Raw genomic sequence first — 57,671 nt, forward strand, 5'->3', positions numbered from 1 at the left:
TCGGGGGTGGGCTGGGGCTTGGCCGCTAGGGCCACCGGGGTGGATGCTGAGACGTTACCGGCTGCATCTGCAACGCGAACGAAGTAGCGAGCGTCCTCAGAGGTGGGCAGCTTGTAGCTGGTTTCTGAAGTGGAGGCGATGACTCGGTTGTCGCGCAGAATCTGGTAGGTGACGCCGCGTTCTGAGACACCGGTCCAGGTGAGGGTATCGGTGGTGCCGTCGGTGGTAACGGAAAGGTTAGAAGCGGTAGCCGGAGCCGTGGAGTCAGCGGGGGCGTAGCGGGCAAAGCCTACAGTCTGCTGGACCCCGTTGTAGCCCAGGGAGCGGGTGATGTCGCCGCCTACCCAGAGGGTGCCGGTGGAGTCAGTGAAGGAGGCCCAGATACCGTGACCGCTTGCACCCTGCACTCTGGGGTTGAACTGGGGCAGAATCTCGCCGGTCTGGGCATCAAAAGCCGCAATCAGGCGGATAGTGTTCACACCGTTGTAGGTGGGAGCGTCCCAGGGATTGTCGTGGGTGGTTGCACCGTAGTAAATCCAGTCACCACAGTGGCAGGCTGCGTACAGCACGTTGTTGCTATCTAGCGATAGGTCCTGGAAGTCGCCGCCGCTCTTGGTAATAGCTGTGGTCAGGCGGTTCTTCAGGTTGGCCTTGTCGTACTGGGCTACCAGGTGTTCTGCACCGGCGGTCCAGACCGTCGACCCGGCGTCCTGCACATCAAACTGGAAGCCGTCACGGGGGTTGGGATTAGAAGCACGGTGGGACAGGGGCCACTCCCACTGCTGGGCCAGGGCACCGTCGGTGGTGTTCAGGTAGGCCAGCTTCCAGGAGCGCTGGTTGTTGACGGTAGAGAAGTAACCGGCCAGGGCAACACCCTGGTCGCTTGCAGCAATACCGTTGACGGTACCGTTGGTGGTGGGGCGCCAGGACCAGTCCACTGAGTTATCGTTCAGGCGGAAGCGGGCTACGTTCTTTGAGTAGGCGTAGGTATCAGAGGTAGCGCCCTTAACGTGGGTGAAGTTACCGCCGATGTAGACGTAGCTGCCCTGGACCGTGATGGACTTGACGAAGGCAACACCGCTGGCGTTGCGGTTAACAACGCCCCAGCCCAGTGAGGTGTCGGTAGCGCCGGTGACGGGGTCAAGGATAACGAAGCCGTTAGCTGCCTGGCCGTTGACATGGGTGAACTCGCCGCCTACGGCAAGCTTGCCGTTAGGCAGGGGCTCGATGGCCTTAACCTGGCCGTTGAGCTGGGGGGTGAAAGTGCGTACCAGTTCGCCGGTATTGACGTTGTAGCCCGCGATGAACTTCTGCTGTACCTTTTCGCCGGTGATGGCGTTTTCAACGAAGGCAAAGTCGCCGCCGGTGTAGACGGTATCGCCCAGCTGGTTGATGGCCTGCACACGGGTGTTGAGTTCGCCGGTATTGCCGGTGCCGCTGTTAGCGCTGGTGCGCCAGATGACGCGAGAAGAGAAGCTGGCAGGCAGGGCGCGCTCGGTTGCCGCTGCGGTGCCGCTATCTGCGATGTCGGTCAGGTTCAGGTCTGCCTGGGTGAGCTTGGGGCGCACGAAGACCTGGGTAAAGGGGATGGCGTAACCTGCCAGGCGGGGCGACCAGAGGTAGGAGGTCGCGGTATCGGTACCCTGGATGAAGCGGCCGTAAGCGAAGCCGATCTTCCAGGACTGGTTGCTACGACCATAGAAGTTATTGGCGTAGTAGTAGTCGTTGTTGTTGGCGATACGGTTGACTGCGGTCGCGTAGCTACGGTCAGCGCCCAGGGCAGGGTCGTTGTCGTAGCGGATGTTATCCCAGGGGTGGTAGGCCGAGAGGGTCCAGGACCAGTTTTCGGTCTTGGTGCGGCTGGCGTACATGTTCTGCCAGGTGGTGCCCCCTGCGTTGCCCGCGCGGTAGAAGCGGACGCCGTCCTCAAGGTCCTGCACCTTGGTGTCGCCCAGCAGGGCGTCCACGGTGGCTGAGGGGAGCTGGACGGGGGAGAAAGCATCCGTACCGTCGGGGTTGGTTGCTAGCTCGCGGGGGTCGCCCTTACCTGCGTAGTCCTCGCTCCAGCCTTCACGTCCGCGGCCAATCATAACCCAGCCGCCACCGTTGGTTTCCTGGTCGCAGTAGAACTGGGCGGGGGCATCCATCTCATCGGTCCAGAGCCAGTAGGCGCCAGACTTCGACTCGGGGTCGTTCTGCTTGATTTCCCAGCAGGAGGCTGCTGCGGTTTCGCTGGTGAGACCGTTGGCTACGTACTCGTTGGTGGCGATAGCGCCGGGGATGACGGAGACGCCAACGCCCAGGGCAACCGCACCAACGGCGATTTTAGTAAATAGTGAGGGTTTCTTCATGTGTGTTTAGCAATCTGCGTTATTGGGGAAGTCATGGGAAGCGATTTTCCATGCCCCGTTTTCTTCTACCAGAGTGAAAATGTTGAGTGAGCGGGTGAACTGCGGTGCGCTGACGGTATTACCGTTGGCATCGAGTACCTTGACCTGGGAGGAGTCCAGGCATACTTCTAGAATTTTGGCGGACTGCCCCTTGTAGTCGCCGTCGGCGATGCGGGGGGTGCCGACTACGGTGGAGGTTCCCTCTACGTGCCAGCCAGCAAGTGCGTATTCGGTGGCTGTGGTGAGGTACTGGTCGAGGGCGGTGCCGGTGGCCGCTGCTTCAAGCTGTGAGGTGGTTTCGGCTGATACGTAGCTTTCGACCGCGTTCTCGTTGGCTTCTACGGTTTCGGTGTCGCTGGCGATGTCGCTTGAGGTATCTTCTTGCGATACTGAGGTGCTGGCCGGCTGGATGCCTGCCAAAGCTCCCTGGACGTCGCTATAGAGCTGTTCTGTGGTCTGAACTTCTTCGGTGTCTACGGCGGCTTCACTGGCCTGGGCTAGAGCTTCGGAGCCTGCGAAGTTTTCGGTGAGGGTCTCACCGGCGCTATTGGTGCTTGCTGCTGCGCTAGCTGAGCTGGATGCGCTGCTGGAACTGGCGCTTCCGCTGTCTGATGAACCGCAGGCCGCCAGGGCCAGGGTTGCACTGGCACACAAGGCAAGGACGCCGGTGCGCAGGCTGGGTGTGCGCAGGGCAGTAGAGAGGGGTGTCCCTAATCGTTTCATTAAGTCCCTAAAAAATGTGGTGCGTGGGTTGGGGCCAAGCCTCTTGGTTCTCCGCGCGAAAGGAGTGGGGTTCTACCAGAGGGCATTGCCGGTCATCTCATATTACCGGTTGGGCCTCGGCTGGGTTAATAACTTTAGAGTGAAATTACCGGGTTACTCGGTAGTAACTTATGGGGACAAGAAAAGTTTTATATGAAAATAGTATTGGTGTTTATCACACCTGTATTAGTGGTTATTTTTATGCGTATTATTTCGGCCCCTCGTGTTCCTGCCAGCTATGAAGCTACGGGGGTGTAGGGCCTATGGGATAATAGAGCCTGCACCAGTCGGCCTTACCCCAGGGGAGCGAAGATGTCACTGAGCGGCCTTGCCCAAGCCCTCACCCATGAGCCCAGCTATACCGCAATCATCACCCAGGCAGGTGCAGACCCCAAAGCCCGCCTCGACGAATTTTTGATTGGCTCTCCTGACGGGGCTAAGCCCTTTCTGCTTGCCGGTATAGCCCAGCAGTTTGCCGCTCAGAACGAGCCGACCCCGCCCGTCCTGCTGGCTGTCACGGCCACCGACCGCGAAGCCGAAGACACCGTCACCGCCCTAGAAGCGGTGCTAGAGCCTGGGCAGGCCCAGCTCTTCCCGGCCTGGGAAACCTTACCCCATGAGCGCCTCTCCCCGCGAAGTGATACCGTGGGCCAGCGCCTAGCGGTCTTGCGCGCCCTTGCCGAGGGGGGTGCGTCCGCTCCTCGCGTGCTAGTTGCTCCTATCCGCTCGGTGCTACAGCCCCTGGTTACAGGTCTCGAAAAAATGCAGCCGGTCACCCTGCGGGTGGGTGAAGAACAAGACTTTGATGCGCTGATTAAATCTCTTGCATCGGCCGCCTATTCCCGTGTTGACCTGGTATCAAAGCGCGGAGAGTTTGCCGTGCGCGGCGGCATTATCGATATTTTCTCACCGACCGCAGCCCACCCTGCCCGTATTGAGTTCTTTGGGGATGAGGTCGACAATATCCGCTGGTTCTCGGTCGCTGACCAGCGAACCCTGCCCGGCAAGGACCACCCCACCGAGCTGCTCGCTCCTCCCTGCCGTGAACTCCTGATTACCCCCGGTGTGATGAGCCGGGCAGCCAGGCTCAAAGGGTCTTTCCCAGGCGCTGCCGCCATGCTCGAAAAAATTGCCGGTGGTATCTACGTCGAAGGCATGGAATCTCTGATTCCCCTGCTGGTTGACGATATGGTGACCCTGCTTGACCACCTGCCCCAGGGGTCTCTGCCCCTCATTATCGAGCCGGAAAAGGTGCGCTCTCGCGCAACCGACCTGGTTGCTACCAACGAGGAGTTCCTGCTGGCTGCCTGGGATTCTGTCACCGACACAACGGACGCCCCCATCGACCTGGGCGCCAACGGCCCCGACGGGCTGAGCGCCGGTAGCTTCCGCACCATTGCCGCCCTGCGAGAAGCCGCTCTCGCGAAGGGCTTTGGCTGGTGGACTATGACAGCTCTGGGCGTTGACGATGCTATCGATGACGGGATTGACTCGGTCCAGCTGGCTGCCCGTGCCCCCCACACCTACTCGGGCAACGTGACCGAGCTGCTGACCGAAGTCGGGAAAAAAGTGAAGGACGGCTGGCGGATTACCGTGGTCACCGATGGGCCCGGCCCGCTCACACGTCTGCTTGATCTTTTCCAGGAAGCTGAGATACCGGCGTCCCGCGTGGACAGCCTGACGAATCTGCCTGAGCCGGGCATCATCGAGATGACCACCGCCTCTATGGGGCGAGGCTTCATGATGGACGGCGAAAAGCTGGGTCTGCTGACCGAGGCAGATATCCTGGGTCGCACCAGCCCCTATGCCACCCGCGACCTGCGCAGCGGCAAGCTACCAGTGCGCCGCCGCAAGAACGCGGTTGACCTCATGAGCCTGTCAGCCGGCGACTATGTGGTGCACGAACAGCACGGTATCGGCCAGTTCGTCGAGCTGATCCAGCGCCCCATCGCCGGGGCCACGGTCATGCCCGGGCAGCCCAAGCCCATGAAGGAATACCTGGTACTGGAATATGCCCCCTCCAAGCGGGGCGGGCCCAAGGACCGCCTTTTTGTGCCCTCGGACCAGCTAGACCAGGTCTCTAACTACGTGGGCGGCGACGCCCCGGTGCTCTCAAAGATGGGTGGCTCCGACTGGGCTAAGACCAAGTCAAAGGCCCGCAAGGCCGTCAAGGAAATTGCTGCTGACCTGATTAAACTCTACTCAGCCCGCCAGGCCTCCCGCGGCCACGCCTTCGGCCCCGACACCCCCTGGCAGCGGGAACTGGAAGAAGCCTTCCCCTACAACGAAACCCCCGACCAGCTCTCGGCTATCAACGAGGTCAAGGCCGATATGGAGCGCGAAATCCCCATGGACCGCCTGATCTCGGGCGATGTGGGCTACGGTAAGACCGAAATCGCGGTACGTGCTGCCTTCAAGGCTGTGCAGGACGGCAAGCAGGTGGCTGTGCTCGTCCCCACCACCCTGCTGGCCCAGCAGCACTACGAGACCTTCACCGAGCGTTTCTCGGGCTTCCCGGTCTCCATCAAAGTGCTCTCCCGTTTCCAGAAGGCCAAAGAATCAGCTGAAATCGCTGAGGGCATTAAGAACGGGTCGGTCGATGTAGTCGTTGGCACCCACCGCATACTTTCCGAGTCGGTGGACTGGAAGGACCTGGGCCTGGTCATTATCGACGAGGAACAGCGCTTCGGCGTGGAACACAAGGAAAAGCTCAAAACCATGCGCACCAACGTGGATGTGCTGGCCATGAGTGCTACCCCCATCCCGCGAACCCTGGAGATGTCCCTAACCGGTATCCGAGAGACGTCCACCCTTGCCACCCCGCCCGAGGAACGCCACCCCGTTCTTACCTTCGTTGGGCCCCGCACCGACAAGCAAATTACCGCCGCCATTCGCCGCGAACTCATGCGCGAGGGGCAGGTCTTTGTGGTACACAACCGGGTCTCAACCATCGAAGAGACCGCCAACGAGATTCAAAAACTCGTTCCCGAGGCCCGCATCGCGGTGGCCCACGGGCGCATGAGTGAATCCCGCCTTGAAAAAATCATCGTGGACTTCTGGGAACGTAAGTTCGACGTGCTGGTCTCGACCACCATCGTCGAAACCGGCCTGGATATCTCGAACGCCAACACCCTGATTGTGGACCAGGCCCAGAATTACGGCCTGTCCCAGCTCCACCAGTTGCGCGGACGCGTGGGGCGCGGCCGCGAGCGTGCCTACGCCTACTTCCTCTACCCGGCTGAGAAGGTATTGACCGAGGTCGCCCACGAACGTCTGAAAGCGGTGGCGACCCACAATGAACTGGGCGCCGGTATGCGCCTGGCCATGAAGGACCTGGAAATTCGCGGCGCTGGTAACCTGCTGGGCGGTGAACAGTCGGGCCATATCGCCGGGGTTGGATTTGACCTTTACCTGCGCCTGGTGGGGGAGGCCGTGGCTAACTTCCAGCATGGTGAGAAGGAAGAAGCTCCCGCTGAGATTAAGGTTGATCTACCGGTCAACGCCCACATGCCGCATGACTACGTGAGTTCAGAGCGCCTGCGCCTGTCTGCCTACCGGCAAATCGCCCAGGCCCAGACCGCTGACGAACTGGCAGAGGCCCGCGAGGAACTGGTTGACCGATACGGTGCCCCGCCTGCCCCGGTTGAAAACCTGTTCAAGATCGCTGCCCTTCGCCACCGTGCTCGTGCTGTGGGGCTGAGAGAAATTGTGGCGATGGGCCCCAAGGTGCGCTTTTTCCCGGTCAATAACCTGCCAGATTCCCGCCAGATGCGACTAGACCGCATGTACCCGGGTGCCCAGTACCGTCAGATTCCGGGCACCGAGAACTGGCAGATTCTGGTGCCTCGCCCCAAGACGTCCGCTGTTGGGGGTAAAGACCTGGTGGATGATGCCATGGTGGAGTGGACTGAGCAGTTCATCCATGCCATCTTCGAGGCTGGCGTCGCCGGTTCATAACGCGGTAGGTACCATCTGAGTCAGAAAAACCCATCTGGTTTGTGGGTTTTTCTGAACTAGATGGTACCTACCCCATCGGTGCCTCTGCAGGCAGAAACAAGGGGCGGCCCACCTGAACAGGCGGGCCGCCCCTTGCTACCAACAGCGTGCGTCTCTTTACTTGAGTGAGAGATCAGTGCCGCTGGTGCGAGCCTTTTCGTTGGTCTTCGAAGGCAGGAACCACAGGGGGATGATGAAGGTGACGCCGTAGAGCAGAACAGCTACGATCCACCAGCTCCAGCCACCCTCGGGGTACATGCCCAGGGTGTAGAGGCAGCCCAGCAGGAGTATGAAGCAGAGAACGAAGAGGGCGATGTTTGAGCCCAGCTCTTTGGTGCCTGAGTACTGGGGGGTGCCGTTGCGCTCGGGGGCGCCGTTGGCCTGAGTCTGTGACATGGGGAAGTCCTTTTCGTGTGTGTACTTTATTACTCAGTATAGGTGCTGCCTCAGCGGTTCGCACCATATGACAGAGAAGAACCTGGCTTAGTAGCCGCCCTCTGCTGCTTCGCCGGCACCGATGATGGCGATGCCCTTTGAGGCACCGATGCGGGTGGCACCGGCTTCGATCATGGCGAGGGCTTCTTCGCGGGTGCGGACGCCGCCCGAGGCCTTCACACCCAGGTCGGGGCCGACGGCGGCGCGCATCAGGGCGATGTCTTCGACGGTTGCGCCGGAGGACGAGTAGCCGGTGGAGGTCTTGACGAAGTCGGCACCGGCTTCAACAGAGGCCTGGCAGGCCAGAACCTTCTGGTCGTCGGTCAGCTCGGAGGTCTCAATAATGACCTTGAGCAGGGCACCGCCGGCGTGGGTAGCCTCGGCGACAGCCTTAATGTCTGCCACCAGGGCGTCCTTCTTGCCTGCGCGGGCGTCGGCGATGTTGATGACCATATCGACCTCACGGGCCCCGGCTTCAACGGCGGTCTTGGCTTCGAAGGCCTTGACCTCAGTGGCGGAAGCACCGAAGGGGAAGCCTACAACCACGCAGGGGACGGACGCAGACCCGGCCAGCTCCTCAGCCAGCACGGGAGCCCAGACGGGGTTGGCACAGACGGAGGCGAAGCCGTACTGCTTGGCTTCGGCGCAGAGACGGCGGACGTCAGCCTCTGAGGCGGAGGGGGCCAGGATGGTGTGGTCAATCATGGTAGCCAGTTCAGCTGCTGAAAGTTCGATAGTCATAGTGTTCTTCCTTGAAATTTTGGTTTGTTTAGAGGCCCAGGGCCGCGGTCATGTCTGCCTTGAGTAGGGCCAGTTTGGTGCTAGCAACCTGGCGGGCATCGGCTACTGAACCGCTGACCGATACTACTACTTCGAGGTAGCACTTGAGCTTGGGCTCGGTGCCGGAGGGACGCACAATCACGCGGGTGGAATCCTCGGTGTAGTAGCGCATACCGTCGGTGGGTGGCAGGGTTTCGGTGCCTTCGGTGAGGTCTTCGACCGATACCACGGGAGATTCGGCGAGCTCTGCGGGCGGGGTAGCGCGCAGACGCTTCATTATCGCCGGGGTTTGGGCGAGGTCGTCGACGCGGACGGAGAGCTGGTCGGTGGCGTAGAGGCCGTGCTCGGTGGCAATCTCGTCGAGGAGGGCGGGGAAGGAGGAACCAGCGTCCTTAAGCTCCTGCGCGTAATCGGCCATGACCAAGGCAGCTGAGATACCGTCCTTATCGCGCACCTGGGCGTGGTCAACGCAGTAGCCCAGCGCTTCTTCGTAGCCGAAGGTCAGGTTCTCGACGCGGGCAATCCACTTGAAGCCGGTTAGGGTTTCGTAGTGGGCTACCCCCGCAGACTTGGAGATGGCCCCTGCCAGGCGGGAGGAAACAATCGAGTTAGCGAAGGTGGCGCTTTGGGTGTCGGTGACGGACGCCAGCACCCGGGTAGCTAGAATCGCACCGGTTTCGTCGCCGCGCAGCATTGCCCAAGCGCCGTCTCGTTTGACGGCGAAAGCCGCGCGGTCGGCGTCCGGATCATTGGCGATAATCAGGTCGGCATCAACCTCCTCGGCCAGGGCCATGGCAAGGTCGAGGGCGCCGGGCTCTTCGGGGTTGGGGAAGGCCACGGTGGAGAAGTTCGGGTCGGGCTCTGCCTGTTCGGGCACCAGGGTGACGTTAGTGAAGCCGGCCTGACGCAGCACAGACTCGGCGGTCTTACCGCCCACCCCGTGCATGGGGGTCAGCACGATCTTGAGGTCGCGTTCCTTCTGCTCGATTAGAGGGGTGACGCGGGCGATGTAGTCGGTAGCTACGCTCTCGGGTAGTACCGTCCAGCCGTCAGCGGCCAGTACCGGGGTTTCAACAGCGGCGATGGCGGCTGCGATATCCCCGTCGTAGGGAGGAATGATTTGGGCGCCGCGGGCACCGGGCTCAACGGCTGCCCCGCCCAGGTAGACCTTGTAGCCGTTGTCGTTGGGCGGGTTATGGGAGGCGGTAACCATGACGCCAATTTCAGCCCCGTATTCGCGGGTCGCCCAAGCGGTCACAGGAGTGGGCAGGGCTGAGGGCATGAGGTGAACCTCAATGCCGGCAGCAGTGAAGATAGCGGCGGTGTCGAGGGCGAAGACGTCCGAATTCTTGCGGGCGTCAAAACCCACCACGGCAGAAATCTTCTCCCAGCCCTCGGCGGACGCGCGCGCGGTAGCGTAGTCTGCCAGGCCCTGAGCGGCACGCTGAACAACGACGCGGTTCATACGCATGGGGCCAGCGCCCAGTTCAGCGCGCAGACCCGCGGTGCCGAACTGTAGGGTGCCAGAGAAACGGTCTGCCAAATCGGCGGTTGCGGACGCATCGCCTGCCTCAACCTGGGCAATGATGCTCTCAAGCTGGGCTTTGGTTTCAGCGTCGGGGTCGATAGCGGCCCAGGCACGGGCCTGCTTAAGAAGCTGCTGAGTATCTAGTGACATGGGGTTTCCTTGTGTTGTTAGAGGGCCGCAATAATATCTGCGAGCAGACGGGAAATGCGGGGGCCAGCAGCTTCGCCAGCTTCGATTACCTCGGCGTGGGACAGCGGGGTCTCCTGAATACCGGCAGCCAGGTTGGTGACCAGCGAGATACCGAAGACCTCAAGACCCGCAGCACGCGCGGCGATGGCTTCAAGAGCGGTGGACATGCCCACCAGGTCAGCACCCAGTACACCTGCCATCTTGACCTCGGCCGGGGTTTCGTAGTGGGGGCCGGGGAACTGCATGTAGACGCCCTCCTGCAGGGAGGGGTCAATGCCGCGGGCAATCTCGCGGATGCGCGGGGAGTACAGGTCGGTCAGGTCAACGAAGTGTGCACCGGTCAGCGGGGACGCCGAGGTGAAGTTCAGGTGGTCAGAAATCAGGACGGGCTCCCCGGCTGAGTATGCGGGGTTCAGACCGCCACAGCCGTTGGTGAGAATCATGGTGTCAGCGCCAGCTGCGGCTGCGGTGCGCACACCGTGGACGACGGCCTCAACGCCACGACCCTCGTAGTAGTGGGTGCGGGAGCCAATGACCAGGGCTCGCTTACCGTTCTCGGTCAGAATAGAGGACAGGGTGCCGGGGTGGCCCACGACGGCAGCCTTGTGGAAACCGGGAACCTCGTCAGCAGAGAGCACGTGGGTGGCTTCGCCGATGAGGGAGGCAGCTTCGCCCCAGCCCGACCCCAGCGTCAGCGCCAGGTCGTGCTTCTCGACGCCGGTTTTCTCGGCAATGAACTCCGCGGCCTCACGGGCACGAACCAGTGCCGGGTGATGAGGGTCAGCGGTGGAAACAGCGGAAATATTTGAATCATTCAACACCCCTCTACGGTACCAAACCTGCCCAGAGTTGAGCGTGCGTGCGATGTGCGACACAATAAAGGGGTGACTCTCAAAACAGACTACGCATCGCACAAAATTGTCATTCTCGGCGGCGGCCCTGGCGGCTATGAAGCCGCCCTGGTTGCTGCAAGCCACGGCGCCGACGTCACTATCATCGAAGATAAGGGCATGGGCGGCTCGGCCGTCCTCACCGACGTCGTGCCCTCCAAAACCCTGATTGCCAGCGCGGACGCCCGCAACCGCTTCGGCAAGGCCCAGGAGCTCGCTATTTCGGTGGGCGACAATGACGCGCCGCCGCCTATTTCGGTTGACCTGGCCAAGGTGAATAAGCGCCTGATTGACCTGGCTCATCAGCAGTCCCACGATATTAAACGCACCCTTGAACGTAGCGGCGTCAAAGTGATTGATGGTCGCGGCAAGCTGGTGGATCGCCACACCGTACAGGTGACCGATTCTAGCGGGCTGACCTATGACCTGACCACCGGGTTCATCATTCTGGCGGTGGGTACCCACCCCCGCGAGCTACCCACCGCTAAGCCGGACGGTAAGCGCATTCTTAACTGGACCCAGCTCTACTCTCTCGAAGAACTCCCCGAAGACCTGATTGTGGTTGGGTCTGGCGTGACAGGTGCAGAGTTCGCCTCGGCCTACAACGGTTTAGGCTCGTGGGTTACCCTTATTTCCTCCCGCGACCGGGTGCTGCCCGGTGAGGACGAGGACGCCGCGACCGTCCTTGAAAATGTTTTTGAACGTAAGGGCGTGCGCGTTATGCCTCGCTCCCGCGCAGAAGCCGCCTGCTATAACGAGGCTGGCGACGGTGTCATTGTCACCCTGGGGGACGGGCGCAAGGTGGCTGGCTCCCACGTGCTGATTGCTGTGGGCTCGATTCCCAACACCGAAAATCTGGGTCTTGAGGACGCAGGGGTTGAGGTCAGCGAATCAGGGCACATTAATGTGGATCGCGTCTCCCGCACTAACATCCCCAACATTTATGCGGCCGGTGACTGTACCGGGGTTTACCCGCTGGCCTCCGTTGCCGCGATGCAGGGGCGCGTTGCCGTTTCGCACATGCTGGGTGACATCGTCAAGCCCCTGCGCACCCACCAGGTTGCCGCCAATATCTTTACGGCCCCTGAAATTGCAACCGTCGGCGTGAGCCAGAGCGAAATTGAGTTGGGGAAGTACCAGGCCGATATGGTCATGCTGCCGCTGGCAACTAACCCCCGCGCCAAGATGATGGCGGTGGAGGACGGCTTCATCAAAATCTTCGCCCGCAAGCACTCGGGAACCGTCATCGGCGGTGTGGTGGTAGGACCCCGCGCCTCAGAGCTGATTTTCCCGCTGTCGCTGGCCGTTGATAAGAAGCTGCACGTCGATGATATTGCTGAGACCTTCACGGTCTACCCCTCGCTGACCGGCTCTATCTCAGAAGCCGCGCGGCAGTTGCACACTATGCAGTAGTAGATAGAAAAGGGAGGGGTAGCGCCCGCTCGGAGCGCTACTCCTCCCTTTGCGTCGTAAAGCTTTAGCTTACTTAGTGCGGGCCATGGTGGTCAGGTCCACGTCGCGGGTTTCATGGGTGATGGCCATGAAGATCAGGGTGAGCAGACCTGCGCCGGCCAGGTAGAGGCCGACTGCGCCTACACCACCGTTGGCGTTCAGCCACACCGCAGCGTAGGGGGTCAGTGCTGCGCCAAGGATGGATGCAACGTTGTAGCTGATACCTGAGGCGGTGTAGCGGACGTTGGTGGGGAAGAGCTCGGGCAGGTAGGCACTCATGGAGCCGAAGGTCAGGCCCATGAGGGTCATGCCGATGGCCATGAAGAGGACGATGCGGCCGGTGTTGGCGTCCTCGCCGGTGCCAACGATGGCGGGGTCCATGAGGAAGCCGAAGGAGAGGCCGAAGATGATGATGGCGCCGGTGATGACGAGCTGGGAGGAGCGGCGTCCGTACTTGTCGGCTAGCCAGCCGGAGACCGGGACCATGGCGGCGAAGAAGAGAATGGTGATGAGCTGGATGACCAGGAATTCGCGGTAGGCGATGCCCAGGCCGCCCTTTTCTACCTTGCCGATGCCGAAGGAGAGAATCCAGGCGGTCATGAGGTAGAAGAGTACGTAGGTGGCGAGCATGATGAAGGTGCCCTGGATCATGGGCCACCAGGCTACCTTGAAGGCTTCTGCGAGCGGGGTCTTGACCTTTTCGTCCTTTTCGAGGGCCTGTTTGAAGACGGGGGTTTCTTCGAGCTTGAAGCGCACGTAGAGGCCGACTGCGACCATGACGATGGAGGCGATGAAGGGGATACGCCAGCCCCAGACGAGGAAGTTGTGGTCAATGGTGTCGCCGGCGGCAAGGGAGGTGAAGCCCATGGCGACGGTGAGCAGGAGCATGAAGCCATTGGCGAGGATGAAGCCGAATGGGGCACCGAGCTGGGGCCACATGGCGGCGCGGGCGCGCTTGCCTTCTTCGGCGTATTCGGTGGCCAGTAGGGCTGCACCTGACCATTCGCCGCCCAGGCCTAGGCCCTGGCAGAAGCGCAGGATGGTCAGCATGGCCGGTGCCCAGAGGCCGATTTGGTAGTAGGTGGGGAGCAGACCGATGAGGAAGGTCGCGATGCCCATGGTTAGGAGCGCACCGACTAGGGTTGCCTTGCGGCCTACCTTATCGCCGAAGTGGCCAAAGACAATGGAGCCGATGGGGCGGGCGACGAAGGCTGCGCCGAAGGTCGCCATGGAGGCGAGAAGCTTGGCGGTGTCGTCCTCACCGGTGAAGAAGAGGGCGGGGAAGACGGCCACGGCGGCGGTGGCGTAGATGTAGAAGTCGTAGAACTCGATGGTGGTGCCGATGAGCGACGCCAGGATGACGCGGCTGCGGGGCACGGTCTGCTCGGTGGCAGAGGATGCTAGGGTAGCGGTTGTGGTGCTCACAGGATCTCTCTGAGGGTGTGTGGAATGTGTTGAACAGTTTTACTCTAAAACTGGTGTTCTCTATGTGAAACTTTAATTCCACTATGTGAGCTCATGGGTGTTGGGTATAGGTCAGGCCCCTTTACCTGATGGCAAAGGGGCCTGTCCTAGTTCGCGAGCGGTGCTTTTATTTGATGGTGGCGATAATTGCCCCGGCTGAGACAGTGTCGCCCGCCTTGAGCTTGAGCCCGGTGACCTTGCCGGCCTTGTGGGCGGTGATGGGCTGCTCCATCTTCATGGCTTCCAGAACAACGATCAAATCGCCTTCGGCAACCTTGGCACCGTCCTTGCTGGCAACCTTGACGATGGTGCCCTGCATGGGGCTGGTGAGCTCATTGCTGTTGGCAGAGCCGGACGTGCCCCCGCGGCTTGAGCGGGACTTGCGGGCCTTGGACGCGGCAGTGGGCTTGGCGGTAGTACCGCCCAGGGCGGGCAGGACGACTTCCATACGCTTGCCGTTGACCTCAACGGTAATCTTCTGGCGCTCTTCGTCAGCCTCAGCCAGGGTGAGAGCACCATCGTAGGCAGGAAGGGTGTTCTTGAATTCGGTTTCAATCCAGCGGGTGTGAACAGCAAAGTCACCTCCGGGTGCAGGAGCGAAGGCGGGCTCATCGAGCACGGCGCGGTGGAAGTTGGCAACGGTGGGCATACCTTCGATGACCAGCTCGCCCAGGGCACGGCGGGCCCGCTGCAAGGCCTGCTCGCGGGTGGCGCCGGTGACGATGAGCTTAGCAATCATGGAGTCAAAGTTGCCGCTGACGGTATCGCCTGCGATAACGCCGGAATCCCAGCGGACGCCCGGGCCGGTGGGTACAACCAGCTTCTCGATGGTGCCGGGGGAGGGCATGAAGCTGCGGCCGGCGTCCTCACCGTTGATGCGGAATTCGAAGGAGTGGCCGCGCACCTCGGGGTCGGTGGCTTCGATGGTCTCACCGCGGGCGATGCGGAACTGCTCGCGCACCAGGTCAATGCCGGTGACCTCTTCGGAGACCGGGTGCTCAACCTGCAGACGGGTGTTGACCTCGAGGAAGGAAATGGTGCCGTCGGTACCCACCAGGAATTCGCAGGTACCGGCGCCCTGGTAGCCTGCCTCTCGCAGGATAGCCTTGGATGCCTCGTACAGGCGTTCGTTCTGCTCTTTGGTCAGGTAGGGGGCCGGGGCCTCTTCTACCAGCTTCTGGTTGCGTCGCTGCAGGGAGCAGTCGCGGGTCGAAACAACCACAACATTGCCGTGGGCGTCGGCCAGGCACTGGGTTTCAACGTGGCGGGGGGAGCCAAGGAATCGCTCAATGAAGCACTCGCCGCGGCCAAAGGCGGCGATAGCCTCGCGGACAGCTGACTCGTAGAGCTCCCCGATACCTTCGCGCTCGCGGGCGACTTTGATGCCGCGCCCGCCACCACCGAAAGCTGCCTTGATAGCAACGGGCAGGCCGTACTCGTCTGCAAATTTTTCAACCTCAGCGGCGTTCTTGACCGGGTCCTTGGTGCCGGGAACCAGTGGGGCACCGACCTTCTCGGCGATATGACGGGCGGCTACCTTGTCGCCCAAACGGTTGATGGACTCGGGGGAGGGGCCAATCCAGGTCAGGCCAGCGTCAATGACCTGCTGGGCGAACTGGGCGTTCTCAGAAAGGAAGCCGTAGCCGGGGTGCACGGCGTCGGCGCCAGAGCGCTTGGCAACCTCAAGTAGCTTGTCCATGACCAGGTAGGACTCAGCTGCGGTAGTGCCGCCCAGGGCATAGGACTCGTCGGCTAGCAGCACGTGCTGAGCCTCGCGGTCGGGGTCTGCGTAGACAGCAACGGTTGAGATGCCCTCGTCCTGGGCAGCTCGAATGACACGCACGGCAATCTCACCGCGGTTGGCAATCAGTACCTTGCTGACGGAGCCGGTGTGGCGACCCTTCACCGGGGTAAAGGTCTGGGCCAGGTCATTATGTGCAGTCACTGTAAGAGCTCCTCGGGTTGATGCGCCGTGCTGGCGTGCCGTTGCTGGCAGGTACGCATTGCTATGAGGCGCCGAACCTCGGCGCCTCATAATAGTCGTATCTTGAAATTTATCGCGAATTTTTCCAAATGTCGCTGATTGAAACACCGAAGTCGGCCAGCATTGTGCGCAGGGCGTGAACGGAGAGCCCCACCACCGTGTGGTATTCACCCTCGATGCCCCGAATAAAAGCGGCACCGAACCCGTCAATAGTGAAAGAACCAGCCACCCACAGGGGCTCCCCGGTGGCCACATAGCGCTGAGCTTCTTCTTCGCTGAAAGTGTCGAAATGGACGGTGGCCGTGCGCAGCTCGCTAGCCTCGGGGTATTTGTCGCCGCTCGGGTGAGGGGAAGTAGCGCGGGTATCAACCAGCCAGTGGCCCGTGTGGAGCTGCCCGCTGCGTCCGCTCATCGCGGTAATACGTTCCAGGGCTTTCTCGGCGCTGCCCGGCTTGCCGTAGGCAAGGCCATCGAGCTCAAAGACAGAGTCGCAGCCCAGCACCAGGGCTCCTGCCGCCTCGGGGAGGGTGGCAACCGCCTGCGCTTTTGCCTTGGCCAGCAGCTGGGCAGTCTGTGCCGGGGTAATATCGCCCAGCCCAGCTTCATAGGCGGCCTGCTGGGCTTCGCGCAGGGCAGCCTCCTCATCGACATCGCTGACTATAACTGTGAAGCGGACGCCGGCGTCCTCCAGGAGCTTTTTGCGGGCAGGGGATGACGAGGCAAGGACGAGCCGCACCGGCTGCTCGCTCGCCTCGGCTGTAGTTTCAGTGGGGTTCTGCATGGGTAACAGTCTAGTGGCTGGAGCAGTCGCAGTTGGTGGGCGGCAGGTGTAGGCTCAACTAGATACTGTTTAGATAGGCTTTTGCTGGCCGACGTTGCTGTCTTAGGCCAGAGAAAAAGACATGAAAGATTTATCTGTGACTTATTCTGATATCCGGCTCTGTTCTCTTAAAGAGGTTAGTGACATGGTAGGCCGCCCGCTGGCCCAGGTGCAGATACTGGACCGGGCTCATGCGCTGGGGCAGGCATACACCACCGGCGCTAAGTCACGTTATTACCCCTATGAGCGAATGGCAGAGCTCGCTTCTGCTCCACGGTGGGATAAGCCGGGCTTCGTTCAGCGGCTAGCAGATCTAGGGATCCGGGCTCAAAAGGCTGTTGTCTTGCGGCAAATTGATGCCCATCCTACTGTGGGCCCGGCGGGGCGTACCTGGTATGGGTTTGATATGGTAGCTGAAATGTCTGAAGACGCTGCTGTTCGGGCAGGTCAAACAGATGCTTTGCGGATGGTCTGGAAGGTGAGCTCTTCTAATCTGGCCTTGGTTCGTTCTCTAGCCCCAGAGCAGGCCCTTCCTCTGGTTATTACTGTGGGTGGGCTAGTGGTTGCTGGGCGAGAAATTATTGGTGTGGATGAGGCTGTCACCGCTGAGATGGGTGACCTTGTGGCTTTTGAGGTTCAGGACGCTGGTCCCTGGTTGGAAGCGGTGAAGTTTAGCTGGCTTAAATCCGGGCCTGGCCAGCCAATTCTCTGGTGGGATCTGCCCTAGGAGTAGGGCTAGGGTATACGAATCATTGAGCCTTCCCACAGGGTTAGCGTATGAGAAACGGATTCTATATTGATAGTGAGTTGTAGGTGCTGTCTGAGCTGAGTATGGCTCGCTGATGGCAGTGTGGATTCTGGATAAGGGCTTCTAACTCTTGTGGCGTTAGCGTAAATGGAATGATCCAGGTGACGCCGAAACCTCGCATATCTAGGTCGCTGTAGGAATTACATTTGATAGGGGCGAGTGTAACGGTCTGCGCGGTGAGCGCCAGGACGACGTAGAAGCCAGTTCGGGCGAAAGGGGCGAGCTGCCTTTTGGGAATGGGGCGACGGTCTCTTGTCTTGGGACACAGGTTGAAGTGGTAAAAAATCTGGCCGACAGCGATTCCAAGATCTGCGGGCCCAGCGGGTTGCTTGGGAGAAGGGCTCATGACATGCCTTTTTCTAACTAGTTGAGATAACTAGATAGGAGTATAGTGGGAAGGGTGCGGTGTCGCCACCGTGTCTATAGGGCAAATAATAGTTGGAAAATTTCAATCAAAGTGCAAAATTGATAAATGGATTTTTTGAATTTTGCTAAGTAGTACATTTTGAAAGTGGAAGGTTCTATGTATAACGCAAAACTTATCAAGGAATATTTTTTTGCAATGAAGATATTTTCTTTCAAGGGTATGTTGAGGAGGGTCAGAAAGCAGATGGAGTCGGGTTCAAGAAGGTAGAGTTCAAGAAAGTGATATAACTGCACTGTTGTTGGCATCAAATGGATCCCTAGAGGATCGAATTATTGAGTTTTTTATATATGAAGCTGGCTTGTTGCTTAAGAGGGGATGTTTCTATTGACTCCGTTCCTCTCGGGATTCCTTGATTAAAAATTTTCGGCGGCGCGATGAGGCTGGAAATTTGGTAAAAAATGTTCCTGATATATTCGTTACAAAAGAAAATGCTTCAAGTGACGAGGTAACTCTGGTTGTTGCGGTTGAGATTAAGAGGGACGCTCAGGTGAATCGCATAAACTGTCCAGCGGGAAAACATCTGCGTTATAGTAATCAGATTGTTTGCTACGCTGAGGGATGCTGTTTTTCAGATGAATTAAAAGACGTTGTTCGGTATACTTGGCTTTCCCCGAAGTGAAAAAGAAGAAGTCATCGTGGGGTTGGTGATGAAAGTGAAATGATAAATTGGGGATTCGATGAAAAATTTTCTCATGAATTCTTTGAGTTTCAGCAAAATGTTTTTATCATTATGGCGTCATGCAAATCTCGAAAACTTATGTGAAGAGTTGGATGAATCAATTGAAGGAGTAATCTTGTCTAAAATTATTAAGGATTGGATATCCTGATGATTGCTCTAGTTGAGTCGAGTTGGTAAAAGGCTCCGCTTCCCTTCTCTGTGGTGTGTTAAACCTGGATGGGGAGAGGTGGGGCCTAAGAAAGCTTATTCATAAGGGTGGGTGGAGCAGGCTCACAGCGAAGCTGTTGGCTCGGCGGCTGGCGTGAATCGCTTGTGATGAGCACCGAGATTCCGAGCGCGCGAGGAAAATAAATCTCGGCGCGAATCTGGCGAGCCTGCGAGCCAGCTAGCGAACCAGGCGAGAGGGTCGGCAGCGAGCGTGAGCCTGCGGAACCCCTTATGAATAAGCCTCAACCTATCAGGGGCAGGTTTTAGAAGAGCCCCATCGGCCTATCTGAGTAGCTGACCAGCATGTTCTTGGTCTGCTGGTAGTGCTCAAGCATCATCAGGTGGGTCTCACGGCCGATGCCTGACTTCTTGTAGCCACCGAAAGCGGCATGAGCTGGGTAGTTGTGGTAGTTGTTGATCCACACGCGGCCTGCCTGAATAGTGCGGCCTGCCCGGTAGGCGGTGTTCTGGTCACGAGTCCAGACGCCCGCGCCCAGGCCGTAGTCGGTGTCATTGGCAATACGCATGGCCTCATCGAAATCAGTGAAAGAGGTGGTGGCCAGAACAGGGCCAAAAATCTCTTCCTGGAAGATACGCATGTCGTTGCTGCCAGCAAAGACAGTCGGCTGAATGTACCAGCCGTCTGCCAGGTCGCCGCCCAGCTCACAGGCCTCACCGCCGACGAGAACGTCCGCGCCCTCGTCCTTACCAATCTTCAGGTAGCCGGTAATCTTATCCCACTGCTCTTTGGATGCCTGGGCGCCGACCATGGTTTCGGTATCGAGCGGGTTGCCCTGCTTCATGGCCTTCACGCGCTCGATACCGGCCTCGAGGAAGGAATCGTGAATCGGCTTCTGAATCAGCGCACGCGAGGGGCAGGTGCAGACCTCGCCCTTGTTTAGGCCGAAGGAGGCAAAGCCCTCTAGTGCCTTGTCGTAGAAGGAATCCTTCTCGGCAGTAACATCGGCAAAGAAGACGTTGGGGGACTTGCCGCCCAGCTCCAGGGTGACCGGGATGATGTTGTCGGCTGCAGCCTTCATGATGACGGAGCCTGTGGTGGTCTCGCCGGTAAAAGCAATCTTGCGGATGCGCTTGCTGCCAGAGAGGGCGGCGCCTGCCTCGGGGCCAAAGCCGTTCACAACGTTCAGTACGCCGGCGGGGAGCACATCCTTCCACAGGTCAACCAGGTAGAGCACCGAAACCGGGGTCTGCTCGGCGGGCTTGAGTACGATGGCGTTACCAGCCGCTAGAGCCGGGGCAATCTTCCAGATGGCCATAAGGATGGGGAAGTTCCAGGGGATAATCTGACCGACCACGCCCAGGGGCTCGTGGAAGTGGTAGGCCACGGTGTTCTCATCAATCTCTGACAGGCGGCCTTCCTGGGTGCGAATAGCGGACGCGAAGTAGCGCAGGTGGTCAACGCCCAGTGGGATATCTGCGGCCAGGGTTTCACGCACGGGCTTGCCGTTCTCCCAGGTCTCAGCCACGGCGATGGATTCCAGATTATCTTCCATAATCTGGGCCAGCTTGAGCAGCAGGGTGGCGCGCTCGGTGGGGGGGGTCTTGCCCCAGGTCTCAAAGGCCTTCCAGGCTGCGTCAATAGCCTTGTCAATGTCGGCCGCGGTGCCGCGGGCGACCTCGGCAAAGGGTTTGCCGTTGACGGGGGAGATGTCTTCGAAATACTGGCCTTCGGCCGGGGCTACCCACTCACCCCCGATGAAGTGGTCGTAGCGGGACTTGAATGTGGTGATGGAATCTGCTGATCCAGGTGCGGCGTAAACAGTCATTGCCTCTCCTTTGAGTTGTGTCTAATCAAGACGTGTGGTGGACCAAACCACCTGTTCACAAAAAGCACGTAAAAGTAACTTGAATCACAGTTTAGTGGTGGGTTGTGCAAAAGTGAAGACCGCTGCGCGAAAAACCCTGCCGATTTGTGACCCACAGCAAAATATGTCTTAGCTTTACACCCCGGTTCACACGCTCCAACCCCCGGCGTACAGTGTTGAGACATGTCAAACCACACCACAGCACTCCCTACCCGCAAGAGACTTCCCGCCTGGGCTACGTCTTTCGGCAATCAAATTATCGCCGCCCTCATCTTGGGCGTAATCTTGGGCCTGGTAGCCACCAATCTCGGCGGCGACGCCACCGAGAACCCCAACTGGCTCATGACCACCCTCTCCACTATTGGCTCCTCCTACGTCACCCTGCTCAAAGCGGCGGTCGTACCCCTCATCTTCACTGCCGTGGTGTCGTCCATCGCCAATCTGGCTGAAGTATCTAACGCAGCCCGCCTGGCTACCAAAACCCTGCTCTGGTTCGCCTACACCGCGCTCATTGCCGTTCTGATTGGCCTGGTGCTCGGGCTCGTCACCCAGCCCGGTGCAAATACCGGCCTGGCAACCCCCGAAACCTACGAAGGGCGCACCGGCTCCTGGCTGGGCTTCCTCACCGGTCTGATCCCCGCTAACTTCCTCGGCCTGGGTGCGAGCATCTCAAACTCGGGCGAGACCGTCACCGGCTCAGCTAGCTTCAACGTGCTCCAGATCCTTGTGATTTCAGTAGCCGTGGGTATTGCAGCCCTTAAGACCGGCCCCGCAGCCAAGCCCTTTCTTGACTTTAATAAGAGCGCCCTGGCTATTATCCAGACCGTCCTCTGGTGGATTATCCGTCTGGCCCCGCTCGGCACCGTCGGCCTAATTGGCCAGGCTGTCTACGCCTACGGCTGGACCTCCATGGGCTCTCTGGCCCGCTTCGTGATTGTGCTCTACATCGGCCTGGCCCTTGTGCTCTTCGTGGTCTACCCAGCCATCGCCCGCGCCAACGGCCTGTCTATCAAGCAGTTCTTCTCAGGCGTCTGGCCCGCTGTGCAGATGGGCTTTGTCTCCCGCTCGTCCATGGGCACCATGCCTCTGACGCAGTCCGTAGCTGAACGTAACTTCGGTGTGCCCCGCGCCTACGCCTCCTTCGCGGTTCCCCTGGGCTCCACCACCAAGATGGACGGCTGCGCCGCGGTCTACCCTGCCCTAGCAGCCCTCTTCGTGGCCCAGTTCTACGGCATCGACCTCAACATCACCCACTACCTGCTCATCATTATGGTGTCGGTGCTCGGCTCCACCGCTACCGCAGGAACCACCGGTGCAACGGTCATGCTCACCCTCACCCTCTCCACCCTGGGTCTTCCCCTCGACGGCATTGGCCTGCTCCTGGCCATCGACCCCATCATCGATATGGGCCGTACCGCCGTCAACGTCGCAGGGCAGGCCCTGGTTGCGCTCATCATCGCCAAGCGCGAGGGCATTCTGAACGAGGACCTCTACAATGCCCCGCGTACCGAGGGCGGATTTGTAGCTGAGGACGTTTACGCCCGCCTCGGCGAGGCACCGCAGGTACCTGCCGCGGCAGCGTCCTAACTCTTAGCCCTACCTCGGTAGAGAAGCGGGCCCTGCACACCTATCGGTGTGCAGGGCCCGCTTCATGTTTACATCACTTAGGCAGCTAATGCCCGGCGCAGGGTATCAAGCCCGACCGAGCCCAGTTTGAGGGCCCGGGTGTGGAAGTCGCGGTCAGAGATTCCGGTGGCACGGGCGTCCTCACGCAGCTGCAACCAGACTCGCTCGCCCACCTTGTAGGAGGGGGCCTGACCTGGCCAGCCCAGGTAGCGTAGGAACTCGAAGCGGCGCTGGCCCTCAGAGATATCGAGGTTGGCCTCTAGGAACTTATAGCCCTTCTCGGCGTCCCAGATGCCCGGCTCTACACCCAGCTCGGCAACCCAGCGTTCGGGGATCTCAAAACCGCAGTGCAGGCCGATATCGAAGACCACGCGGGCAGCGCGCAGGCGCTGGGCATCGAGCATACCCATGCGGTCGCCGGGGTCAGAGAGATAGCCCAGTTCGTCCATGAGGCGCTCAGCATACAGGGCCCAGCCCTCGCCGTGGCCCGAAACCCATACAGCGTTAGCGCGCCACTGGTTCAGGGCCTCGGCCATAGCGGTCGCGTAGGTAACCTGCAGGTGGTGGCCGGGTACGCCCTCGTGGTAGACGGTTGAGGTTTCGCGCCAGGTGCCAAAGGCGTCTTCACCTTCGGGCACCGACCACCACATGCGACCGGCGCGCTCAAAATCAGCGGACGGGCCGGTGTAGTAGATGCCGCCCTCCTGGGTGGGGGCAATCATGCACTCGAGCTTGCGCAGCGGACCCTCGATGGTGAAGTGCTCTTTGGCTAGGTAGTCAACGGCGGCGTCGGAAAGCTTCTGCATCCAGGCCTGGAGCTCATCGGTGCCGTTGAGGGTGCGTTCAGGGTCGGCATCGAGTAGGGCCTTTGCCTCGTCAATGGTGGCACCGGGCTTGATGGCTTCGGCGACCTCCTGCTGGGCCGCGATGATACGGTCGAGTTCCTCGATGCCCCAGGCGTAGGTCTCCTCCAAGTCGAGGGTGGTGCCTACAAACTGACGGGAGTAAAGGGAGTATCGCTCGCGGCCCACGGCATCGGCCTCGGGCGCGTCGGGGCGCAGGGTGTCTTTGAGGTAGGAGAGAAGTTCGCTGTAGCCTTCCTTGGCGGACGCCGCCCCCTGGGTAGCACGGTCGGCGTGCTCGGGGGCTGCTTCGGCTGCCTCTTTTGCCAGTGCATCGAAGAAACCGCCTTCGGCAACGTAGGCGGCTACCTGCTCGATAACGATATCAACCTGACGAACCGCTGCTACCTTACCAGCGGCGCGGGCGGCTTCCAGGGTCTCGATATAACCGCGAACCGCTTCCGCAACGTTGCCCAGGCGGCCAGCAATGTGCCCCCAGTCTTCGGCTGTTTCACGGTTCATCAGGTCAAAGATGGCGCGAATACCCTGAACGGGGGAGGCGATGTTGTTGAGTTCCCAGTTGCCCAGGCCCGCCTCGTGTAGTTCGAGTTTGAGACCCAGGCGCTCACGCATGGCATCGACAGTAACCCGGTCGATGTCGTCGGCCGGCTCAACGGCTTCAAGGGCTGCCAGAGTAGTGCGGGCTAGGTCAATCTCAGCCTGGGTACTGGCGGGGGAGTAGTCGGGGTACTCGGTTTCCCGCCCCTTGCGGCCCTCGATGGTGGCCGCTGCCGGGTCTAGTTCCAGGGTCTTCTCGTAGTAGTCGTTGGCAATGCGGTCGACCTCGGTCTGGGCGCGGTTGGCCTTAAAAATTTTGGGTAAATCTGGGTGTAGTGTCATACACCCCATTCTAGGTTACTGTGACCCAGAAAACAGGGAGCTGGGTGGGTAAACTACTGGGGGCGGGCCCGCTTCCAGGAACCCGGCCCAGGGCGCAGGCGCATACCCAGGCGCTGGGTGTGGTTGAGGCGGCGCTGCCACATTTCCAGTGCGGTCTCCTGCTGGGAATCAGCCTGGGCCCGTAGAGCCACCACGACGCTGGTCAGCGCAGCTAGTTCTTCTTCTGTGGGGTTGCCCCGCACCACCGAAAGCACAGTGGCGGGCACCTGCTCATCGCCGGCGTCCTGCCCCTGGTTTTCAAGGGGCGCGGACGCAGGTGCCGGCTTCTTACCGAAGCCCAGCAGGGACAGCGGGTTAGGAGCTGCCATAATCTATCGACCCCTTACAGCGGAATGTTGCCGTGCTTTTTAGCGGGGGAGGCTGCGCGCTTATCGCGCAGGGCCTGTAGGGAAGAAATAATGCGTACGCGGGTCTCGGAAGGGGCGATGACCTCGTCAATGTAGCCCAGCTCGGCAGCCTGGTAGGGGTTGAGCAGTTCCTCTTCGTACTTGGCAATCAGCTCAGCGCGCTTAGCCTCAACATCGCTACCCTCTTCGGCCACAGCGGCCAGTTCGCGACGGTAGAGAATATTGACCGCACCCTGGGCCCCCATCACGCCAATCTGGGCGGTGGGCCAGGCCAGGTTAATATCGGCACCCAGCTTCTTCGAGCCCATCACAATGTAAGCTCCGCCGTAGGCCTTACGGGTAATCACGGTAACCAGCGGAACGGTCGCCTCGGCGTAGGCGTACAGCAGCTTGGCGCCTCGGCGGATAATGCCGTTGAACTCCTGGTCGGTACCGGGTAGGAAGCCGGGCACGTCAACAAAGGTCAGAATCGGAATGTTGAAGGCATCGCAGTTGCGCACAAAACGCGCAGCCTTTTCAGAAGCATTGATGTCGAGGGTGCCAGCAAACTGCATGGGCTGGTTGGCCACAATACCCACGGTCTTACCCTCAACCCGGGCATAACCAATCATCACGTTGGGGGCATAGAGGGCCTGCATCTCAAAGAAATGGCCATCATCAACCACCGACTCAATCACAGCCCGCATATCGTAGGGCTGGTTGGCCGAATCAGGAATCAGCAAATCAAGATCGAGGTCATCGACGGTGACCTCGGGATCCTGGTCATGATCCAGGGGGAAGGTCTCGGTGAGGTTGTTGGAGGGTAGGAACTCAACGAGCTCGCGGACGAAATCAAAGGCGTCCTCTTCGTCCTCAGCCAGGTAGGTCGACGTACCCGTCACCGCGTTGTGCTGGCGGGCACCGCCCAGGGTCTCCATATCGACCTCTTCACCGGTCACGGTCTTAATGACATCGGGACCGGTAATAAACATGTGGCTGGTCTTATCAACCATCACAATATAGTCGGTCAGAGCGGGGGAATATGCCGCACCGCCGGCGCAGGGGCCCATAATTACCGAAATCTGCGGAATCACACCCGAGGCCCGCACATTCATACGGAAGATATCGGCAAACATGGCCAGCGAAGCAACGCCCTCCTGAATGCGGGCGCCACCACCGTCATTAATACCGATAATGGGGCAGCCGTTCTTCAGCGCAAACTTCTGCACCTTCACAATCTTCTCGCCATTGACCTGCGACAGAGAACCACCGTAGACAGTGAAATCCTGGGAATAGACCGCAACCAGGCGGCCGTCGATAGTGCCGTAGCCCGAAACCAGGCCATCACCCAGCGGCTTTTTCTTCTCCATACCAAAAGCCGTAGTACGGTGCTTAGCCAGGGCGTCAAACTCAACAAAAGAACCCTCGTCAAGCAGCATGTCAATGCGCTCGCGGGCAGTCTGCTTGCCGCGTTCGTGCTGACGGTCAATCGGGCCCTGACCGGTGGGGGCAAGGGTCTGCTCGCGGCGGGCGTAGAAGTCAGCGATTTTACCGGCGGTGGTGGTCAAATCGGGGGCATCGGTGGTGGGGTTCTCGCTCATGCTGTGCCTGCCTCGTGCGCTGTGGGTCAATGGTCTGGGGTGACATGGGATAAGGGTTATTCTTTTCAACTATAGACCTGCCACCCCGCCCCACCCAATTATTCTTGGGATTTTTGAGCGATTTTTCTAAATAAGAGTGTTTCGGGGGAGCTGGAGCAGGCTCACGCTTGCTGCCGACCCTCTCGCCTGGTTCGCTAGCTGGCTCGCAGGCTCGCCAGATTCGCGTCGAGATTTATTTTCCTCGCGCGCTCGGAATCTCGGTGCTCATCACAAGCGATTCATGCCAGCCCCAAGCCAACAGCTTCGCTGTGAGCCTGCTTCAGCTCTAGTGCTTCTTGCTTACTTGCCGACCTTGCCAATCACAGCGTTCCATTCACGGGCGGTGTAGCCGGTGAGTACACCGCCGGTGCTCATGGGGTCGGCTGCAATAATGCGGTCGAGGTCGTCGCGGTCTTCGGCAACGAAGATGAGGAGGGCGCCTGCGGGGTCGCCGTCGAGGAAGGCGCCGGCTGCGTGCAGCTTGCCTTCGTCGTGGAGCTGGGCCAGGTATTCGCGGTGGGCGGGGCGGTGCTCAGCCTGCAGGTCGGCGGGGCCGTAGGAGTACTGCACAGCGTAGACGGTCATGGTAGAACCTTTCGTAGGGGTTAGACAGTTCCAGTATTGCACCGCTAGGCCGCGCAGGCGGGGTGCGACCCCGTAGAATAGCGGTCGAAACTTAGTATGTGAGATAAGGAGTGCGCGCATGGGGCATCTTCAGACTGACCTGGTTGATGTGAGCGGGTTTGAGCGGGTGGAGCTTCTGCCCTCGGTGGGGTCAACTAACGAGTATGCCCGGCAGATTCTGGTGGGCGATGCCCTGGTGCGCCGCAGTTATGGGGAGCTCTCGCTGGTCTCGACCGCCGACCAGAATGCGGGAAAAGGACGCCTGGACAGGGTCTGGGTGGCCCCGGCCGGTGCTGCTTTGGCGACCAGCTTTATCGTTCGTCCTCACGTCAACCCGGCCAACAGGGTTGCGCCTGACCAGTATCACTGGTTTACCTCTTTAGCTGCCTTGGCTGCCTGCGATGTTTTTGAGCAGCTCTCAGGGCTGCGCCCCTCTATTAAATGGCCTAACGATGTGTTGCTGGGCAACCGTAAGTCCTGCGGTATTCTGGCCCAGCTCGTGATTGAACCCGAAGGGCAGATTTCGGTTGTGGTGGGTATTGGGCTCAACCTGAACCTAGCTCAGGAGGATTTGCCCGTCCCTACCGCCACCAGCGCCCTGCTGGAATTTGGGCAGCCGGTTAATTTGAACCGGGCGCTGACGGTCTTAGCAACCAGCTTCGCCCGCTACTACCGGGAGTTTGCAGCCACCGGTTTTGATGCGGGTGCGGCTACCGGCGGGGCCTCCCTCCTTGACCGCCTGCGGGGGCGCATGAGCACCCTGGGAGCTACCCTTACCATTCACCTGCCCGGAGATGAGACCTTTAGGGGCACCGGGGTTGAATTGACCGCAGAAGGGGAGTTGGTCGTCCGCTCTGATAGTGGTGAGGAGCGAAGCTTCACTGTGGGAGACGTGGTGCACGTACGCCCCCAGGGGTACGGGCGCTAGTTAACTCGAAAAATATCGGGGAATCTTCAGGAAGCGTCGATAGACTCACCAGTGATGAAACTACGAGGCGACCTCTACCCCGCAGAGCACACCCTTGCCGCAACGCGCGCCCACGGGGTGCTGTTGGCGCGCCCTCTGACCTACTTTTTTCTTGCTATGACGGCCTGGAGCTTCGCCTCTGCCCTGGGGGTTGGTGCCCCTGTCTGGCGCTACCTGGCCCTGGCTCTTGCGCTGTGGCTGGTCTGGATGGGCGTGCGATGGGTAGCGCGCTGGGTGAATACCACCTACCTGCTCACTAACGGTCGACTGGTGATTAGGCGGGGCTGGGGCCCCGATCAGGACGTCAGTGTTCCGCTCGCTGAAATTGAAGGGGTGAGCGTGGGGCACCGGCATCTGATGGGGCTAACCAATGCTGCCGCCCTGACTGTGCATGCCCGCGGGGTGCAGCACGTGCTACGGGCTGTGCCCGACCCTGAACGTTTTAGTCGGGAGATTCAGGAGGCCCAGCGAATTCTGCTGAGCGGATCTACCTCCCGCTATCGAGTGTAAACCCGCAGTATCTGTCTGATAAGCCTAAATAAGTTGTTTGGGTTCGAAAAAAGGTGACGGCGGGCATAGAATAGGCGATGGCGCTTAGCGGGTGGTGAACATTTCGTAGCCTGGCTCACAGCAACTGGGTATTCTTGAAGTAGGTAACTACTCGCCGTGCCAGCCCTAGACCTTACTACCTCTAGAACCACGCAGCACTAACTAAGAGAAGGAAGACTCCAGTGGAGAAGTCAGCACCCGGTAGCGACCCCGCCGAACAGGCCGGAACCGCACCCAACCGGAGCAGGCACCACCATAACCGCGTGCAAAGCCAGCTCTACCGTAGCGACGAAGCCCGACAGGGCGTGCTGGAACTTGAACGCGCTCTTCTGGGGGAAAACCGCAGCATGAAACGCGGCGAGGTTGCCGACGATGCCGGGGTACCCCTGCTCACCGCCCGTAAAATCTGGCGCTCCCTGGGGCTGCCCAACCTCACCGACGACGACGCCTACTTTACCCACGCCGACAGTAAGGCCCTGACCACGGTTACCTCCCTTATTAAAGAGGGCAAGCTGACCGAAGAAGCTGCCCTATCCCTCACCCGCTCGGTGGGGCAGATGATGGACCGCATGGTGGTCTGGCAGGTCGAGGCCCTGGTAGAAGATATGGTCATCAACGGCGGGCTGACCGATACCGAAGCCCGCGGCGAGCTTCTGAGTCTCCTCCCGCGTCTCATTGAAGATCTGGAAGACATCACCGTCTACGGCTACCGCCGCATGCTCAATTCGGCCATTTTGCGTCTGGCCTTGCGTGACGAAGAGGACGGCACTGACATGGCAGACAGCGACCTTCCCCTAGCCCGCGGCGTAGGTTTCGTTGACCTGGTCTCCTACACTTCACTCTCACGCGAAATGAACGAGCGGAACCTAGCACGCCTGGTCAAGAACTTTGAGCAGCGCTGCGCCGAAGTAATTGCGGTAGGTGGCGGGCGCATCATCAAAACGGTAGGGGACGAGGTCATGTACCTGGTCGAATCCCCCGAAGATGGTGCCCGTATCGCCCTGACCCTCTCAATACTGATTAGTGAAGACCCCCAGCTTCCCGAAGCTCGCGTATCCTTCGTCTGGGGCAGGGTGCTACCGCGTCTGGGTGACGTCTACGGCCCCACCGTTAACCTGGCCTCCCGCCTGGTCGCGCTGACCGAACCCGGGGTCGTCCTCACCGACGCCTCTACCGCTGAAGCCCTAGAAGACGACAAACGCTTTGTGCTCATCCCCCAAGGTGTGCGCAACGTGCGCGGCTTTGGCAACGTTAGGCCCGTGGCAATTACCCCGGGCATCGGTAATGAACTGGAGATCGATTTCGAATGACCACCGCCCCCAACCTCACTATCTACGCGGGCAAGTCAACCGACGTAGGCCAGTACCGCGACAACAACGAAGACTCCATGGTCGTTGCAGGCACTCTCTGCGTGGTTGCCGACGGCATGGGTGGGCACGAAAAGGGTGAAGTTGCCTCGCGCCTGTGCACCCGCACCCTGGCCTACGCCCAGATGTTCACCCGCCCCGGTGGCATGACCGAAGAAGAAGAGGTAGCTTTCCGGCAGGAGGTTGCCAGCGAAGCGCTCGGCGATGAACCGGGCGGACGCCGCCTGCGCAAGCGCCGCAAAGAAACCTCCGCCCTCAACCGCCAGATTCTCAAAACCCTCGATAAAATCAAGGAAATCATTGGTGAAGCCGATGAGGCCATCAAAAACGCCCTTGACCTACGAGCAGGAACAACCGTTACCGGTGCCTGGCTCACCCGCATCGGGGAGCAGCAGATGTGGTTTATCTTCAACGTGGGCGACTCCCGCACCTACCGCCTGGTTCGGGCCGAAGAAGCCCAGACCGAAGAGGCCCTTTCTATCTCTAACGGACCGGTTGAGGGGCTAGAGCTGGAACAGATTACCGTAGACCACTCTGAGGTGCAGTACCTGGTCGACACCGGCCAAATTACCGCTATGGAGGCCCTGACCCACCCCCGCCGCAATGTCATTACCCGAGCCCTGGGTACCGGTAACTACTGGGAACCCGACTTCTGGGTTATCCCCGCCCGCGAGGGCGACCGCCTGATGATGTGCTCCGACGGTCTTTCTGGCGAACTCTCCCACAACTACATGGCCCGGGTACTTGCTACCGTCGAGCACCCCCAGGACGCGGCGGACGTGCTCCAGATGGCTGCCCTGCGAGCCGGAGGCCGGGACAACATCACCGTAATCGTGGCAGACGCTATTACCGTAGAGGACGCCGAAGCCCGTGCAGCCGAGCTCAAAGCCCTGACCGAGACCGATGCCCACGAGATTGTGGCCAACATCGACGGCTACGACTACCCCCACACCGCCACCACCGAAGAAGAACAGTTCCACTCTGAAAAAGAACTGCACCGGGGTATCAACGGCTAGAGTTCAGACAATAAAGATATAGGGCAAAATAGATAGGGTGAGTGAAAACAAAGACCTTCCCGGTGTAGAAGAAGAAACCGTCCACGGTGTTGACCGCGACCTGGTCGAAGGCCAGGGCGTAGCAGTTGATATCAAGGAGCGCTACGCCCAGCTCGTTGATCAAGTTCGGGCTGCCCGTCAGAGCTACTATGTCAAGGACGCCCCCACCATCTCGGACGCCGAGTACGATACCCTCTACCGTGAGCTCGAAAAGCTCGAAGCCCAGCACCCCGAACTGGTCGCTAACGACTCACCCACCCAGGAAATCGGCGGCGAAGCCTCCGCGGCTTTTGCCCCCGTTACCCACCTGGCCCGCATGTACTCGCTGGAAGACGTCTTCTCCCTCGAAGAGCTCGGTGCCTGGCTAGACCGCGCCGAAACCAACGCCCAGGAGATGACAGGCACTCGTCCCGCCTGGCTCACCGAACTCAAGATTGACGGCCTGGCGGTCAACCTGCTCTACCGCAAGGGCAAGCTGGTACGCGCCGCCACCCGCGGCGATGGAACCACCGGCGAAGACGTGACCCACAACGTCCTGACCATCGCCTCAATCCCTACTCAGCTCGCCGGTAGCAACCACCCCGAAGAAATCGAAATTCGCGGTGAAGTCTTTATCTCATCGGCTGACTTCAAGGCCCTCAACGAGCAGATGGTTGAACAGGGCAAGGCCCCCTTCGCCAACCCGCGAAACGCGGCAGCAGGCTCCCTGCGACAGAAGGACGCCGCCCTGACCGCCGAGCGCCCCCTGAGCATGTTTGTGCACGGCGTCGGGTCCCACACTGGCCTGGATATCAGCACCCAGTTCGAAACCTACACTCAACTTCAGGAGTGGGGCCTGCCCGTCAGCCCCTACTCCCAGCTGCTCACTAGCCGCTCAGAAATTCTTGAATTCATTGCAACCTACGGCGAAAAACGCCACTCCCTGGTGCACGAAATTGACGGCATCGTCATTAAGGTCAACGATTTTTCCACCCAGGAGCGCCTGGGCTACACCTCCCGTGTGCCCCGCTGGGCTGTGGCCTACAAGTACCCGCCCGAAGAGGTCAACACTAGGCTGCTCGATATCCGGGTGGGGGTTGGCCGTACCGGCCGCGTGACCCCTTTCGGCGTGATGGAGCCGGTCAAGGTGGCTGGTTCAACGGTTGAAATGGCGACCCTGCACAACCAGGACGTAGTCAAGGCCAAGGGTGTGCTCATCGGCGATACCGTGGTGCTGCGCAAGGCAGGGGACGTCATTCCCGAAATTGTGGGGCCTGTGGTGGCCCTGCGCGATGGCAGCGAACGGGAATTCGTGATGCCCACCGACTGCCCCTCCTGTGGCCAGCCCCTGGTGCCCGCTAAGGACGGGGACGTAGATATCCGCTGCCTCAACGCCCGTTCCTGCCCCGCCCAGCTCACCGAGCGCGTCAACCATCTGGCCGGGCGCGGTGCCTTCGATATCGAGGCTCTAGGCTATGAGGCCGCTAAGGCCCTGACTAGCCCGGCTGCCCCTGAGCAGGCCCCGCTTATCTCTGAGGCCTTCCTCTTTGACCTCACTGCTGAGGATCTGGCAGATGTGCGCATTGAGCGCGAGAAAAAGGTCAGGGGCGAGCCCACCGGCAAAACTGAGCTGGTTCCCTACTTCTATACGCGGGGTACCGCGAAGAAGCCGAGTGCGCCTACCCGCAATACCGAAAAGCTCTTTGAGCAGCTAGAGAAGGCAAAGAACCAGCCCCTGTGGCGGGTGCTGGTTGCCCTCTCTATTCGGCATGTGGGGCCCACCGCGGCTAGGGCCCTGGCGACCGAGTTCGGGTCTATGGACGCAATACGCGAAGCAAGCGAGGAGCGCCTGGCAGGCGTTGACGGCGTGGGATCCATCATTGCTAGCTCCCTCAAGGAATGGTTTGCTGAAGGCTGGCACCGCGAAATCGTAGACCGCTGGGCAGCAGCCGGCGTGCGGATGGAGGACGAACGGGATGCCTCAATTGAGCGCACTCTTGAAGGCCTCACTATCGTGGTGACTGGAACCCTGGCTCGTTTTACCCGTGATAGCGCGAAAGAAGCCATTATTGTGCGCGGTGGAAAGGCCTCGGGCTCGGTGTCGAAGAAGACCAGCTATCTGGTTGCCGGTGAATCCGCTGGTTCTAAGCTTGATAAAGCTGAACAGTTGGGTGTGACGGTGCTGGATGAAGAAGGTTTTGAGGCGCTTTTGGCGCAGGGGCCGGACGCCCTTACCTAGCGGCTAGGTTACAGGCAGGTCACAGGATTTTTTGATTCTGTGACCTAAATGTGACCTATACCCCTGTCCGACACGGGGAGAGTGGCAGAAAATTTAAGAAATTTTTAAAGGCCTAGCAACCTGACTTAAAAACAGACAAGTTTCTGGTGGGTTAAAAATTTGTCCCCCTTTTAACCCGCAGAAATTCGCGCTTTTCCCCGGTGATAAGGGTGATACAAGCCTGTCTTTAAAGTCTGCCACCCTGGAGGGTGACGAGGGTCTCTCTCGGTGGGTGGGGAGCGTTCTGTCTCAAAAATGGGTTGGCAAAGCCGAAATCGTTACGTTATCGTTATCAACGAATCAAAAACGACCGCCAAACCAAAGGTACGACGGTCTATAGCTCACAGTGGAAGCTGTGGGCGCATGCTGGGCTCTACCGCACACCTGATGCCGTCTACAGGGTAAAGCCTCAAACAATCCACTCAACGATTACGGGTAGACGGCAATGCGATGAAGCCCAGGGATGGGAAGAGCATAAGGTGGCCTTACGGAGCATTTCATGACTTCCAACATTCGTCGTTCAGCAGCAGTACTTGCAATCGGTGGCGCAGCAGCAGCAAGCCTGGCCGCTACCCCCGCAGCCAACGCCGCTCCCCTCGAAGCTTGGGAAGCTCTCGCACAGTGCGAGTCAGGTGGTAACTGGTCCATCAACACCGGTAACGGCTACTACGGTGGCCTGCAGTTCTCACTGTCCTCATGGGCAGCCGCAGGCGGCACCGGCAACCCTGCAGCTGCTTCAAAGGCAGAGCAGATTCGCGTTGCTGAAAACCTTCTTCAGATGCAGGGCTGGGGCGCCTGGCCCTCATGCGCTGCCAAGCTGAACCTCTACGCTTACGGCACCTCAGGTGCAGCAGCAACCGTCGCTGAGACCCCCGCTGCAACCACCACTACTACCGTTGCTCCTCAGGCAACCCAGGTAACCGAAGTTGCTGCAGCTCCCGCAGCTGTTGAAACTCCTGCCGTTGTTGAAGCTCCCGCCGCTGAAACTGTACCCGCAGCAGAGGTAGTTGCCGAAGCAGCACCCGCAGCTAATACCTACACCGTCAAGGCTGGCGACACCCTGTCAGAAATCGCTTACGCTCACGGCTTCAACGGCTGGGACGAAGTACTGGCAGCTAACGCTGACCTGATTCAGAACGCCAACGTCATCGAAATCGGTTGGGTTCTGACCATCCCCGCTAAGTAAGACCCCACCGGGTTCTTAGACCTTGAGCGGATTCTGATCTCACACTGTCGCCCCCTAGCCTGCACAGGCTAGGGGGCGATTCTTTTTTAAATCGTGTTATGACCGTCGGCGGGCTAAGATAGAGACTGAAAACTTATGTCTAACTCGTGGAAGTGATTATGTCTGCTATTACGAGTGAGCAGGTGGCACACCTTGCCATGCTGGCTCATATCGAGATGACTGATGAAGAGCTGGCCGCTATGGCCGCTGAGCTCGACGTCATCGTAGAATCCGTCAAGTCAGTCTCAGGCGCCGTCTCAGACGATATTCCGGCAACCAGCCACCCCATCCCGCTCAAGAACGTCTTCCGTGACGACGTGGTGGGCGAAATCCTGACCGCTGAAGAAGCTCTCTCGGGTGCCCCCGATGCCGAAGACGGTAAGTTCAAGGTTCCGGCAATTCTGGACGAAGACTAAGGGGCGGGCATGAAGGACATCATCAAACTTTCCGCAGCAGAACTTGCTGACAAACTGGCCGCCGGCGAACTGACCTCTGTTGAGGCAACCCAGGCCTACATCGACCACATCATCGCCACCGACGGTGAACCCCTGGACGCAGAAAACCGCGTTGCCGGTAAGAGCGGTCTCAACGCCTTCCTGCACCTGAACGCTGAAGAAGCTCTGGAAGTTGCTGCCGCCGTAGACGCAGATCGCGCCGCCGGTAAGGAACTACCTGCCCTGGCAGGCGTCCCTATCGCCGTTAAAGACCTCATTGTCACCAAGGGCCAGCCCACCACCGCCGCCTCCCGTATGCTCGAGGGCTGGATGAGCCCCTACGACGGCACCGTCACCCAGAAGATCCGCGAGGCTCGTATGCCCATTCTGGGTAAGACTAACCTCGATGAGTTCGCCATGGGCTCCACCACCGAGCACTCAGCTTTCGGCGTCACCCGCAACCCCTGGGCCCTAGACCGCATTCCCGGTGGCTCCGGCGGTGGCTCCGCTGTAGCAGTAGCTGCCTTCCAGGCCCCCCTGGCCCTGGGTACCGATACCGGTGGCTCTATCCGCCAGCCCGCAGCCGTCACCGGCTCCGTTGGCGTCAAGCCCACCTACGGCTCGGTCTCCCGCTACGGCGTCATCGCCATGGCCTCCTCTCTCGACCAGGTAGGCCCCTGTGCCCGCACCGTCCTCGACACCGCTCTGCTGCACGAGGTCATCGGCGGTCACGACCCCAAGGACTCCACCTCCCTGAACGAGCCCGTGCCCGCCTACGCGGACGCTGCCCGCGCCGGTGCCGCTGAAGGTGGCCTCAAGGGCCTGCGCGTCGGCGTCATCAAGGAACTGACCGGCGAGGGCTTCCAGCCCGGCGTCATGGCCCGCTTCAACGAGTCCCTGGAGCTGCTCAAAGAAGCCGGCGCAGAAATCGTTGAGGTCTCCCTGCCCTCCGTCAAGGAAGCAATCGGGGCCTACTACCTGATTATGTCCTCCGAGGTTTCCTCTAACCTGGCCAAGTACGACGGCGTGCGCTTCGGCCTGCGTAAGCTGCCTGGAGAAGGCAACGTCACTATCGAGCGCGTCATGGCAGCCTCGCGTGCCGCAGGCTTCGGCTCAGAAGCCAAGCGCCGCATCATCCTGGGTACCTACGCACTGTCCGCTGGCTACTACGACGCTTACTACGGCTCAGCCCAGAAGGTGCGCACCCTGATTCAGCGCGACTACGCCAAGGCATTTGAGGTTGCAGACGTGCTGATTAGCCCCACCGCGCCCACCACCGCCTACAAGCTGGGGGAGAAGACCAAGGGCGACCCCATGGCCATGTACAAGGGCGATATCGCCACCGTACCCACCAACCTGGCCGGTGTACCCTCCCTGTCCCTGCCCGGTGGCCTGGCAGATGAGGACGGCCTGCCCGTTGGCATCCAGTTCACCGCCCCCGCCCATGAGGATGCCCGCCTCTACCGCGCCGGTGCTGGCCTGGAAGCCCTGCTGACCGCTAAGTGGGGTGGCTACCTGCACGAGCAGCTGCCCGATACCGCCGCCCTGATCCGTGACTTTGACTTCGAGGGAGCTAAGTAAATGTCTGACGAAATCCTGTCGTTTGAAGAAGCCATGGAGAAGTACGACCCCGTACTCGGCTTCGAGGTTCACGTAGAACTCAACACCAAGACCAAGATGTTCGACGCCGCCCCCAACGAGTTTGGTGATACCCCGAACACCAACGTCACCCCCGTCTCTCTGGGCCTGCCCGGCGTGCTGCCGGTGGTCAACGGTAAGGCTGTTGAATCCGCTATCAAGCTGGGCCTGGCACTGGGCTGCGACATCGCACCCATCAGCCACTTTGCCCGCAAGAACTACTTCTACCCCGATACCCCCAAGAACTTCCAGACCTCCCAGTACGACGAGCCCATCGCCGCTAACGGGTCCCTGGACGTTGAGCTGGAGGACGGCACCGTCTTCACCATCGACATCGAGCGTGCCCACATGGAAGAAGACGCTGGTAAGCTGACCCACAAGGGCGGCACTGCTGGCCGTATTCAGGGTGCAGACTTCTCCCTGGTCGACTACAACCGTGCCGGTGTTCCCCTGATTGAAATTGTTACCCGCCCCATCGTGGGTGCGGGCGACAAGGCTCCCGAACTGGCCCGCGCCTACGTGGCTGCTATCCGCGAAATCGTCAAGAACCTGGGTATCTCCGACGCCCGCATGGAGCGCGGTAACGTACGCTGCGACGCCAACGTCTCGCTCATGCCCAAGGGCTCTACCAAGTTCGGTACCCGTTCAGAAACCAAGAACGTCAACTCCCTGCGTTCGGTCGAGCGCGCGGTGCGCTACGAGATTCAGCGTCACGCGGCCGTCCTCGAAGCCGGCGAGAAGGTCGTTCAGGAAACCCGCCACTGGCACGAAGACACCCGCGAGACCACCAGCGGTCGCCCCAAGTCTGACGCTGACGACTACCGTTACTTCCCCGAGCCCGACCTGGTTCCGGTCGTCACCGACGAAGAGTGGATTGAGCGCCTGCGCGCCGAGCTGCCCGAGCCTCCCGCCGAGCGCCGCCGCCGTCTGAAGGCCGACTGGGGTTTCTCGGACGAAGAGTTCCGCGACGTGGTCAACGCCGGTGCTATGGACGCTATCGAAGAGACCGTTGCCGCCGGTGCTCCCGCCTCAGTTGCTCGTAAGTGGTGGATGGGCGAGATTGCCCGTATCGCCAAGGAGCGCGAGGTTGAGCTGACCGAAACCGGTGCAACCGCCGCTACCATCGTTGAACTCAACCAACTGATTGAGGGTAAGAAGATCAACGATAAGATTGCCCGCCAGGTGCTGGGCTTCGTCATTGGGGGTGAGGGTACCCCGGCTGAGATCGTTGAGAAGCGCGGTCTGGCCGTTGTTTCTGACGATTCGGCCCTGACTGCCGCTATCGACGAGGCTCTGGCCGCTATGCCCGATGTTGCCGACAAGATTCGTGCCGGTAAGGTCCAGGCTGCTGGTGCCGTGGTTGGCCAGGTTATGAAGGCTACCCGCGGTCAGGCAGATGCCGGACGCGTGCGCGAGCTGATTCTCGAAAAGCTGGGCGTCGAGGGCTAAACCCCTTCTCTTGTCAAGCTACTGATCGGGCGTTCTCCCCTGTGGGGAGGGCGCCCGGTTTTTCTTGCCCTGGAGGGGAAAGGACACAAAGAAAGCGCCTGCTCTGGGAAAGAGGGGCGCCTTATTACTTTGCACCGCGGGTAGGGATCTGGGGTAAAGAGCTCTATCCGGTGAACGGTCGGCGCACTAGGGAAAACTAACCGACCGCTAGGTTAGGTAGCAAAAATCGCACTGAAGCTACCTAGGGTCTCGATTTAACACGGTGAGAGACCCTCACATTAGTACAGAGGGGGAAACTAGGAGCGAAAAACATGCACCAGGGGCGGGGTGTTCTTTTCAGAAGCTCTGAATCTCGAACACCGGTTAGATAATCGAGTGTAAGGAAAGATGGTTACCACATCCACCAAACCTTACACCTTTAGGTTATGTTCTCCCACGTCTCGCTTATATCGCAGTTTTACTTTGCGGCACAAATTTTTTTGGGTGAAAACAAAGGGCCTTAGGTAGCGGGGCCCCAGCTGAGGGTAAGGGTGGTGTCTTTGAGGCTGGGGTAGAAGTGGGAGAGGTAGTCGGTGACGGTTTCAGCACAGCTGGTGGTGATAGGGGAGTGCCCGGCAGACGCCTGCTCGGTGAAGCTCATAGCTAGGGGGCTGCCTGCTGCGGTGAGTTTGATGGCTGCGGAGTAGCTGCGGTGGGTGAAGGGCAAAAGGAGCTGGTAGCTGCCGTCCGCCTGTGGTTGGACGGTGCCGCGGACGCTAAAACGCAGCATGAAGGTTTGTAGGGGCGGGATGAAGCTGGTGGGGGTGAAGACCCAGTCCTGGTCTTTACTCAGGCGCGATACCGAAAAATGGCGGTTGGTGCAGGTGAGTTCCTGGCCTTGGGGCAGGGCAAAGACGAACGCGGAGCAGCCTGATTCGAGGCTGAGCAGGGTGTAGGTGGCGTTGAGGGTAAAGGCACCGGGGTCAGCCGGGTCAAGCTGAATATCCAGGTAGCAGCTTGAGGTGAGCACCTGGGGGTTGGTGCGGAGGAACTGGACGGTTTCTGAGTCGTCGAACCCTTGGGTGGCTGCCTTGTGGAGGGCTTTTTGGGTGCGTTCGTCGAAGCCGAAGGTTTCGCTGAACAGGTCGATGCTGTCGTTGCTAATGTGCTCGCCGGTAATAGCGCGGCGTACCCGGTCTTTGTACTTGTGGGGCGGGATTTCTAGGCCGTAGACGGCGTGCTGGTGGGCACTGATGGCGCGGGTGATAGCCCTGATAGAGAAGGGATTGGCTTCGCCCAGTTTTTCGTGGTGGATGTAGCGTTCCCAGGTGTCGCGCACATAGGGTTCCAAGAGCTCTGAGCGGAGTAGGGCGCTAACCAGCTGGGTGGTTGAGTCTGAGTGGGGTGTAGTAGACATGCTATGAGTTGGGGTCGGCGGGGGTGAGGCGGGAGAGCCAGGCAGGATCGTCTCCGTGGTAGTGGCGGATGGCGCCCTCGTAGTCGGAGTCCCAGAAGTAGGCGAAAACGGTGTCCTCGGCGATGGGGAAGCTCATGGAGTAGCGCTGCTGGGAGGGCAGTTCAACGACTTCTAGCAGGCTTTCGTCCTTCATGGTGTGGGACCAAATTTTTTGAACCATATTCGAGGGCTCAGCATCGAAAGTGAGCGCTAGGGAGATGTTGAACCGTGCCGGGGTGAAGGGGCCCAGCGAGGCGTAGCTGCACTTTTCTTGTTCCAGCAGCATGGGGTCGATGTCGAGGTCGATACGGTAGCGAATCTGGTGTACCTGGCCGTAGCGGACGGGGGCAGGTGGCTTGATAGCGAGCTGCCACATGGTGTTGTCTGGGTGGTGGATGTGGGTACGTTCGTGCTCGTTCATGGAGACCAGCTCGCCGCCCTCGATGAGGGTGACGGTAGAGTCGGTGGATTCGAAGCGGGGGGAGATGAGGGTAAGTTCGTCGATTTCGGAGCGGATAATCTCGGTGACGACAAAGTGGCGCATGAACCCGAACCTGTCGATGTGGCCGTCCATCAGGGTGGAGAGGGAAGTGTAGTTGCGGGTGTCGATGGTGCGTTCGGCGCTGGTGAGGGTCTCTGCCTGTTGGGCGAGCTTGCGGTTGAGGCTATGGGCTGAGAGGGCCCGCTGCAGTTCTCTGGCTTCGTCTGAGGTGAACTCGAAGGCTGCGATGAACATGTGGGCGGTGGTGTCCGAAATCGCTTCGCCGTTGAGGGCGCGCGAGACCCGGTCTTTGATGGTGGCCGGGTCGATGTCCTGGTCCAGGTAGTCAGAAAGCTCGTAGGCGATGAAGGTGGCTACGGCTCGTTGGTTGATGGAGTTACCCCGGCGTCTTTGCACGTGCCGCATCCACTTTTCCCGGTAGGGAGGCTTATTCAGCAGGGAGAGCAGGATTTCGTGGGGGACGCGCGGGGTCAGGTCAACTAGATCAGCGGCCGGGGGCATGGGCGGGTTTACTCTGTGACGCTAGTGGCACCCAGGTGGGTGAGCAGGAAGGAATAGTCCCAGGCGATTTCGCGCCAGGCGGTGTAGCGGCCTGAGCCGCCGCCGTGGCCGCCGTCCATCTCAATTTTGAGCAGGGGAGTGGGGGAGGCTGGGTCGATGGTTTCGCGCAGGGCTGCTACCCACTTGGCCGGTTCGACGTAGAAGACGCGGGTGTCGTTGAGGGAGGTAACAGCTGCAATCGTCGGGTACTTGACGGGGCTGATATTTTCGTAGGGGGTGTAGGACTTCATGTAGTCGTAGACCTCCTTATCGGTGATGGGGTTGCCCCATTCTTCCCATTCCAGGGCCGAGAGCGGCAGGTTGGGGTCGAGAATGGTGGTGAGGGCGTCCACGAAGGGTACCTGGGCCAGGCAGGCTGCGTATTTTTCGGGGGCCATGTTGACGACGGCACCCATGAGCAGGCCGCCGGCTGAGCCGCCCATGATACCGATACGGGTGGCGTCCACCCAGGCCTGGGAGGCTAGGAAATCGGTGGCGTCGATGAAGTCTGTGAAGGTATTTTTCTTAGCCAGCTTCTTGCCCTCGGTGTACCAGGCGCGGCCCATTTCGCCGCCACCGCGGATATGGGCGACGACGAAGATGACGCCGCGGTCCAGCACGCTGAGGCGGGCGGTGGAAAAGTAAGGATCCATGGAGGACTCATAGGACCCGTAGCCGTACTGAATCAGGGGGTTTTCCTGGGTCTTATCGAGGTCGGCGCGGTGCATGATGGAGAGCGGAATCATGGCTCCGTCCGCTGCCGGTGCCCACATACGGTAGGCGGTGTAGTTCTCGGGCTCGTAGCCGATGACGGGGGTGCGGCGGCGCAGCACGAGGTCGTCAGTATCGGGGAAGTAGTCGTAGACGCTGCTGGGGGTGAGGTAGGAGGTGTAGTTCAGGCGGATGACCGGGGACATGATGTTCACACCGGAGAAGGCTGACGTGTAGAGCTCTTCGGTGAAGCCGCCGGGCTCATAGAGGTCAATGCCCTGGGGGTGGGCAGAAGCTGCCTGCTCAGCGAGAGCGGTACGCGGGGCAACGAATACCTTGACGGTGGTATTCTCACGGGCCATGAGCACAAGATGGTTGCGGGAGAACTTGAAACCCTCTAGGCGGACGTCCGCGCGGTGGGGCACCAGGGGAATCCAGCTGGCCTTGAAGTCGACAAAGGGTACGTACTCTTCCCGCAGGGGTGCCAGAACGATTTCACCATTAGGAGCCTCGTGGTTATGACCGATGACCAGGTAGCCGGTGCCCGCCACGTCGATGACGTCGGTGGAGTACTCGATGCCGGCGTCCCGCTTCATAATGAGCGTGGGCTCTAACTGACCCAGCTCATGGATGTTAATAATGCGGGTCTCTGAATACTCGGAGTTTGAAGAGGTAATAACCACATGGGTTCGGGAGGAGGACATGCCAGCCCCCAGCCAGAGCCCGTTGTCGTCCTCTCGGTAGAGGGCGAAATCTTCAGATGAACTGGTGCCGATAGCGTGGGCGCGTACCTCATAGGGCCGCCAGGACTCATCAGCTACCGAGTAGATCAGGTGCTTAGCGCCGGAGGCAAAGAAAGCCCCGGCGAAGACGTCCTCAATCTTTTCTTCCAGAATCTCACCGGTGTCGAGGTTCTTGAAGTACTGGGTGTAGCGCTCGTCGCCAGAGTCGTCCACACCGAAGGTTAGTAGAGAGCCGTCGCGGGTGACCTGGAAGGAACCCAGGGAGAAAAAGGCCATGTCGCGGGCAAACTCGTTGCAGTCCAGTACGACCTGTTCGCCGTCAAGCGGCTCACCGGGGCGGACGACCGGCGGCTGGTACCGCTCTTCAACGCTGCCCTCTGTAAGGGCGGGGACGCGGCACATGACCGGGTACTGCTCACCGGCAACCGTGCGGTTAAAGTACCACCAGGCCCCGCGGCGCGAGGGCACCGACATGTCGGTCAGCTGGGTGCGCCCCTTAATCTCTTCAAAAATAGCGTCGCGCAGGGGCTGCTGGTCTTCTGTGACCGCCTCGGTAAAGGCATTCTCAGCGCGTAGATGCTCTAGAACCTCGGCGCTTTCCTTATCGCGCAACCACTCATAGTGATCAACAAAAGTATCACTGTGATGGGTGCGCTCAACGGGTACACGCTTGGCAAGAGGAGGAGTCAGAGACATCATCAGCCCTTTCGTAAAAACTCGCTTCCCACCATTCTAAATGACGCTCACAGAACGTAACGTACGCAATACAAGGACACATGCTGAAACTTTAGAGCCCTTTCTTGACGCTCCCCGGGTGAGCCAGCCAGACTAGAGACAGGTCAAGAGAGCCAGCGCTAAGCCCCAGCTAGCTGGTCGGCAACCCTCCACTCGCGGTGGGGTGCCCTGGGTGATGACCGGGCGTACCCCACCGAGAACCAGGTACGCAAGCGCGGGACCGATGTGCCTCTATCTTCTGCGAGGGCATCAGATTCTTTTCCTCCTTACCCGGGCGGAAGATACGGCATGCGGCCCGTTTCAACTGAACACTGAAACAACGACCTTCCTAGGAGTAACCGCATGACCACCGAGAACACCGTTCCCACCCCCTCCAACCCCACCGGCTGGAAGTTCGAAACCCAGCAGATTCACGCAGGCCAGGAACCCGACGCGGCAACCGGCGCCCGCGCCCTACCCATCTACCAGACCACGTCCTTTGTCTTCAAGGACTCCGCCCAGGCAGCAGGCCGCTTCGCCCTCTCAGAGCTTGGCCCCATCTACTCACGCATCAACAACCCCACCCAGGAAGCCGTTGAAAACCGTATCGCTGCCCTCGAAGGCGGCGTCGGTGCCCTGTTGCTGGCCAGCGGCCAGGCAGCCTCAACCTTTGCCATCCTGAACATCGCCGGGGCCGGGGATCACATTGTTGCCTCCCCCTCCCTCTACGGCGGCAGCTTCAACCTGCTCAAGTACACCCTCAAGAACCTCGGCATCGAAACCACCTTCGTTGACGACCCTGCCGACCCCGAGTCTTGGCGAGCAGCAGCCCGCGAGAACACCAAGGCCTTCTACGCAGAAACCCTGCCCAACCCCCGCGGCGACGTACTCGACATCGAAGCCGTCTCGAGTGTAGCCCACGAGGTCGGTGTACCCCTCATCGTCGACAACACCGTCGCCACCCCCTACCTGCTCAACCCCATCAAGCACGGCGCTGACGTGGTCATCCACTCCGCCACCAAATACCTGGGCGGCCACGGCACCTCGGTCGGCGGCGTCATCGTAGACTCCGGTAACTTCGACTACGGCGTCTACCCCGGCAAGTACCCCCTCTTCAACCAGCCCGACGAAAGCTACCACGGCCTGGTCTATGCCCGTGACCTCGGCGCGGACGGCGTCTTCGGAGTCAACCTCTCCTACATCCTCAAAGCCCGCGTCTCCCTACTGCGCGACCTGGGCTCATCCATCTCGCCGACCAACGCCTTCAACATCGCCATCGGCCTTGAGACCCTCTCCCTGCGCGTAGAACGCCACGTAGAGAACGCCCTCAAAGTCGCCCAGTTCCTCAAAGACCACCCCCAGGTCGAGTCGGTCACCTACTCCGGCCTGCCCGATTCCCCCTACTACGAACTGGCTCAAAAGTACCTGCCCAAGGGGGCTGGCGCCGTCCTCGGCTTCACCCTCAAGGACGCCGACGTCGAAACCGCCCAGAAATTCGTGGACTCCCTCTCCCTCCACTCCCTGCTGGTCAACATCGGTGACGTGCGCTCCCTGGCCGTACACCCGGCGTCCACTACCCACAGCCAGTCCATCACCGAAGAGCTTGAAGCCATCGGCATCAACCCCGCCTTCATCCGCCTCTCGGTAGGTATCGAACACATCGACGACATCCTCGCCGACCTTGAACTCGGCTTCACCGCCATCCGCTAAGGAAAGGTAGCCCAATGACGACCGCCCGCCCCGCTGACACCACCCCCAACCGTACCGACGGCGTCCTCACCTACGCCCAGGTCGGCGACCTGACCCTCGAATCGGGGGCAGTGCTGCCCGACGTCACCATCGGCTACGAAACCTGGGGAACCCTCAACGAGGCGGGCGACAACGCCATTTTGATCCTGCACGCCCTGACCGGTGACACCCACGTCTCGGCAGGGCGCGTAGGGGTGGACGCCAGCGAGCAAGACCGAACCTACGCCGAAGCCGCCGGGTGGTGGCCCACCGCGGTCGGCCCCGGTCGCGTCATCGACACCGACAAGTACTTCGTCATCTCACCCAACATGCTCGGCGGCTGCTACGGCACTACAGGCCCAGCCTCACCCGCCCCGGCCAGCATCGACCCCGAACAAAAACCCTGGGGCTCCCGCTTCCCCCTCGTTACCATCCGCGACGGCGTCCGTGCTGAAAAACGCCTGCTGGACCAGCTCGGCGTTACCTCTCTCCACCACGTCATCGGTGGCTCCCTCGGCGGTGCCCGCGCCGCCGAATGGGCCGTCACCTACCCCGAGCTCGTCCGCTCCTGCGCCGTCATCGCCTCCGGCCCGGCCGCCACCGCCGAACAAATCGCCTGGGGCCACATGCAAAACCTGGCGATCCGCCAAGACCCCGCCTTCGCTGGCGGTGACTACTACCCAGGCCCTGGCCCCGTCACCGGCCTGGCCCTGGCCCGCCGCATCGCCCACACCACCTACCGCTCCGCCGCCGAACTCCACTTCCGCTTCGGCCGCGACGCCCAAGACGGCCACAACGTCCTGCACCCCCTCACCGCAGAACGCGGCCGCTACCAGGTCGAAAACTACCTCGACCACCACGGCACCAAACTTACCAACCGCTTCGACGCCGGCTCCTACCTCGCCATTAACGAAGCCCTGCTCTCCCACGACCTCGGCCGCGACCGCGGCGGCCTCGAAAAAGCCCTCGCCCGCACCACCTGCAACTGGACCATCGCCTACGTCGACTCCGACCGCCTCTTCTTCCCCTCCGACTCTCACATCCTGGCAGCCTCCCTGCCCAACCCCGTAGAGCCAGCCGTCATCCACTCACCCTGCGGCCACGACGGCTTCCTCATCGAACACGAACAGCTCGAAAGAATCCTCGCCACCAGCATCGAAACCCAGGACGCCGCCGACGAAGCAAAACCGCAGGGGCGGAAGCACCTGTGGGCAGTGGCATAAGGTTAGCTTTGCCGGTGGTAAGTTGGGGGTTATGAAGCAGTACCTTGTTGAATATTCAAAGGCAGAACCTTTCCACCGGGGTACCCACCTGGTTGTCCTTCTGCACGGCTACGGCTCCCACAAACGCGACCTGCTGGGGCTCACCCCCTACCTGCCCAGCGAAAAGGTGACCTACGCGTCCGTCCGCGCGCCCCAGCCCGTCGGCTACCCGCTACCGGCCGATGCTGACTCCGCCTACATCGAGGGACCTGCCATGGGCTACCAGTGGTGGCCCCTCAACCAGCAACTAGACACCGTCGGCTTCACCGCCATCGAACTGGCTGTTGAATATCTGCTGGGCTGGCTCGAACCCATCGCAGCCGACTACAACAGCGTGAGCCTGCTGGGCTTCTCCCAGGGCATGGCCCTTGCTACCTCGGTAGCTCGCGCCCGCCCCGACCTCATCAAGGCCGTGGTGGGGCTCTCCGGCTACGCCGTGGCCGGGGGAGAGCACTACTTCAAGGACGCCCGGCTAGCGGACAAGCCCCTGCCCCTCTTCTGGGGCCGCGACGAAGCCGACCCCATCATCACCGCCGACAAAATCGCCTTCACCCGCGAATGGGCAGCCGGGCACACCGACCTCACCGCCCACACCTACGCCGGTATCGGCCACGGAGTCGCCGCCGCAGAACTCACCCACATCACCGCATTCCTTGAGGAGAAGGTACTTTCCGCCTAATCCAGTCGGGACGAGTAACAGGCTACTCGGTCTCCACCTGCACGGTCACGCCGTTCAGCTCAACGGTATCGCCAGCATGCAGCTGACGCCCGCGCTGCTCACAAATATCACCGTTCACCTTCACCAGGCCGTCCTGAATCACCTCACGGGCATGCACCCCGTTCTCCACCAAATTTGCCAACTTCAAAAACTGGCCCAAGCGAATCATCTCATCACGAATAAAAACAGACTCAATACTCATACCCACCACTCTACCCGCGCCAGCACTCGCACCTCTACGTACGGTAGGCTTAAAGACGAGTGCGCCACCCGGCCCGCTTTCTTTCTACATCCAAGCACGCCACAACCGGTGGCGCAGGCTCATAGGAGAAACCAAAAACCATGGCACCGAAGTCCAAACTCGACAACGTTATTTCACTGGCCAAGCGCCGCGGATTCGTCTTCCAGGCAGGTGAAATCTACGGAGGATCCCGCTCAGCATGGGACTACGGCCCGCTCGGTGCCGAACTCAAAGAAAACATCCGCCAGCAGTGGTGGCAGACCTTCGTCCGCGGCCGCGAAGACATGGTCGGCCTCGACTCCTCCATCATCCTGCCCAAGGCAGTCTGGGAAGCCTCAGGCCACGTCACAACCTTCACCGATCCCCTCGTCGAATGCCTCTCCTGCCACTCACGCCACCGCCAGGACCACCTCATCGAAGCCTTCGAAGCCAAGAAGGGCCGCGCCCCCGAAAACGGCATGGACGACATCGTCTGCCCCAAATGCGGCACCAAGGGCCAGTGGACCGAACCCCAGAACTTCTCCGGCCTCATGAAGACCTACCTCGGCCCCGTCGACAACGAAGAGGGCCTGCACTACATGCGCCCCGAAACCGCCCAGGGCATCTTCGTTAACTTCAACAACGTCGTCACCGCCGCCCGCAAGCGTCCGCCCTTCGGCATCGGCCAGATCGGCAAGGCCTTCCGCAACGAAATCACCCCCGGCAACTTCATCTTCCGAACCCGCGAGTTCGAACAGATGGAAATCGAATACTTCGTGCACCCCGACGACGCCCCCAAGTACTATGACCAGTGGATTGAAGACTGCTGGAACTGGTTCGTCAATCTCGGCATCAACCCCGACAACATGCGCAAATTCGACGTACCCGAAGACGACCGCGCCCACTACTCCGCAGGCACCATGGACCTCGAATACCGCTTCGGCTTCCAAGGCTCCGAATGGGGCGAACTCATGGGTGTCGCCAACCGCACCAACTACGACCTCGGCGTACACAACGAACACTCCAACGCCAAGCTCGAATACTTCGACCAGGGCACCGGCGAACGCTACGTCCCCTACGTCATCGAACCCTCCTTCGGCCTGACCCGCTCCATGATGGCCTTCCTCGTCGACTCCTACGTCGAAGACGAAGCCCCCAACACCAAGGGCGGCGTCGACAAGCGCACCGTGCTCAAGCTCGACCCGCGCCTGGCCCCCGTCAAGGCAGCCGTCCTGCCCCTGTCAAAGAAGGAAGACCTCGTCCCCACCGCCAAGAACCTGGCCGACGAACTCCGCCGCAACTGGAACATCGACTACGACGATGCCGGCGCCATCGGCCGCCGCTACCGCCGCCAGGACGAAATCGGCACCCCCTTCTGCATCACCGTCGATTTCGACACCCTCGAAGACCAGGCCGTCACTATCCGCGAACGCGACACCATGACCCAGGAACGCGTCTCACTCGACCAGGTCACCGCCTACCTGGCAGCCAAGCTGACTAAGTAAGATACAAAAGGACGGACATGCGGAGAGCTTGTTGGCTCGGGGCTGGCGTGAATTGGGGTGAGCGCCCCAGCGCGAGCCCCAAGAGGGTCAACAGGCGAACGCACGTCCGTCCTTTTGTTATTGTCTTATATCTCGACTCGCTTCAGATCCAGTGTCAGGTGGCCCGATACCGAGCGGGCGGCCTCCCAGTCGCTGTGCAGGACCGACTTAATCACCGCATCGTGGTACTTGCCGTCAATCAGGAAAGCCTCGCGGCGGCGTCCTTCGGGCACAAACCCGCAGGAGGTGTACACGTGCTTGGCTCGCTCGTTGAAGTCCAGCACCTCAAGCTCAATGCGGTGCAAATCGAGCTTCTCAAAGGCGTAATCGACCATGAGCTTAGTAGCCTCGGTACCGTAGCCCTTATTCTGGCCAGCCTGCCCAATCGCAATACGGTAGTTAACCGAGCCGTTATCGGGGTCGTACTCGTTGAAGGCAACCTCACCCACGTACTTCTGCTGGTCCAGCGCATAAATCGCCAAATCGAGGCGGTTCTTCTTCTCATTGCGGCGGGAGTACCACTCACGGGTCTTAGCCTCGTCGAAGGGGTGGGTCTCTGTTGAGCGGGAGTGAACGGTGCCGGTCTTAATCAGAACCTCGGGTTCCTGCAGAATACCGATCATGGCGTCGATAGCATCGGCGTCGAAGGGGCGCAGCTCAATGCGGGAACCTACGAGGGTGGGCTTGTGGGCAAGGGGAGAAGTCATAACACCACGCTAAACAATAGAGTCAAATAAACTTTAAGCCCTTAAAGTCTAGCCGGTAACGGGCCGGTGAAATCAAGGTGCGGCCCGGGCGGTTCAGGCTCAGCGTGCGCGCCTTTCACCCTGCGGACGCCCGCAACTTAGGCCGGGGCGCTAAAGTAGATGGGTACACCCCACCGGCTACCCGAAAGGCACCACCGTGAGCACCGCCGAGAACACCTACACCCTACGCCCCTGGCGAGAGGGCGACACCCTAGCCCTGCTCGAATACTGGCACGATGCCGAGAACCGGCAGGTAGCCGCCTTCCGCTCGTCCTTCGGGCCCGACTCCGACAGCCGCTTCTCCCGCACCCTCGTCGCCGAGCATCAGGGCGTACCCGTGGCCGCAGGCACCGTCTACGAGACTGACCTGCACCCCAACCGTCTCTGGTCCTACATCGAAGTAGCCCCCGAACACCGCCGCTCAGGCCTCGGCAGCCTGCTGCTACAGGCCCTGAAGGACGCTGCCGCCTCAGCCCCCAGTGGCACCGTAGCTCTGCGTGCCAAGGTAGAACCGGTGTCCACCGGCCTCGACTTTGCCTCTGCTCGCGGTTTCGCGGTCGCCCAGCGCTCGCGCATGGTGCGCATCGAAGCTGGGGCGGTGCCGTCCGTACCCTTGCGCCAGGACGAATCTGAACGCATCACCCAGGCCATCGAGGACCTGGCCACCGGGTCTGTCGAACTTACCCAGCGTTTCTGGGAGTTCTACCGGGCCGTACACACCTGGGACGAGCCGGCCGACCTGCCCATCGGCCGCGTCAACCGCCTCTTCCTCTCCTACGAAGCCGAAGCCCTGGGTGCTGTGGTGCTGCGCGATGACGTACTTCGTGCCCAGGCGAACGGGAAGAAGGGCGACATTATCGCCTTTGCCGTGAGCTACCGCCCCATCGAGGTAGACGCCGGCCAGATGCCCGTCTCTGAAGATGATGCCACCGAAATCACCATCGGCTACCGGGTGGGACACCCCGGCGCCCGGGAAGCTATTATGCAGCTGCTCTCGGTGCTGACCGGCTCCTACGCCGTGCAGATCGAGGTCGATGACTCCATGGACGATTTGGCTGTGCTCATCGACCAGCTGGTGAAGATGGGTGCTGCCACCGTGACCAGCGAGTCCCTGGTACTGGTTGACGGGTAAAGGCCCGTGGACGATACACGGGCAGAGAGAATCTTACGGGTGGCCGAGTGTGTGCCTGCCGGGCAGGTCGCTACCTATGGTGACGTCGGTGCGGTCGCCGGTGAATCACCCCGGCTGGTGGGGCGCACCCTCGCACTCTGGGGGTCGGGCGTGCCCTGGTGGCGCATCTGCAATGCTCGCGGCGAGATACCGGGGCACCTGGAGCAGGCTCGCCCTCGCTGGCAGGACGAGGGCACCCCGCTGCGGGCAGATGGGCGGGTCGCTCTGGGTGCTGCCCGTATAGGCGCGGACGCCCTCGCCCACCTCTCGGCCCCTCGCCTCGCTGAGTTGGGGGAGGGGCAGGTTTAGAGGGGCTAGACGCCGATGTCGCGGGCTCTACGCCTCTGAGCTGAAGCCTCTCGTGCACTACTGTTTGAACCGATGTACCCGAGCAACGGCCAGATTGCAGCATTCTGGGCTTGCATATCCCAAAAGATATTGAGAATTGCCCAGAGAATCCAGGTAATAGTAAGCGTCCAGGCAAAGAGTCCCGGTCGCCATACCATCGTGCGGCTCCCCTTGGGGCGCAGGAACCACTGAGTGAGCACCGTGCCAATAGCCACTAGGCCAATTGCCCACAAGGTTATAACTAGTTCTCGGCTGAGGTACCAGGTGATAAAACCGTGTAGGCCCCACAGTCCCACCATGATGAGGGGCGCATAGATGCTGTTACCAGGGGAGGGGCGTCGAATCGTCATTGAAGATCACCAATCCTGTTACTTTGCGGGCTGAATTGAAAGAGAGTTGGCCGACCGGCTCACCATTTTCGTGGCGTAGCCGGTAAGTGAGTACAAAGCCGGAGCCTGCCTGTTCTACCACCGTTTTCTTGACCTCAATAAAGGAGCCGCATGCCTCAAGTACCTGCTGCCAGGTTTTCAGAATCTTGCGTTTAGACAGTAACCGGGCGGTCGTGTAGGTCATGTGGCTGTGTACATGCTCGATGTCACCGTGAGCCAGGGCGGCAAAAAGGGCTTCGGTGATTTGCTCAAGTTCCACCTGAATCTGCGAGAGAGATCGGGCGTTATAGATGGTCTCGGAAAAGCGCTGGGCGGCAGCTTGCTTGGTCACGCCGATAGCTGCCCCAATGAGCTGCCAGGTTGCGCCGCCTGCGCGAGCTGCCTGTACGGCGTCCTCAAGCGCGCGGGTGGCCTGGGCGACCTGCTCATTGGCGGTGCGGACGGCTGTAATACGTGGGTCGTCGGACTGCATAGGGCCTCCTCAACTATGTTTCGTCAATGAGTATTGACTTATCACAAGTATCGGAAAAGAGTGCGGGGTTGTCAAGAGACTTTGACGATTCACGAGTATGATTCGGAGCGGTGTGCTCTTTGAGGAATGTAAATTTAGAAAATATTTACTTTAAAACTAACCCCTTGTTATCTTCTTGTGTTTATCTGTCAAAAATGACATGATTAGACATGATATAGATTAACATGCCTAGTCAGGGTGATTTTTAGTCTCAGGGTGAAATATTGTCTTTTTTCTTAAAAAGTTCGCTTATTACTTGCTCAGCCTGCTGAAAGTATGTAGGGTTATGAACAGCTGCTCAGCCTACTGATAGCGCCCATAGGGGGCGCAGGGCTGACGTAACACCTCGTACTGAGAGTCGCAAAGAAAGGCAACAGCTCATGACTACCAACGAAACCATCGAAGCCCTGCGTAACAGCACTGTATTCGGCACTGAAGGCGAAAAGATTGGCAAGGTAGGCGAGCTCTACCTCGACGCCCAGACCGGCGAACCCACCTTCGTCACCGTCAACACCGGTTTCTTCGGCACCAACGAAACCTTCATCCCCGTGAACCAGGCCCGCTACGCAGGCGAAGAGATTCACGTTCCCTACACCAAGGAATTCGTCAAGGACGCCCCCAACATCGCAGAAGACGGCGAACTCTCACCCGCAGAAGAGCAGCGCCTCTACGAGTACTACTCACTCACCGCAGGCACCGCAACCGCAGGCACTGCCACCGCAGGTGTAGCTAACACCGAGCGTCCTGCCAGCGACACCCACGCAGCCCAGGCCACCGCAACCGCCGAGAACGGCGACGTTGTCGCTCACGAAGAGCGTCTGAACGTCGGCACTGCAACCAGCGCAACCCAGACCGGCTAGGTCCGCCTGCGCAAGGTCGTCCGCACCGAAACCGAAACCGTTGAGGTTCCCGTTCGCAAGGAAGAAATCGTTGTAGAGCGCACCAATCTCAAGGACGGCGAAGTAGTAGAGAACTACGACTTCGACTCAGCCGAAGCTCAGGCAGACGTCACCGTCACCGCCCACGAAGAGCGCCCCGTTGTCTCCACCGAGACCGTAGCAACCGAGCGTGTCTCCGTCGGCAAGGAAGTTCACACCGACACCGAGCGCATCTCAGCCGACGTCCGCAAGGAAGAAATCGTCGTAGAAGGCGACAACAAGTAAGTCTAGATAAAAGCCTCTAGTACTGAACCACAGCCTCATGCAGAGCCTCGGGAAGAACCACCCGGGGCCCTCTGTGTTGCTCTAGCTAACAGCGCACCGGGGCCGTTTGTGCCAGAATTGGAAGGTTATGACAGAAGAGACTTTAGAGACTGGCCAGACCCCGGCTCGCGCTAAGCAGCTGAAACTGCCGCCCCTACAGCTGGGCAAACACACCATCGACACCCCGGTGGTGCTGGCCCCCATGGCAGGCGTCACCAACAAGGCCTTCCGCCGACTCTGCCGTGACTACGGTGGCGGCCTGTACGTGACCGAGATGGTCACCGCGCGCTCCCTGGTGGAGCGCACCCCCGAGTCTCTGCGCATTATCGACCATGACGGCGACGAAAAGATTCGTTCCATTCAGATTTATGGTGTGGACGCCGTCAACGTCGGCAAGGCGATCCGTATGGTGGTCGAAGAAGACCGTGCCGACCATATTGATCTGAACTTCGGCTGCCCCGTCCCCAAGGTCACCAAGCTAGGCGGCGGCTCCGCCCTGCCCTGGAAGACCGACCTTTTTACCGCTATCGTCCAGACCGCTGTGCGTGAGGCCTCCCGCGGGGACGTGCCCCTGACCATCAAGATGCGTAAGGGCATCGACGAGGACCACCTGACCTACCTGGAATCAGCCAAAATCGCTCGTGACGCGGGTGTTGCAGCGATTGCCCTGCACGGCCGCACTGCCGCCCAGCACTACTCCGGCAAGGCTGACTGGGACTCGATTGCCCGCCTGCGTGAGGCAATCCCCGATGTGCCGATTCTTGGCAACGGCGACATTTTCTCCGCCGAGGACGCCATTGCCATGGTCGAGCAGACCGGCGTGGACGGCATCGTGGTCGGTCGCGGTTGCCAGGGCCGCCCATGGCTCTTTGGCGACCTGCAAAACGCCTTTGAAGGGTCTGAAGAGCGCCACCGCCCCAGCGTGTCTGAGGTAGCCGATATGATCTACCGCCACGCTGAACTGCTGGTAGAGACTTTTGGTGACGAGACCCGCGGCCTGCGCGAGATCCGCAAGCACGTGGCCTGGTACTTCCACGGTTACCCGGTGGGGGGCAAGCTGCGCGCCAAGATGTCTACCGTGCCCACCCTTGAGGCCTTCCGCGAGTACCTGGCCGAGCTGGACCACTCCATCGGCTACCCCGGTGCCGCTGTTGAGGGTTCTCGCGGACGTGCTGGCAACCCCAAGAAGCCCCACCTGCCCGACGGCTGGCTGAACTCCCGCGTCCTAGGGGACTCTGAGCGCTTGGGGCTGGTGGATGCCGAGCTGGATATCAGCGGCGGCTAGGGGGAACGGACGCCCGGGCCTGGCTAGTCCATGTCGGGCGGCGGAGGGTCGGTGGGAGTTTTGCCTTTCCACAGGTTCATGTCCCACATGATGGAGAAGGGGCTCATCATATGGAGGCTGTGAAAGACAGCTCCGCACTCTTCGCCGTAGATGTTGCTGGCTGGGTCTGAAGCGGCGATGACCCGTACTGCCGTGATATTGAGGCAGATAACAAAGATCACTAGGAGAAGCCCGAGTATCCACTCGTAGACGAGTAGGCTAGCGGCCGCCATGGTGAGAAGGAGCGTCGCCCAGCCTTTGAGAGTGTTGCCCAGAAAGAACTCGTGGGTACCCAGGTAACCCTGCCAGCAGGCCATCTGGTAGGCCCTGGATTTGGTGCGGATAAGCCTCTCGTATCGAAAGCGCTCCAGATCGCCGTAGTTGGGTACGTACTTCTCACTCATAGAACATGACTGTACCGCCCGGTAGGTTCTAACGCCACAGGTTACTTGAGTGCTTATCAGAATCGCGCAGGGCCCACGACGCTTGTGGACCCTGCGCGATTCTTGTTGGCGCTAAGTGTCTGGCGGAGGGAGCGGTATAAAGCACATTCGCGGATGAAGAGGTGACTCTGGAACTAAGAACACCCTGGATAGAATCATGGTATGCAGATTGAACTGACCCGATTTCGGGTAAAACCGGGCAAGCGACACAAGGTCGATGAATGGATGCATTTCCTCAATCAGAACATGGAGGCTGTCAAAGAAACACTAGAGCCTGAGCACATGTACGTTGAGACAATCTTTGCTGAAACAAACGACGGAACCGATTACCTCTACTGGTACTAGGTGCGTGGGGAGGCCGGCTTGGAACAGAAGGTTACTGAGTCTGAGCACTGGTTGGACGAAAAACACGTCGAATATTGGCGTGAATGTATCGATCCTACCTTACCCGCCCCAAGACTTATCGCCGCGCGTGCACATGCTACCTGACCGCGTCCTGGCCTCCATGAAGCCGCTGTCCCAGTAAACAGTGCTTATCAGAATCGCGCAGGGTCCACGACGCTTGTGGACCCTGCGCGATTCTTGTGGGCAGTAACGTGTTGGGCGTTGAAGAGCATGGTCACTCTTACTGCCGATGGATGAGAGAATCAAACCGGTATTGCGAACTGTTTCCTTAGGTTTCCCCAGATGAACGTTATATTTACCGGTCCTAATGTCTGCACCTAGCATGGAGCACATGCTTATTTCAGGTCTCTTTGTGGGTGCCGCCCTAGGTTTTGTGCTTCAGCGCGGTCGGTTCTGCGTCACCGGTGCTCTCGTCGGCTACATTCTGGTAAGCCGCTGCTGGGTGGGCTCCTGGCCAGCCTATGCGCTCGCGCCCCTGGCCGTCCACCCTGATTACCAGGGTAGGGGAGTGGGCACCGCCCTGGCCGGTGAAGCTCTAGCCCGCGCGGCGGCGTCCGCCCAGGTCAGTAATGCACCCACCAGCCTGCTGGTACTCGGTGAGCCCGCCTACTACAGCCGTTTTGGATTCGAGCCAGCAGCCCGCCACGGGGCGCGTGCAGTCATCGACGGAATCGAACCCACAGCCCTGGCAGAAGCTCTGCAACTCGTCAACCTGACCCCCGACTACCCGCCTATCTCAGGCGAGGTCACCTGGCCTGCCGAATATGGCCTCGACCAGGGCGATAACCTCTAAACTGGAATCCCAGGCCTAGATTGAACCGGTAGAGAAAAGACGAGATTCATGAGCAGCACCTTCACCCCCGAACAGGCCCCTACCCCTGGCTATAGCGCAGTGGACGCCGAACGCTGGGTTCCCGAACACCACAAGTTTGTCTATCGCTCGCCCTTTGAACGCGACCGGGCCCGTGTGTTGCATTCTGCGGCCCTGCGCCGTCTCGGTGCCAAAACCCAGGTGGTTGACCCTGATACCGACGACTTCGTACGTACCCGCCTGACCCACTCCCTGGAAGTTGCCCAGATCGGCCGCGAGCTGGGGCGTATGCTGGGCTGCGACCCCGATGTGGTCGATACTGCCTGCCTCTCCCACGACCTGGGCCACCCGCCCTTTGGGCACAACGGTGAAACCGCCCTCGACCGGCTAGCGGTGGACGCCGGTGGTTTTGAGGGCAACGCCCAGACCCTGCGCCTGCTCACCCGCCTTGAACCCAAGGTGATTAGGCACGATGGCGGTTCTGCCGGGCTGAACCTGACCCGGGCGTCCTTGGACGCAACCTGCAAGTACCCCTGGACCCGCGCCAACGCCCCCGCCCGAACCGACGGCAAGCCCAACCGCAAATTTGGCGTCTACACCGACGACCTACCCGTCTTTGAATGGCTCCGCGCCGGGGCAGCTGAAGCCGGGGCTGCTCCCACCCAAAAATGTCTGGAAGCCCAGGTCATGGACCTCGCCGACGATATCTCCTACTCCGTGCACGACGTTGAGGACGCCGTCTTCGGTGGGCATGTGCAACTCGATGACCTGAAAAAGGCGGACGCCCGCCAGCAGGTTTTCGACAAAACCCGGCTCTGGTACCTGCCCGAGGTCGAGGACGCTACCCTTGACAAAGCCCTAACCCGCTTAGAGAACCTCAACCGCTGGGTGCCGAATATGACGGGGACCCGCTCGTCCATGGCGGCTTTTAAGGCCCTTACTTCTAAACTCATTGGGCGTTTTGCTGCCAGCGCCATGCTGGCAACCCGCGACGTCTACGGGGACGAACCGCTCACCCGCTACCAGGCCCAGCTGGTGGTGCCCGAGGAAACCGAGCACGAAATCGCCGTGCTCAAGGGTATAGCCACAGCTTTTGTGATGGCTCCCCGCGATGCGGCAGCCGCACAGACAACGGAGGGGAACCAACAGGAGATTCTTGAATTCCTGGTGCACGCCCTCTTTGATAACCCCAACTACCTCGACCCGGTTTTTGCCGCCGACTTGCAGGAACTGGGGCGCAATGACGATACCGCCTGCCTGCGGCTGGTGATTGACCAGGTCGCCTGCCTGACCGACCGCTCCGCCGTCGCCCTCTTCAAACGAATCACAGGAACCCACTGGGCGGTTGGTGACAAACCGCTTTGGTAAGCCAAAACCCACCGGCTTGACGGCCCAGACTAAAATTGAACCCGTGGCAGGCTTAATCAAACGAGAAGACATTGACGAGGTGCGCTCCCGCACCGACATCCGCGAAATCATCGAAGGGTACGTAACCCTCAAATCCGCCGGCATCGGCTCTTTCAAGGGCCTGTGCCCCTTCCACGATGAACGCACCCCGAGCTTCCACGTGCGCCCCCAGATGGGCACCTACCACTGCTTTGGCTGCGGCGAATCGGGCGACGTGATCAGTTTCCTCATCGAAATGGACCACACCTCCTTCATCGAAACCGTCGAAAAACTCGCCACCCGCATCGGCTACGAACTGCACTACGAGCAGGGTAGCGGCATGAGCCGCGAAGAGGTAGGACGCCGCCAGCGCCTCCTCGATGCCCACAAGATTGCAGCGGAGTTCTTCCAAAAAAACCTCTACACCCCTGCCGCCGTTGAGGCCCAAAAGTTTCTCGGCGCCCGCGGCTTCGACCCCACAGCCACCCAAAGATTCGGGGTGGGCTTTGCCCCTCGCGGCTGGGACAACCTGCTCAAATACCTCATGGACAAGGGCTTTACCACCGAGGAACTCCGCGAAACCGGCATGTTCTCAGAAGGGCAGCGGGGTCTCTACGACCGGTTCCGCGGGCGTATCATCTGGCCCATCCGCAACATCACCGGCGAAACCATCGGCTTCGGCGCTCGCCGCCTCTTCGACGACGACCAGGGGCCTAAATACCTCAACACCCCCGAGACCGCCCTCTATAAAAAATCACAGGTCCTCTACGGGCTTGACCTGGCCAAACGCCCTATCGCCAAGAAGAAGCAGATTGTGGTCGTCGAGGGCTACACCGACGTCATGGCAGCCCAGCTGGCCGGCATCGACACCGCCGTGGCCACCTGCGGTACCGCCTTTGGCACCGACCACATCAAAATTGTGCGCCGCCTCATCTCCGACGACGGCACCGGCGGCGAAGTCATCTTCACCTTCGACGGCGACGCCGCCGGCCAAAAAGCCGCCCTCGCTGCCTTCTCAGAAGACCAGCGCTTCGTCGCCCAAACCTTCGTCGCCGTAGCCAAAGACGGTATGGATCCCTGCGACCTGCGCCTAGCCCGCGGGGACGCCGCCGTGCGCTCCCTCATCGCCTCCCGGCGTCCGCTCTTCGAATTCGCCATCGACGCCACCCTCGCCAACTACGACCTCGGCACCCTCGAGGGGCGCGTGCGCGGCATGCGCGCC

At 60.3% G+C, this 57,671-nt stretch carries 47 protein-coding genes, 1 pseudogene and 1 riboswitch (2 of these 49 only partly in view); of the genes and pseudogenes, 26 read left to right on the forward strand and 22 right to left on the reverse strand.

The features are described from left to right. Nucleotides 1-2,351, reverse strand: partial view of a fibrinogen-like YCDxxxxGGGW domain-containing protein gene (locus tag E4U03_RS00275; RefSeq protein WP_135011002.1) — the 5' portion only. 709 nt of this gene lie to the left of the window's left edge; the window shows 2,351 of its 3,060 coding nt (coding positions 1-2,351); it begins with the start codon at nucleotides 2,349-2,351; its stop codon lies off the left edge, out of view. 6 nt (nucleotides 2,352-2,357) lie between these two features. After that, entirely contained in the window at nucleotides 2,358-3,113 is a 756-nt protein-coding gene (locus E4U03_RS00280; protein WP_135011003.1) for a hypothetical protein, read from the reverse strand. A gap of 351 nt (nucleotides 3,114-3,464) precedes the next feature. Here E4U03_RS00280 and mfd point away from each other — a divergent pair, with 351 nt between their 5' ends. Beyond that, nucleotides 3,465-7,109 carry a transcription-repair coupling factor gene (gene mfd / locus E4U03_RS00285; protein WP_135011004.1) on the forward strand — a complete coding sequence of 1,215 codons (3,645 nt, stop codon included), beginning with the start codon at nucleotides 3,465-3,467 and terminating at the stop codon, nucleotides 7,107-7,109. A gap of 156 nt (nucleotides 7,110-7,265) precedes the next feature. On the opposite strand, the gene E4U03_RS00290 is transcribed toward mfd, so the two are convergent. The 4 genes from E4U03_RS00290 to E4U03_RS00305 all read right to left on the reverse strand — a co-directional run bounded on the left by E4U03_RS00290 (nucleotide 7,266) and on the right by E4U03_RS00305 (nucleotide 10,883). Then, nucleotides 7,266-7,544: a hypothetical protein gene (locus E4U03_RS00290; RefSeq protein ID WP_135011005.1), complete on the reverse strand. Its 279-nt coding sequence runs from the start codon at nucleotides 7,542-7,544 to the stop codon at nucleotides 7,266-7,268. Between the two features lie 87 nt (nucleotides 7,545-7,631). Then, on the reverse strand, nucleotides 7,632-8,324 hold the full coding sequence (deoC, locus tag E4U03_RS00295; protein ID WP_135011006.1) for a deoxyribose-phosphate aldolase: 693 nt from the start codon (nucleotides 8,322-8,324) through the stop codon (nucleotides 7,632-7,634). Between the two features lie 28 nt (nucleotides 8,325-8,352). Further along, entirely contained in the window at nucleotides 8,353-10,041 is a 1,689-nt protein-coding gene (locus tag E4U03_RS00300) for a phospho-sugar mutase (RefSeq protein ID WP_135011007.1), read from the reverse strand. A 17-nt stretch (nucleotides 10,042-10,058) separates the two neighbouring features. Further along, nucleotides 10,059-10,883 carry a purine-nucleoside phosphorylase gene (locus tag E4U03_RS00305; RefSeq protein WP_416220598.1) on the reverse strand — a complete coding sequence of 275 codons (825 nt, stop codon included), beginning with the start codon at nucleotides 10,881-10,883 and terminating at the stop codon, nucleotides 10,059-10,061. Between the two features lie 81 nt (nucleotides 10,884-10,964). On the opposite strand from E4U03_RS00305, the gene E4U03_RS00310 reads away from it, so the two are divergent. Then, the gene (locus E4U03_RS00310; RefSeq protein WP_135011008.1) at nucleotides 10,965-12,383 is read left to right on the forward strand and encodes an NAD(P)H-quinone dehydrogenase; all 1,419 of its coding nucleotides are present in this window, start codon (nucleotides 10,965-10,967) and stop codon (nucleotides 12,381-12,383) included. 69 nt (nucleotides 12,384-12,452) lie between these two features. On the opposite strand, the gene E4U03_RS00315 is transcribed toward E4U03_RS00310, so the two are convergent. From E4U03_RS00315 to E4U03_RS00325, 3 genes are all read right to left on the reverse strand, one after another. Continuing rightward, a complete protein-coding gene (locus E4U03_RS00315) occupies nucleotides 12,453-13,847 on the reverse strand; it encodes an MFS transporter (RefSeq protein ID WP_135011009.1) in 1,395 nt (464 codons plus the stop codon). Nucleotides 13,848-14,013: 166 nt separating this feature from the next. Then, a complete protein-coding gene (locus E4U03_RS00320; RefSeq protein ID WP_245207625.1) occupies nucleotides 14,014-15,831 on the reverse strand; it encodes an acetyl/propionyl/methylcrotonyl-CoA carboxylase subunit alpha in 1,818 nt (605 codons plus the stop codon). 109 nt (nucleotides 15,832-15,940) lie between these two features. Then, nucleotides 15,941-16,651 carry a Maf family protein gene (locus E4U03_RS00325; protein ID WP_135011011.1) on the reverse strand — a complete coding sequence of 237 codons (711 nt, stop codon included), beginning with the start codon at nucleotides 16,649-16,651 and terminating at the stop codon, nucleotides 15,941-15,943. A 184-nt stretch (nucleotides 16,652-16,835) separates the two neighbouring features. Here E4U03_RS00325 and E4U03_RS00330 point away from each other — a divergent pair, with 184 nt between their 5' ends. Continuing rightward, nucleotides 16,836-17,417 carry a hypothetical protein gene (locus E4U03_RS00330; protein ID WP_135011012.1) on the forward strand — a complete coding sequence of 194 codons (582 nt, stop codon included), beginning with the start codon at nucleotides 16,836-16,838 and terminating at the stop codon, nucleotides 17,415-17,417. 1,657 nt (nucleotides 17,418-19,074) lie between these two features. Here the strand turns inward: E4U03_RS00330 and exaC are convergent. Next, nucleotides 19,075-20,598: an acetaldehyde dehydrogenase ExaC gene (gene exaC, locus E4U03_RS00335; RefSeq protein WP_135011013.1), complete on the reverse strand. Its 1,524-nt coding sequence runs from the start codon at nucleotides 20,596-20,598 to the stop codon at nucleotides 19,075-19,077. A gap of 222 nt (nucleotides 20,599-20,820) precedes the next feature. On the opposite strand from exaC, the gene E4U03_RS00340 reads away from it, so the two are divergent. Next, on the forward strand, nucleotides 20,821-22,224 hold the full coding sequence (locus tag E4U03_RS00340) for a dicarboxylate/amino acid:cation symporter (RefSeq protein ID WP_135011014.1): 1,404 nt from the start codon (nucleotides 20,821-20,823) through the stop codon (nucleotides 22,222-22,224). A 77-nt stretch (nucleotides 22,225-22,301) separates the two neighbouring features. On the opposite strand, the gene E4U03_RS00345 is transcribed toward E4U03_RS00340, so the two are convergent. The 4 genes from E4U03_RS00345 to E4U03_RS00360 all read right to left on the reverse strand — a co-directional run bounded on the left by E4U03_RS00345 (nucleotide 22,302) and on the right by E4U03_RS00360 (nucleotide 26,616). After that, nucleotides 22,302-24,005 (reverse strand): DUF885 domain-containing protein, encoded by a 1,704-nt coding sequence (locus E4U03_RS00345; RefSeq protein ID WP_135011015.1) that lies wholly within the window; start codon nucleotides 24,003-24,005, stop codon nucleotides 22,302-22,304. A gap of 53 nt (nucleotides 24,006-24,058) precedes the next feature. Beyond that, entirely contained in the window at nucleotides 24,059-24,373 is a 315-nt protein-coding gene (locus E4U03_RS00350; RefSeq protein WP_135011016.1) for an acyl-CoA carboxylase subunit epsilon, read from the reverse strand. Between the two features lie 14 nt (nucleotides 24,374-24,387). Continuing rightward, nucleotides 24,388-25,992, reverse strand: a complete 1,605-nt coding sequence (locus E4U03_RS00355; RefSeq protein WP_135011017.1) for an acyl-CoA carboxylase subunit beta — start codon at nucleotides 25,990-25,992, stop codon at nucleotides 24,388-24,390. Between the two features lie 339 nt (nucleotides 25,993-26,331). Then, the gene (locus E4U03_RS00360; protein WP_135011018.1) at nucleotides 26,332-26,616 is read right to left on the reverse strand and encodes a YciI family protein; all 285 of its coding nucleotides are present in this window, start codon (nucleotides 26,614-26,616) and stop codon (nucleotides 26,332-26,334) included. Between the two features lie 118 nt (nucleotides 26,617-26,734). Between E4U03_RS00360 and E4U03_RS00365 the strand changes: the two genes are divergently transcribed. From E4U03_RS00365 to gatB, 9 genes are all read left to right on the forward strand, one after another. Further along, the gene (locus tag E4U03_RS00365; protein ID WP_135011019.1) at nucleotides 26,735-27,583 is read left to right on the forward strand and encodes a biotin--[acetyl-CoA-carboxylase] ligase; all 849 of its coding nucleotides are present in this window, start codon (nucleotides 26,735-26,737) and stop codon (nucleotides 27,581-27,583) included. A gap of 54 nt (nucleotides 27,584-27,637) precedes the next feature. After that, nucleotides 27,638-28,132 (forward strand): PH domain-containing protein, encoded by a 495-nt coding sequence (locus E4U03_RS00370; RefSeq protein WP_228065660.1) that lies wholly within the window; start codon nucleotides 27,638-27,640, stop codon nucleotides 28,130-28,132. 221 nt (nucleotides 28,133-28,353) lie between these two features. Then, nucleotides 28,354-29,481, forward strand: coding sequence for an adenylate/guanylate cyclase domain-containing protein (locus tag E4U03_RS00375; RefSeq protein ID WP_135011021.1), 1,128 nt, complete (start codon nucleotides 28,354-28,356; stop codon nucleotides 29,479-29,481). Further along, nucleotides 29,478-30,554 carry a PP2C family protein-serine/threonine phosphatase gene (locus E4U03_RS00380; RefSeq protein ID WP_135011022.1) on the forward strand — a complete coding sequence of 359 codons (1,077 nt, stop codon included), beginning with the start codon at nucleotides 29,478-29,480 and terminating at the stop codon, nucleotides 30,552-30,554. Before E4U03_RS00375 ends, E4U03_RS00380 begins: the two co-directional genes overlap by 4 nt. A 100-nt stretch (nucleotides 30,555-30,654) precedes the next feature. After that, entirely contained in the window at nucleotides 30,655-32,811 is a 2,157-nt protein-coding gene (gene ligA / locus E4U03_RS00385) for an NAD-dependent DNA ligase LigA (protein WP_228065661.1), read from the forward strand. A gap of 538 nt (nucleotides 32,812-33,349) precedes the next feature. Then, nucleotides 33,350-34,036: a transglycosylase family protein gene (locus E4U03_RS00390; RefSeq protein ID WP_135011024.1), complete on the forward strand. Its 687-nt coding sequence runs from the start codon at nucleotides 33,350-33,352 to the stop codon at nucleotides 34,034-34,036. A gap of 158 nt (nucleotides 34,037-34,194) precedes the next feature. Beyond that, nucleotides 34,195-34,491 (forward strand): Asp-tRNA(Asn)/Glu-tRNA(Gln) amidotransferase subunit GatC, encoded by a 297-nt coding sequence (gatC, locus tag E4U03_RS00395; RefSeq protein WP_135011025.1) that lies wholly within the window; start codon nucleotides 34,195-34,197, stop codon nucleotides 34,489-34,491. 9 nt (nucleotides 34,492-34,500) lie between these two features. Next, nucleotides 34,501-36,090: an Asp-tRNA(Asn)/Glu-tRNA(Gln) amidotransferase subunit GatA gene (gatA, locus tag E4U03_RS00400; protein ID WP_135011026.1), complete on the forward strand. Its 1,590-nt coding sequence runs from the start codon at nucleotides 34,501-34,503 to the stop codon at nucleotides 36,088-36,090. Next, nucleotides 36,091-37,596, forward strand: coding sequence for an Asp-tRNA(Asn)/Glu-tRNA(Gln) amidotransferase subunit GatB (gatB, locus tag E4U03_RS00405; RefSeq protein WP_135011027.1), 1,506 nt, complete (start codon nucleotides 36,091-36,093; stop codon nucleotides 37,594-37,596). A gap of 499 nt (nucleotides 37,597-38,095) precedes the next feature. Here the strand turns inward: gatB and E4U03_RS00410 are convergent, their stop codons facing one another. The 3 genes from E4U03_RS00410 to E4U03_RS00420 are packed head-to-tail and all read right to left on the reverse strand — an operon-like array spanning nucleotide 38,096 to nucleotide 42,226. Continuing rightward, a complete protein-coding gene (locus tag E4U03_RS00410; protein WP_135011028.1) occupies nucleotides 38,096-38,992 on the reverse strand; it encodes a hypothetical protein in 897 nt (298 codons plus the stop codon). A gap of 1 nt (nucleotide 38,993) precedes the next feature. Continuing rightward, the gene (locus E4U03_RS00415) at nucleotides 38,994-40,034 is read right to left on the reverse strand and encodes a hypothetical protein (protein WP_135011029.1); all 1,041 of its coding nucleotides are present in this window, start codon (nucleotides 40,032-40,034) and stop codon (nucleotides 38,994-38,996) included. An 8-nt stretch (nucleotides 40,035-40,042) separates the two neighbouring features. After that, the gene (locus tag E4U03_RS00420) at nucleotides 40,043-42,226 is read right to left on the reverse strand and encodes a S9 family peptidase (protein ID WP_135011030.1); all 2,184 of its coding nucleotides are present in this window, start codon (nucleotides 42,224-42,226) and stop codon (nucleotides 40,043-40,045) included. A gap of 138 nt (nucleotides 42,227-42,364) precedes the next feature. Then, a riboswitch (SAM riboswitch) is annotated at nucleotides 42,365-42,483 on the forward strand. 121 nt (nucleotides 42,484-42,604) lie between these two features. On the opposite strand from E4U03_RS00420, the gene E4U03_RS00425 reads away from it, so the two are divergent. From E4U03_RS00425 to E4U03_RS00435, 3 genes are read left to right on the forward strand one after another with little or no spacing between them, the layout of a single operon-like run. Next, entirely contained in the window at nucleotides 42,605-43,951 is a 1,347-nt protein-coding gene (locus tag E4U03_RS00425) for an O-acetylhomoserine aminocarboxypropyltransferase/cysteine synthase family protein (RefSeq protein ID WP_135011031.1), read from the forward strand. 14 nt (nucleotides 43,952-43,965) lie between these two features. Continuing rightward, the gene (metX, locus tag E4U03_RS00430; RefSeq protein ID WP_135011032.1) at nucleotides 43,966-45,192 is read left to right on the forward strand and encodes a homoserine O-acetyltransferase MetX; all 1,227 of its coding nucleotides are present in this window, start codon (nucleotides 43,966-43,968) and stop codon (nucleotides 45,190-45,192) included. A gap of 31 nt (nucleotides 45,193-45,223) precedes the next feature. Continuing rightward, nucleotides 45,224-45,910 carry an alpha/beta hydrolase gene (locus E4U03_RS00435; RefSeq protein ID WP_135011033.1) on the forward strand — a complete coding sequence of 229 codons (687 nt, stop codon included), beginning with the start codon at nucleotides 45,224-45,226 and terminating at the stop codon, nucleotides 45,908-45,910. Between the two features lie 22 nt (nucleotides 45,911-45,932). On the opposite strand, the gene E4U03_RS00440 is transcribed toward E4U03_RS00435, so the two are convergent. Then, entirely contained in the window at nucleotides 45,933-46,151 is a 219-nt protein-coding gene (locus E4U03_RS00440; RefSeq protein WP_194210365.1) for an RNA-binding S4 domain-containing protein, read from the reverse strand. 140 nt (nucleotides 46,152-46,291) lie between these two features. Between E4U03_RS00440 and E4U03_RS00445 the strand changes: the two genes are divergently transcribed. Then, nucleotides 46,292-47,674, forward strand: a complete 1,383-nt coding sequence (locus tag E4U03_RS00445) for a glycine--tRNA ligase (protein WP_135011034.1) — start codon at nucleotides 46,292-46,294, stop codon at nucleotides 47,672-47,674. 125 nt (nucleotides 47,675-47,799) lie between these two features. Here the strand turns inward: E4U03_RS00445 and E4U03_RS00450 are convergent, their stop codons facing one another. Then, on the reverse strand, nucleotides 47,800-48,420 hold the full coding sequence (locus E4U03_RS00450) for a GNAT family N-acetyltransferase (RefSeq protein ID WP_135011035.1): 621 nt from the start codon (nucleotides 48,418-48,420) through the stop codon (nucleotides 47,800-47,802). A gap of 196 nt (nucleotides 48,421-48,616) precedes the next feature. Between E4U03_RS00450 and E4U03_RS00455 the strand changes: the two genes are divergently transcribed. Then, entirely contained in the window at nucleotides 48,617-49,591 is a 975-nt protein-coding gene (locus E4U03_RS00455) for a GNAT family N-acetyltransferase (protein WP_135011036.1), read from the forward strand. 6 nt (nucleotides 49,592-49,597) lie between these two features. After that, entirely contained in the window at nucleotides 49,598-49,939 is a 342-nt protein-coding gene (locus E4U03_RS00460; RefSeq protein WP_135011037.1) for an MGMT family protein, read from the forward strand. Between the two features lie 5 nt (nucleotides 49,940-49,944). On the opposite strand, the gene E4U03_RS00465 is transcribed toward E4U03_RS00460, so the two are convergent. Both E4U03_RS00465 and E4U03_RS00470 read right to left on the reverse strand, forming a co-directional pair. Continuing rightward, nucleotides 49,945-50,328 carry a hypothetical protein gene (locus tag E4U03_RS00465; protein ID WP_135011038.1) on the reverse strand — a complete coding sequence of 128 codons (384 nt, stop codon included), beginning with the start codon at nucleotides 50,326-50,328 and terminating at the stop codon, nucleotides 49,945-49,947. Then, on the reverse strand, nucleotides 50,300-50,839 hold the full coding sequence (locus E4U03_RS00470; protein WP_135011039.1) for a DUF3887 domain-containing protein: 540 nt from the start codon (nucleotides 50,837-50,839) through the stop codon (nucleotides 50,300-50,302). The genes E4U03_RS00465 and E4U03_RS00470 overlap by 29 nt, the downstream gene beginning before the upstream one ends. Nucleotides 50,840-51,258: 419 nt before the next feature. Here E4U03_RS00470 and E4U03_RS13285 point away from each other — a divergent pair, with 419 nt between their 5' ends. From E4U03_RS13285 to dusB, 3 genes are all read left to right on the forward strand, one after another. Next, a complete protein-coding gene (locus E4U03_RS13285) occupies nucleotides 51,259-51,738 on the forward strand; it encodes a PRC-barrel domain-containing protein (RefSeq protein ID WP_228065645.1) in 480 nt (159 codons plus the stop codon). Between the two features lie 6 nt (nucleotides 51,739-51,744). Beyond that, nucleotides 51,745-52,041: a DUF2382 domain-containing protein gene (locus E4U03_RS13290; RefSeq protein WP_228065663.1), complete on the forward strand. Its 297-nt coding sequence runs from the start codon at nucleotides 51,745-51,747 to the stop codon at nucleotides 52,039-52,041. 127 nt (nucleotides 52,042-52,168) lie between these two features. Then, nucleotides 52,169-53,365 carry a tRNA dihydrouridine synthase DusB gene (dusB, locus tag E4U03_RS00480; protein WP_135011040.1) on the forward strand — a complete coding sequence of 399 codons (1,197 nt, stop codon included), beginning with the start codon at nucleotides 52,169-52,171 and terminating at the stop codon, nucleotides 53,363-53,365. 23 nt (nucleotides 53,366-53,388) lie between these two features. Here dusB and E4U03_RS00485 read toward each other — a convergent pair whose 3' ends face one another. Further along, nucleotides 53,389-53,808 carry a hypothetical protein gene (locus E4U03_RS00485; protein WP_135011041.1) on the reverse strand — a complete coding sequence of 140 codons (420 nt, stop codon included), beginning with the start codon at nucleotides 53,806-53,808 and terminating at the stop codon, nucleotides 53,389-53,391. Between the two features lie 201 nt (nucleotides 53,809-54,009). Here E4U03_RS00485 and E4U03_RS00490 point away from each other — a divergent pair. From E4U03_RS00490 to dnaG, 4 genes and pseudogenes are all read left to right on the forward strand, one after another. Beyond that, nucleotides 54,010-54,336 (forward strand): annotated as a pseudogene (locus tag E4U03_RS00490) (DUF6176 family protein). Nucleotides 54,337-54,583: 247 nt separating this feature from the next. Beyond that, nucleotides 54,584-55,045 carry a GNAT family N-acetyltransferase gene (locus tag E4U03_RS00495; protein WP_194210366.1) on the forward strand — a complete coding sequence of 154 codons (462 nt, stop codon included), beginning with the start codon at nucleotides 54,584-54,586 and terminating at the stop codon, nucleotides 55,043-55,045. Nucleotides 55,046-55,093: 48 nt separating this feature from the next. Beyond that, nucleotides 55,094-56,431 carry a deoxyguanosinetriphosphate triphosphohydrolase gene (locus E4U03_RS00500; RefSeq protein ID WP_135011043.1) on the forward strand — a complete coding sequence of 446 codons (1,338 nt, stop codon included), beginning with the start codon at nucleotides 55,094-55,096 and terminating at the stop codon, nucleotides 56,429-56,431. A gap of 43 nt (nucleotides 56,432-56,474) precedes the next feature. Beyond that, nucleotides 56,475-57,671 carry the 5' portion of a DNA primase gene (gene dnaG, locus E4U03_RS00505; protein WP_135011044.1) on the forward strand. Its footprint extends 708 nt past the window's final position, so 1,197 of the gene's 1,905 nt are visible here — the first part of the coding sequence; the start codon lies at nucleotides 56,475-56,477; its stop codon lies off the right edge, out of view.

The organism is Rothia nasimurium, from assembly GCF_004569295.1.
GTDB classification, from domain to species: domain Bacteria; phylum Actinomycetota; class Actinomycetes; order Actinomycetales; family Micrococcaceae; genus Rothia; species Rothia nasimurium_B.

Excerpts from the sequence above, each read along its gene's own strand:
- E4U03_RS00280 (WP_135011003.1), bottom strand. The coding sequence starts at position 3,113 with ATGAAACGATTAGGGACACCCCTCTCTACTGCCCTGCGCACACCCAGC.
- mfd (WP_135011004.1), top strand. The coding sequence starts at position 3,465 with ATGTCACTGAGCGGCCTTGCCCAAGCCCTCACCCATGAGCCCAGCTAT.
- E4U03_RS00290 (WP_135011005.1), bottom strand. The coding sequence starts at position 7,544 with ATGTCACAGACTCAGGCCAACGGCGCCCCCGAGCGCAACGGCACCCCC.
- deoC (WP_135011006.1), bottom strand. The coding sequence starts at position 8,324 with ATGACTATCGAACTTTCAGCAGCTGAACTGGCTACCATGATTGACCAC.
- E4U03_RS00300 (WP_135011007.1), bottom strand. The coding sequence starts at position 10,041 with ATGTCACTAGATACTCAGCAGCTTCTTAAGCAGGCCCGTGCCTGGGCC.
- E4U03_RS00325 (WP_135011011.1), bottom strand. The coding sequence starts at position 16,651 with ATGCAGAACCCCACTGAAACTACAGCCGAGGCGAGCGAGCAGCCGGTG.
- E4U03_RS00330 (WP_135011012.1), top strand. The coding sequence starts at position 16,836 with ATGGTAGGCCGCCCGCTGGCCCAGGTGCAGATACTGGACCGGGCTCAT.
- exaC (WP_135011013.1), bottom strand. The coding sequence starts at position 20,598 with ATGACTGTTTACGCCGCACCTGGATCAGCAGATTCCATCACCACATTC.
- E4U03_RS00340 (WP_135011014.1), top strand. The coding sequence starts at position 20,821 with ATGTCAAACCACACCACAGCACTCCCTACCCGCAAGAGACTTCCCGCC.
- E4U03_RS00345 (WP_135011015.1), bottom strand. The coding sequence starts at position 24,005 with ATGACACTACACCCAGATTTACCCAAAATTTTTAAGGCCAACCGCGCC.
- E4U03_RS00350 (WP_135011016.1), bottom strand. The coding sequence starts at position 24,373 with ATGGCAGCTCCTAACCCGCTGTCCCTGCTGGGCTTCGGTAAGAAGCCG.
- E4U03_RS00355 (WP_135011017.1), bottom strand. The coding sequence starts at position 25,992 with ATGAGCGAGAACCCCACCACCGATGCCCCCGATTTGACCACCACCGCC.
- E4U03_RS00360 (WP_135011018.1), bottom strand. The coding sequence starts at position 26,616 with ATGACCGTCTACGCTGTGCAGTACTCCTACGGCCCCGCCGACCTGCAG.
- E4U03_RS00365 (WP_135011019.1), top strand. The coding sequence starts at position 26,735 with ATGGGGCATCTTCAGACTGACCTGGTTGATGTGAGCGGGTTTGAGCGG.
- E4U03_RS00370 (WP_228065660.1), top strand. The coding sequence starts at position 27,638 with ATGAAACTACGAGGCGACCTCTACCCCGCAGAGCACACCCTTGCCGCA.
- E4U03_RS00380 (WP_135011022.1), top strand. The coding sequence starts at position 29,478 with ATGACCACCGCCCCCAACCTCACTATCTACGCGGGCAAGTCAACCGAC.
- E4U03_RS00390 (WP_135011024.1), top strand. The coding sequence starts at position 33,350 with ATGACTTCCAACATTCGTCGTTCAGCAGCAGTACTTGCAATCGGTGGC.
- gatC (WP_135011025.1), top strand. The coding sequence starts at position 34,195 with ATGTCTGCTATTACGAGTGAGCAGGTGGCACACCTTGCCATGCTGGCT.
- gatA (WP_135011026.1), top strand. The coding sequence starts at position 34,501 with ATGAAGGACATCATCAAACTTTCCGCAGCAGAACTTGCTGACAAACTG.
- gatB (WP_135011027.1), top strand. The coding sequence starts at position 36,091 with ATGTCTGACGAAATCCTGTCGTTTGAAGAAGCCATGGAGAAGTACGAC.
- E4U03_RS00410 (WP_135011028.1), bottom strand. The coding sequence starts at position 38,992 with ATGTCTACTACACCCCACTCAGACTCAACCACCCAGCTGGTTAGCGCC.
- E4U03_RS00415 (WP_135011029.1), bottom strand. The coding sequence starts at position 40,034 with ATGCCCCCGGCCGCTGATCTAGTTGACCTGACCCCGCGCGTCCCCCAC.
- E4U03_RS00420 (WP_135011030.1), bottom strand. The coding sequence starts at position 42,226 with ATGATGTCTCTGACTCCTCCTCTTGCCAAGCGTGTACCCGTTGAGCGC.
- E4U03_RS00425 (WP_135011031.1), top strand. The coding sequence starts at position 42,605 with ATGACCACCGAGAACACCGTTCCCACCCCCTCCAACCCCACCGGCTGG.
- metX (WP_135011032.1), top strand. The coding sequence starts at position 43,966 with ATGACGACCGCCCGCCCCGCTGACACCACCCCCAACCGTACCGACGGC.
- E4U03_RS00435 (WP_135011033.1), top strand. The coding sequence starts at position 45,224 with ATGAAGCAGTACCTTGTTGAATATTCAAAGGCAGAACCTTTCCACCGG.
- E4U03_RS00440 (WP_194210365.1), bottom strand. The coding sequence starts at position 46,151 with ATGAGTATTGAGTCTGTTTTTATTCGTGATGAGATGATTCGCTTGGGC.
- E4U03_RS00445 (WP_135011034.1), top strand. The coding sequence starts at position 46,292 with ATGGCACCGAAGTCCAAACTCGACAACGTTATTTCACTGGCCAAGCGC.
- E4U03_RS00450 (WP_135011035.1), bottom strand. The coding sequence starts at position 48,420 with ATGACTTCTCCCCTTGCCCACAAGCCCACCCTCGTAGGTTCCCGCATT.
- E4U03_RS00465 (WP_135011038.1), bottom strand. The coding sequence starts at position 50,328 with ATGACGATTCGACGCCCCTCCCCTGGTAACAGCATCTATGCGCCCCTC.
- E4U03_RS00470 (WP_135011039.1), bottom strand. The coding sequence starts at position 50,839 with ATGCAGTCCGACGACCCACGTATTACAGCCGTCCGCACCGCCAATGAG.
- E4U03_RS13285 (WP_228065645.1), top strand. The coding sequence starts at position 51,259 with ATGACTACCAACGAAACCATCGAAGCCCTGCGTAACAGCACTGTATTC.
- dusB (WP_135011040.1), top strand. The coding sequence starts at position 52,169 with ATGACAGAAGAGACTTTAGAGACTGGCCAGACCCCGGCTCGCGCTAAG.
- E4U03_RS00485 (WP_135011041.1), bottom strand. The coding sequence starts at position 53,808 with ATGAGTGAGAAGTACGTACCCAACTACGGCGATCTGGAGCGCTTTCGA.
- E4U03_RS00495 (WP_194210366.1), top strand. The coding sequence starts at position 54,584 with ATGCTTATTTCAGGTCTCTTTGTGGGTGCCGCCCTAGGTTTTGTGCTT.
- E4U03_RS00500 (WP_135011043.1), top strand. The coding sequence starts at position 55,094 with ATGAGCAGCACCTTCACCCCCGAACAGGCCCCTACCCCTGGCTATAGC.